The organism is Desulforamulus ruminis DSM 2154, from assembly GCF_000215085.1.
GTDB lineage: Bacteria > Bacillota > Desulfotomaculia > Desulfotomaculales > Desulfotomaculaceae > Desulfotomaculum > Desulfotomaculum ruminis.
This window is the reverse complement of sequence record NC_015589.1, coordinates 2,595,010-2,652,680: the sequence shown is the minus strand read 5'-3', so window position 1 is coordinate 2,652,680 and position 57,671 is coordinate 2,595,010. Positions and strand designations below refer to the sequence as shown.

General features: G+C 46.4%; 55 protein-coding genes and 1 pseudogene (2 of these 56 only partly in view). 31 read left to right on the top strand and 25 right to left on the bottom strand.

The window, feature by feature from the left end:
• Positions 1–595, bottom strand: the 5' portion of a protein-coding gene (locus DESRU_RS13170) for a LysR family transcriptional regulator (protein ID WP_013842582.1). The gene continues 302 nt to the left of window position 1, outside the view; 595 of the gene's 897 nt are visible here — the first part of the coding sequence; the start codon lies at positions 593–595; its stop codon lies off the left edge, out of view.
• A 162-nt stretch (positions 596–757) separates the two neighbouring features.
• On the opposite strand from DESRU_RS13170, the gene DESRU_RS13165 reads away from it, so the two are divergent.
• The 3 genes from DESRU_RS13165 to DESRU_RS13155 all read left to right on the top strand — a co-directional run bounded on the left by DESRU_RS13165 (position 758) and on the right by DESRU_RS13155 (position 4,764).
• Positions 758–1,459: an O-methyltransferase gene (locus tag DESRU_RS13165; RefSeq protein WP_049786754.1), complete on the top strand. Its 702-nt coding sequence runs from the start codon at positions 758–760 to the stop codon at positions 1,457–1,459.
• 734 nt (positions 1,460–2,193) lie between these two features.
• Positions 2,194–3,105, top strand: a complete 912-nt coding sequence (locus DESRU_RS13160) for a respiratory nitrate reductase subunit gamma (protein ID WP_013842580.1) — start codon at positions 2,194–2,196, stop codon at positions 3,103–3,105.
• Between the two features lie 30 nt (positions 3,106–3,135).
• Positions 3,136–4,764 carry a (Fe-S)-binding protein gene (locus DESRU_RS13155; protein ID WP_013842579.1) on the top strand — a complete coding sequence of 543 codons (1,629 nt, stop codon included), beginning with the start codon at positions 3,136–3,138 and terminating at the stop codon, positions 4,762–4,764.
• A gap of 47 nt (positions 4,765–4,811) precedes the next feature.
• Here the strand turns inward: DESRU_RS13155 and DESRU_RS13150 are convergent, their stop codons facing one another.
• From DESRU_RS13150 to DESRU_RS13140, 3 genes are all read right to left on the bottom strand, one after another.
• Positions 4,812–6,023: a DUF4365 domain-containing protein gene (locus tag DESRU_RS13150; protein WP_013842578.1), complete on the bottom strand. Its 1,212-nt coding sequence runs from the start codon at positions 6,021–6,023 to the stop codon at positions 4,812–4,814.
• A 263-nt stretch (positions 6,024–6,286) separates the two neighbouring features.
• Positions 6,287–6,940 (bottom strand): undecaprenyl diphosphate synthase family protein, encoded by a 654-nt coding sequence (locus tag DESRU_RS13145; RefSeq protein WP_013842577.1) that lies wholly within the window; start codon positions 6,938–6,940, stop codon positions 6,287–6,289.
• Between the two features lie 99 nt (positions 6,941–7,039).
• Entirely contained in the window at positions 7,040–8,137 is a 1,098-nt protein-coding gene (locus DESRU_RS13140; protein WP_013842576.1) for an HD-GYP domain-containing protein, read from the bottom strand.
• A 268-nt stretch (positions 8,138–8,405) separates the two neighbouring features.
• On the opposite strand from DESRU_RS13140, the gene DESRU_RS13135 reads away from it, so the two are divergent.
• The 10 genes from DESRU_RS13135 to malQ all read left to right on the top strand — a co-directional run bounded on the left by DESRU_RS13135 (position 8,406) and on the right by malQ (position 22,723).
• The gene (locus DESRU_RS13135) at positions 8,406–9,782 is read left to right on the top strand and encodes a methyl-accepting chemotaxis protein (RefSeq protein ID WP_013842575.1); all 1,377 of its coding nucleotides are present in this window, start codon (positions 8,406–8,408) and stop codon (positions 9,780–9,782) included.
• A gap of 519 nt (positions 9,783–10,301) precedes the next feature.
• Positions 10,302–11,792 carry a putative sulfate exporter family transporter gene (locus DESRU_RS13130; protein WP_013842574.1) on the top strand — a complete coding sequence of 497 codons (1,491 nt, stop codon included), beginning with the start codon at positions 10,302–10,304 and terminating at the stop codon, positions 11,790–11,792.
• Positions 11,793–11,814: 22 nt separating this feature from the next.
• On the top strand, positions 11,815–11,982 hold the full coding sequence (locus tag DESRU_RS20900; RefSeq protein WP_013842573.1) for a hypothetical protein: 168 nt from the start codon (positions 11,815–11,817) through the stop codon (positions 11,980–11,982).
• Positions 11,983–12,372: 390 nt separating this feature from the next.
• On the top strand, positions 12,373–13,212 hold the full coding sequence (gene pheA, locus DESRU_RS13125) for a prephenate dehydratase (protein WP_013842572.1): 840 nt from the start codon (positions 12,373–12,375) through the stop codon (positions 13,210–13,212).
• A 154-nt stretch (positions 13,213–13,366) separates the two neighbouring features.
• Entirely contained in the window at positions 13,367–15,316 is a 1,950-nt protein-coding gene (gene glgB, locus DESRU_RS13120) for a 1,4-alpha-glucan branching protein GlgB (protein WP_013842571.1), read from the top strand.
• A 56-nt stretch (positions 15,317–15,372) separates the two neighbouring features.
• On the top strand, positions 15,373–16,584 hold the full coding sequence (locus DESRU_RS13115; RefSeq protein ID WP_013842570.1) for a glucose-1-phosphate adenylyltransferase: 1,212 nt from the start codon (positions 15,373–15,375) through the stop codon (positions 16,582–16,584).
• Between the two features lie 45 nt (positions 16,585–16,629).
• On the top strand, positions 16,630–17,745 hold the full coding sequence (gene glgD, locus DESRU_RS13110) for a glucose-1-phosphate adenylyltransferase subunit GlgD (protein WP_013842569.1): 1,116 nt from the start codon (positions 16,630–16,632) through the stop codon (positions 17,743–17,745).
• Positions 17,746–17,765: 20 nt separating this feature from the next.
• A complete protein-coding gene (gene glgA / locus DESRU_RS13105) occupies positions 17,766–19,199 on the top strand; it encodes a glycogen synthase GlgA (RefSeq protein WP_013842568.1) in 1,434 nt (477 codons plus the stop codon).
• Positions 19,200–19,239: 40 nt separating this feature from the next.
• A complete protein-coding gene (locus tag DESRU_RS13100; RefSeq protein WP_013842567.1) occupies positions 19,240–21,210 on the top strand; it encodes a glycoside hydrolase family 13 protein in 1,971 nt (656 codons plus the stop codon).
• Positions 21,200–22,723 carry a 4-alpha-glucanotransferase gene (malQ, locus tag DESRU_RS13095; protein WP_013842566.1) on the top strand — a complete coding sequence of 508 codons (1,524 nt, stop codon included), beginning with the start codon at positions 21,200–21,202 and terminating at the stop codon, positions 22,721–22,723. The genes DESRU_RS13100 and malQ overlap by 11 nt, the downstream gene beginning before the upstream one ends.
• 135 nt (positions 22,724–22,858) lie before the next feature.
• Here the strand turns inward: malQ and nadE are convergent, their stop codons facing one another.
• The 9 genes from nadE to DESRU_RS13050 form a co-directional block, all read right to left on the bottom strand.
• Positions 22,859–24,766 carry an NAD(+) synthase gene (gene nadE / locus DESRU_RS13090; RefSeq protein ID WP_013842565.1) on the bottom strand — a complete coding sequence of 636 codons (1,908 nt, stop codon included), beginning with the start codon at positions 24,764–24,766 and terminating at the stop codon, positions 22,859–22,861.
• Positions 24,767–24,881: 115 nt separating this feature from the next.
• Complete coding sequence (locus tag DESRU_RS13085) at positions 24,882–25,391, bottom strand: BglII/BstYI family type II restriction endonuclease (protein ID WP_013842564.1); 510 nt, start codon at positions 25,389–25,391, stop codon at positions 24,882–24,884.
• Between the two features lie 105 nt (positions 25,392–25,496).
• Positions 25,497–25,940: a YhcN/YlaJ family sporulation lipoprotein gene (locus tag DESRU_RS13080; protein ID WP_013842563.1), complete on the bottom strand. Its 444-nt coding sequence runs from the start codon at positions 25,938–25,940 to the stop codon at positions 25,497–25,499.
• 16 nt (positions 25,941–25,956) lie between these two features.
• Complete coding sequence (gene spoVAE / locus DESRU_RS13075; RefSeq protein ID WP_013842562.1) at positions 25,957–26,310, bottom strand: stage V sporulation protein AE; 354 nt, start codon at positions 26,308–26,310, stop codon at positions 25,957–25,959.
• Positions 26,311–26,322: 12 nt separating this feature from the next.
• Positions 26,323–27,330: a stage V sporulation protein AD gene (gene spoVAD, locus DESRU_RS13070; RefSeq protein WP_013842561.1), complete on the bottom strand. Its 1,008-nt coding sequence runs from the start codon at positions 27,328–27,330 to the stop codon at positions 26,323–26,325.
• A 1-nt stretch (position 27,331) separates the two neighbouring features.
• The gene (spoVAC, locus tag DESRU_RS13065) at positions 27,332–27,808 is read right to left on the bottom strand and encodes a stage V sporulation protein AC (RefSeq protein WP_013842560.1); all 477 of its coding nucleotides are present in this window, start codon (positions 27,806–27,808) and stop codon (positions 27,332–27,334) included.
• 12 nt (positions 27,809–27,820) lie between these two features.
• Positions 27,821–28,681 carry a DUF421 domain-containing protein gene (locus tag DESRU_RS13060; protein WP_013842559.1) on the bottom strand — a complete coding sequence of 287 codons (861 nt, stop codon included), beginning with the start codon at positions 28,679–28,681 and terminating at the stop codon, positions 27,821–27,823.
• A 23-nt stretch (positions 28,682–28,704) separates the two neighbouring features.
• Positions 28,705–28,920, bottom strand: a complete 216-nt coding sequence (locus DESRU_RS13055; RefSeq protein WP_333541714.1) for a DUF1657 domain-containing protein — start codon at positions 28,918–28,920, stop codon at positions 28,705–28,707.
• A 60-nt stretch (positions 28,921–28,980) separates the two neighbouring features.
• The gene (locus DESRU_RS13050) at positions 28,981–29,187 is read right to left on the bottom strand and encodes a DUF1657 domain-containing protein (protein ID WP_013842557.1); all 207 of its coding nucleotides are present in this window, start codon (positions 29,185–29,187) and stop codon (positions 28,981–28,983) included.
• A 177-nt stretch (positions 29,188–29,364) separates the two neighbouring features.
• On the opposite strand from DESRU_RS13050, the gene DESRU_RS13045 reads away from it, so the two are divergent.
• The 5 genes from DESRU_RS13045 to DESRU_RS13025 all read left to right on the top strand — a co-directional run bounded on the left by DESRU_RS13045 (position 29,365) and on the right by DESRU_RS13025 (position 32,066).
• Entirely contained in the window at positions 29,365–30,045 is a 681-nt protein-coding gene (locus DESRU_RS13045) for a YetF domain-containing protein (protein WP_013842556.1), read from the top strand.
• A 38-nt stretch (positions 30,046–30,083) separates the two neighbouring features.
• Complete coding sequence (locus DESRU_RS13040; protein ID WP_013842555.1) at positions 30,084–30,464, top strand: DUF4363 family protein; 381 nt, start codon at positions 30,084–30,086, stop codon at positions 30,462–30,464.
• A 151-nt stretch (positions 30,465–30,615) separates the two neighbouring features.
• Entirely contained in the window at positions 30,616–31,038 is a 423-nt protein-coding gene (locus DESRU_RS13035) for an NUDIX domain-containing protein (RefSeq protein ID WP_013842554.1), read from the top strand.
• Positions 31,039–31,130: 92 nt separating this feature from the next.
• Positions 31,131–31,799 (top strand): peroxiredoxin, encoded by a 669-nt coding sequence (locus DESRU_RS13030; protein WP_013842553.1) that lies wholly within the window; start codon positions 31,131–31,133, stop codon positions 31,797–31,799.
• 39 nt (positions 31,800–31,838) lie between these two features.
• Positions 31,839–32,066, top strand: coding sequence for a hypothetical protein (locus DESRU_RS13025; protein WP_013842552.1), 228 nt, complete (start codon positions 31,839–31,841; stop codon positions 32,064–32,066).
• 55 nt (positions 32,067–32,121) lie between these two features.
• Here DESRU_RS13025 and DESRU_RS13020 read toward each other — a convergent pair whose 3' ends face one another.
• Complete coding sequence (locus DESRU_RS13020; protein ID WP_013842551.1) at positions 32,122–33,399, bottom strand: ArsB/NhaD family transporter; 1,278 nt, start codon at positions 33,397–33,399, stop codon at positions 32,122–32,124.
• A 356-nt stretch (positions 33,400–33,755) separates the two neighbouring features.
• Here DESRU_RS13020 and DESRU_RS13015 point away from each other — a divergent pair, with 356 nt between their 5' ends.
• The 7 genes from DESRU_RS13015 to DESRU_RS12985 all read left to right on the top strand — a co-directional run bounded on the left by DESRU_RS13015 (position 33,756) and on the right by DESRU_RS12985 (position 41,755).
• Positions 33,756–35,324: a spore germination protein gene (locus DESRU_RS13015; protein ID WP_013842550.1), complete on the top strand. Its 1,569-nt coding sequence runs from the start codon at positions 33,756–33,758 to the stop codon at positions 35,322–35,324.
• The gene (locus DESRU_RS13010) at positions 35,314–36,408 is read left to right on the top strand and encodes a GerAB/ArcD/ProY family transporter (protein ID WP_013842549.1); all 1,095 of its coding nucleotides are present in this window, start codon (positions 35,314–35,316) and stop codon (positions 36,406–36,408) included. The genes DESRU_RS13015 and DESRU_RS13010 overlap by 11 nt, the downstream gene beginning before the upstream one ends.
• Positions 36,401–37,513 (top strand): Ger(x)C family spore germination protein, encoded by a 1,113-nt coding sequence (locus DESRU_RS13005; RefSeq protein ID WP_013842548.1) that lies wholly within the window; start codon positions 36,401–36,403, stop codon positions 37,511–37,513. The genes DESRU_RS13010 and DESRU_RS13005 overlap by 8 nt, the downstream gene beginning before the upstream one ends.
• Positions 37,514–37,528: 15 nt before the next feature.
• Entirely contained in the window at positions 37,529–38,710 is a 1,182-nt protein-coding gene (locus DESRU_RS19925) for a hypothetical protein (protein WP_013842547.1), read from the top strand.
• Positions 38,711–38,823: 113 nt separating this feature from the next.
• A complete protein-coding gene (gene htpG, locus DESRU_RS12995) occupies positions 38,824–40,671 on the top strand; it encodes a molecular chaperone HtpG (RefSeq protein ID WP_013842546.1) in 1,848 nt (615 codons plus the stop codon).
• 123 nt (positions 40,672–40,794) lie between these two features.
• On the top strand, positions 40,795–41,196 hold the full coding sequence (locus tag DESRU_RS12990) for a secondary thiamine-phosphate synthase enzyme YjbQ (protein WP_013842545.1): 402 nt from the start codon (positions 40,795–40,797) through the stop codon (positions 41,194–41,196).
• A gap of 25 nt (positions 41,197–41,221) precedes the next feature.
• The gene (locus DESRU_RS12985) at positions 41,222–41,755 is read left to right on the top strand and encodes a macro domain-containing protein (protein WP_013842544.1); all 534 of its coding nucleotides are present in this window, start codon (positions 41,222–41,224) and stop codon (positions 41,753–41,755) included.
• Positions 41,756–41,822: 67 nt separating this feature from the next.
• Here DESRU_RS12985 and DESRU_RS12980 read toward each other — a convergent pair whose 3' ends face one another.
• Complete coding sequence (locus DESRU_RS12980; protein ID WP_013842543.1) at positions 41,823–43,118, bottom strand: substrate-binding domain-containing protein; 1,296 nt, start codon at positions 43,116–43,118, stop codon at positions 41,823–41,825.
• A gap of 389 nt (positions 43,119–43,507) precedes the next feature.
• Between DESRU_RS12980 and DESRU_RS12975 the strand changes: the two genes are divergently transcribed.
• Positions 43,508–43,810, top strand: coding sequence for a PilZ domain-containing protein (locus DESRU_RS12975; RefSeq protein WP_013842542.1), 303 nt, complete (start codon positions 43,508–43,510; stop codon positions 43,808–43,810).
• 261 nt (positions 43,811–44,071) lie between these two features.
• Positions 44,072–44,296 carry a hypothetical protein gene (locus tag DESRU_RS12970; protein ID WP_187290571.1) on the top strand — a complete coding sequence of 75 codons (225 nt, stop codon included), beginning with the start codon at positions 44,072–44,074 and terminating at the stop codon, positions 44,294–44,296.
• Positions 44,297–44,331: 35 nt separating this feature from the next.
• On the opposite strand, the gene DESRU_RS12965 is transcribed toward DESRU_RS12970, so the two are convergent.
• From DESRU_RS12965 to DESRU_RS12955, 4 genes are all read right to left on the bottom strand, one after another.
• Positions 44,332–45,078, bottom strand: coding sequence for an SIR2 family NAD-dependent protein deacylase (locus tag DESRU_RS12965; protein WP_013842540.1), 747 nt, complete (start codon positions 45,076–45,078; stop codon positions 44,332–44,334).
• Positions 45,079–45,643: 565 nt separating this feature from the next.
• Positions 45,644–45,766: a hypothetical protein gene (locus DESRU_RS21515; RefSeq protein WP_013842539.1), complete on the bottom strand. Its 123-nt coding sequence runs from the start codon at positions 45,764–45,766 to the stop codon at positions 45,644–45,646.
• Between the two features lie 120 nt (positions 45,767–45,886).
• Complete coding sequence (locus tag DESRU_RS12960; protein ID WP_013842538.1) at positions 45,887–46,831, bottom strand: hypothetical protein; 945 nt, start codon at positions 46,829–46,831, stop codon at positions 45,887–45,889.
• A 75-nt stretch (positions 46,832–46,906) separates the two neighbouring features.
• Complete coding sequence (locus tag DESRU_RS12955) at positions 46,907–47,539, bottom strand: Fe-only nitrogenase accessory AnfO family protein (RefSeq protein WP_013842537.1); 633 nt, start codon at positions 47,537–47,539, stop codon at positions 46,907–46,909.
• 502 nt (positions 47,540–48,041) lie between these two features.
• Between DESRU_RS12955 and DESRU_RS12950 the strand changes: the two genes are divergently transcribed.
• From DESRU_RS12950 to DESRU_RS12940, 3 genes and pseudogenes are all read left to right on the top strand, one after another.
• A complete protein-coding gene (locus DESRU_RS12950; RefSeq protein ID WP_041275775.1) occupies positions 48,042–48,563 on the top strand; it encodes a CDP-alcohol phosphatidyltransferase family protein in 522 nt (173 codons plus the stop codon).
• A 23-nt stretch (positions 48,564–48,586) separates the two neighbouring features.
• Positions 48,587–48,933 (top strand): annotated as a pseudogene (locus DESRU_RS20315) (ATP-binding cassette domain-containing protein); the annotation flags it as partial.
• Positions 48,934–49,160: 227 nt separating this feature from the next.
• Positions 49,161–49,850, top strand: a complete 690-nt coding sequence (locus DESRU_RS12940; protein ID WP_013842535.1) for a response regulator transcription factor — start codon at positions 49,161–49,163, stop codon at positions 49,848–49,850.
• A 120-nt stretch (positions 49,851–49,970) separates the two neighbouring features.
• Here DESRU_RS12940 and DESRU_RS12935 read toward each other — a convergent pair whose 3' ends face one another.
• The 4 genes from DESRU_RS12935 to DESRU_RS12920 all read right to left on the bottom strand — a co-directional run bounded on the left by DESRU_RS12935 (position 49,971) and on the right by DESRU_RS12920 (position 54,569).
• Positions 49,971–51,188 carry an ABC transporter permease gene (locus DESRU_RS12935; RefSeq protein ID WP_013842534.1) on the bottom strand — a complete coding sequence of 406 codons (1,218 nt, stop codon included), beginning with the start codon at positions 51,186–51,188 and terminating at the stop codon, positions 49,971–49,973.
• On the bottom strand, positions 51,185–51,898 hold the full coding sequence (locus DESRU_RS12930) for an ABC transporter ATP-binding protein (protein ID WP_187290660.1): 714 nt from the start codon (positions 51,896–51,898) through the stop codon (positions 51,185–51,187). The genes DESRU_RS12935 and DESRU_RS12930 overlap by 4 nt, the downstream gene beginning before the upstream one ends.
• A gap of 9 nt (positions 51,899–51,907) precedes the next feature.
• Entirely contained in the window at positions 51,908–53,710 is a 1,803-nt protein-coding gene (locus DESRU_RS19920; protein WP_013842532.1) for an efflux RND transporter periplasmic adaptor subunit, read from the bottom strand.
• Between the two features lie 205 nt (positions 53,711–53,915).
• Positions 53,916–54,569, bottom strand: coding sequence for an HlyD family secretion protein (locus DESRU_RS12920; protein ID WP_013842531.1), 654 nt, complete (start codon positions 54,567–54,569; stop codon positions 53,916–53,918).
• Between the two features lie 273 nt (positions 54,570–54,842).
• On the opposite strand from DESRU_RS12920, the gene DESRU_RS12915 reads away from it, so the two are divergent.
• Positions 54,843–56,351, top strand: coding sequence for a DHA2 family efflux MFS transporter permease subunit (locus DESRU_RS12915; protein ID WP_238446296.1), 1,509 nt, complete (start codon positions 54,843–54,845; stop codon positions 56,349–56,351).
• Positions 56,352–56,355: 4 nt separating this feature from the next.
• Here the strand turns inward: DESRU_RS12915 and DESRU_RS12910 are convergent, their stop codons facing one another.
• Positions 56,356–56,832 (bottom strand): CBS domain-containing protein, encoded by a 477-nt coding sequence (locus DESRU_RS12910; RefSeq protein WP_013842529.1) that lies wholly within the window; start codon positions 56,830–56,832, stop codon positions 56,356–56,358.
• 219 nt (positions 56,833–57,051) lie between these two features.
• A protein-coding gene (locus DESRU_RS12905) for a glycosyltransferase family 2 protein (RefSeq protein ID WP_013842528.1) crosses the window boundary here: on the bottom strand, positions 57,052–57,671 show its 3' portion. The gene runs 445 nt beyond the window's last position; 620 of the gene's 1,065 nt are visible here — the last part of the coding sequence; its start codon lies beyond the right edge, outside the window; it ends in the stop codon at positions 57,052–57,054.

Genomic DNA, 57,671 nt, shown 5'->3' with positions numbered 1-57,671 from the left:
CGGAACCCGGTTCTCTTAATACAAAGGGCAGAGAGGACAATTCCTTCAGGGTTAAATTCTTTTTAATGGACAGAGGATGACTGTAGGGAAGCACAACCACCAATTCGTCTTTCATAAAGGACTTCCCGATTACATTTTCATTTTTTACAGGCCCCTCAATTAATCCCAGTTCCAGCTTCTCATCTAAAATGTGATCCACAATATGCCGGGTGTTGGTTACCTCCAGGTGGATGTTTACTCCCGGGTAATCGTGATTAAACATGGCCATCATTTTAGGCAGTACATTTTCCGCAATGGTATGGCTGGCTCCTAAAAATAAATCTCCGTGTATTTCACCCACCAGAGTGGCAATGTGTTGTTCCGAGCGCTCCAGTAAGGTTAATATTTCAGTGACGTAACCCATCAAGACTTCCCCAAAGCGGGTTAATTTTAATTTTTTACTGGAACGGTCAAATAATTTAGCGCCATAATGCTGTTCCAGCAGATAAATATTATGGTTTATGGTGGGTTGAGATAACTCCAGCAATTTTATGGCTTTGGCCATATTTTCCGTTTCAGCCAGGGTCTTAAATATTTTTAAATACATTAGATTCATAAATAAAACTCACCCGCCAGTAGAAAGTGACTTTAATATTTACAGATTTTAAAGGATATAACCGGTTTTTGTCTGACAGATTGCTGACAAAAGAAAGGTATTTAAAACAAAAGCGGGAATAACCGGCAGGGAATGTTTTTTAAAGTCATAAATTGGTATATAATGAGGATAAGAACTAATAGGGTAAGGCGGCAGGTGCTGGTGGGATTTGTGGTCCAGGATAAGGTTCGTGATTATATCCGAACCATTTTACCGGAAAGGGAAGAATTATTTTTAAATATGGAGCAGGAAGCCCGGGAAAAGATGGTGCCCATTGTTGAACCGGAGGTAGGGCATTTACTCTACTGGTTGGCTATGACCAAGGGCAGTGTTCGGGTCTTGGAGGTTGGTACCGCCATTGGTTATTCAACCCTGTGGTTGTCCAAAGCGGTTTTGCCACGGGGCGGGCGAATTACAACCATGGAAATCAACGGACCCCGGGCGGAGGCAGCAAAAAAAAATTTTAAAAAAGCCGGAGTCCATGAGCAAATTGAATTGATTTTTGGTGATGCCAGGGAACTTCTATACCAGCTCACCGGTCCTTATGATTTTATCTTTTTGGATGCAGCCAAGGGAAAATATGTGGAATTTCTGGATAAATGTGTCGATCTCCTGGAACCAGGAGGGGTGCTGGTGGCTGAAGATGTGTTCATGAGGGGAATGGTTATTTCCGGAGATATTGATAAGAGAAGAAATAAAACCGCTGTGGCCCGCTTAAGGAGCTATCTAAAAGCAGTGACGGAGCATCCGCTTTTAGAAACCGTTCTTATACCGTTGGGCGACGGGGTTTCCGTAAGCACAAAATGCAATTTGAGATTTAAATAAAAATGGTGTAAAATGTGTTTAAAAACCATTCAATCGTATAGAAACAATAATATTTTTATAAATAAATTATTTATAGTTTAAAATCAAAAGAAAATATTATAACTTCCTTTAGGATTCATACAAAAATGATTTGGAAATATATAGATTTTTAGAAATCATTATATAGATTGATAAATTTGTAACATATGGGATAGCAAGACACCAGGGCTAAATTTTTTTAATTTTTAAAAAATGAATTTTGCTTTTTCTGACAATCTAATGTTATGAATTAGCTTTAAGCCATCATAAACATATTTTAATATACCGGTTAATTGACTAGCTTTTAAATGAGTAAATTGTTAAAATGACGAATGGTAAAAATTTTTACTAATAAAATAATACAACCAATTATAAAAATGCTTTTCTCCTTTGGGTAACATAATATGTCATTTAACCCGGCCATTTAATATTGATTCGTCTACCGTTGTTGTCTATAATTACCCTTGAGTAATTATGGAATTATAAGAATTGCTGCTATTATTTTAATGAAGGGAAGGAGTGAAGGACTGGTCGGGCAATAACGATAATGGACATGCTTGACAGGCTGCGGGCTTCCTGCTACGACTCTTTCTTAAACTCTTATCCTTAATGATAGAATAGATAAAGCATGGAGTTTAAAGCATGGCAAGCGAACCTCTAAGCGGCAATTCCTTGGCTTTAATACCAAAACAAAGAAATTTAAGGAGGTATGTTGCTTGTTGCTGACGGTATTTATCTATGTTTCAATCCTCGCTTTTATAGGGTTATCGCTCTATAAAGCACGGCAGTATGCCAAAATGCCCATGCACGGCCGTTGGGAACTGTACCCTGTTCCCAAAGAACCCGGGGAAAAGGGGCATTACGGCGGTTCTTATTATGAAGACCTGGAATGGTGGAATAAACCCCGGAAAGTCTCTCATGCCGGCGAAATTATTGATATGCTTAAAGAGATGCTTTTCATTAAAAACCTGTTTATTAACCAGAGACGTCAATGGTGGTTTTCTTACGCGCTGCATCTGGGCATTTATTTATTAGGTTTATGGGCGATTTTATTAGTTGCAGGAGCTGCCACTGAGTTGTCCGGTGTTCCTATCACCACTGCGGACGGAATCAGCAGCAACCCCTGGGCTGGCTTTGTTTATTACGCAACGCTTATTTCCGGCGGAGCCGGAGCAATCCTACTGGCCTTTGGTTCCATCTGCCTGTTCTTTAAAAGATCCTTAAACAATACTTTTGTCAAATATACAACTCCCCAAGAATATTTTAATTTATTTTTCCTGTTTGCCGTGGTTGCATCCGGTATGGTTGTCTGGTCCGGAGATCCTGGTTTTAACTATGGCCGGGAAATTATCAAAAGCTTGCTGACTTTCTCACCGGTTCAAGCGGATTTTGCGCTGACCATTCACATTTTGCTGTTGGGCGCGGTGATGATTTACATTCCCCAAACCAAAATGAGCCACTATGTAGGCAAATATTTTGCCTTCCATAAAATCTTATGGGATAACGAACCGAACCTGAGAAACTCGGAAATGGAAAACACCATTAAAAAGGCCTTGAGCTACAAACCAAAAGCCTCCTGGTCTGCACCTCATATTAGCCCGGCACCCCCTTCACCGGAAAAGAAGTAAAATTTGTGAGATAGGAGGTAGGAATAATTTATGAGTAATCTGAGACCCCAAGATATAGGCAAGCCTTCTGAGCAGTTGGGTAAGATTGAACAACTAATGCCGCTGCCGGCACCCTATGATAAACCCGGCATGGAGCCGGATTTTAAGGCTCCAAAAGAATCCTGGAAAGAGGACTATTGCACCACCCTGGACGGTTTTGTGGGCAATGAAACCTTAGTCCGGCCTAAGACCAAAGAAGAAGAAGAGGAAATGGTCAAGAAGTTTTTGAGTGGTTTGGAAAAACTATTCTCCGATGAAACCAACAGAAACTATCTGCAGCCCTTCCTGCTGTCTTTTGAGTATTGCGCTAAGTGCAACACCTGTTCCGAAGCTTGTCACGTATTTAAAGCCAGCGGGGAACAGGAAATTTACAGACCCATCTTCCGCTCGGAAGTGCTTCGCAAGATTGCCAAGAAACACTTCAAAGGAGATGGCTTCTGGTCCAAGTTTAGCGGTGGGGACATTGATATTAATATCGAAACCATCATGCGCCTCGGTGAACTGGCCTATCGCTGCAATCTGTGCCGCCGTTGCGCCCAAACCTGTCCCTTGGGCCTGGACAATGGCTTGTTAACTAGAGAGATCAGAAAGCTGTTTAGTATGGAAATGGGTATTGCGCCCAAACCCTTGCATGAAAAAGGCTCCATGCTGCAGTTAAAAACCGGCTCCAGTACCGGTATTACCAAAGAGGCCTTCCTGGACATGATTGAGTTCCTGGAAGACGATCTTTACGAAAGAACCGGTAAAAAATATAAGATTCCTGTGGATAAAAAGGGAGCCGACATTCTTCTGACCCACAATGCCGGTGAATATATGGCCTGGCCCGAAAACCCCGCTGCCTTTGTGGTCCTTTTTGAGGAAGCCGGCCTGGACTGGACCCTGAGCAGTGACATGATCGGTTACGATAACGTGAACTACGGCTTGTTTTATGATGACGCCCAGAGCCGGAAGATTGGTCTGGCACAGATGAAAGCCGCTAAGGATCTGGGTGTAAGAAGAATTGTTGTGGGCGAGTGCGGCCATGCCCATAAAGCCGCAATGGTTAGTATTGACCGGGCTTTTGTAGGGGACGACAACATTCCCCGGGAAAGTTTCCTGCCTTTGCTGGCCGACATTATTAAAAAGGGAGTTTACAAGCTGGACCCCATGCGCAATAATTTCCCGGTCACCATGCACGATCCCTGCAACGTGGTCCGCATGATGGGGATTATGCAGCCCCAGCGTGACATTATTAAAGCAGTGGCTCCCCAGTTCAGGGAAATGTATCCCCATGGGGCGAAGAACTTCTGCTGTGGCGGCGGTAGTGGCTTTGCCATTATGAAGTCCTTTAACTTCCCTGAATTTAGAAACAAAGTAAGCAGCCGCATGAAATTTAAACAAATCCTGGAAGCCTTTAAGGGTGAAATGGAATTAGACATTCCTAAATATGTTGCGGCTCCCTGCTCAAACTGTAAAGGGGCCATTCGGGATATTCTGGAGTACTATCAAGCCACGGCCAAGTTTAACGTTCATTATGGCGGTTTAGTTGAGTTAGTAGTGAATGCCATGGTCATGTTTGACAAACCCTTCCTGGAGTTCCTGGATGAAGAGGAGTTTGCCGCACAGCACATTCATAAATAAATCAATGAACCATTTAAGGACACGCCTGGAATTCCAGGCGTGTTTTTTTATTGCAGAATGCGTCCCGGCGCCTCCACCAGGGAGGCCAGTTCATGAGCCAGAACAAGGAGGGTCTGGGCATAATCCAGCAGTGGAGAAGCCTGTTCCTGGCCAAAAGTTTTGCTGATATAAGGGATCGCAAATAAGTAGGTATCCGCCAGCCGTATCATCAGCATGCTGGTAGCAAAAATTTCGCCGTCATCCAGGGCGGAAGAAATGGCTGTGGTTAGTTCTCTCAAGGCTTTAAAATAACGCAGGTGTTCTTCCGGGCGGATGAGGCAATCAATGGACTGAAGTCTGCCCGTATCAAAAACCTTCATAAAGTACAAGAGGTAGTCATAGAAAGACATTTCGCCTATGGCCGTATGGCGAACCCCCAGGGTGGCATGGCGTCCGGAATGATCAAGGGCCTCCCGGATACAATAAAAGGCGGTCCGGTTTTCCTTCGGGTCAAGCAATTTAAGTTGTTGGGCATGTTCCAGGCTTTTCTGAATCAGGTTATCCGCATGGAAGGACAGCGTATCGTCCATTTCATCTTCCGAACAGGAATGACAGCCTTCTACAGAACATTCCGACTTTTGTCGAATTTGCTTTTTATATTGCTTCTCCATTTCCCTTTTTAGGGCCAGTTCCATCTGTCCGGGGGAATTGGTGTAGTTCTGAATTCTGCTGCTGATTTCACGGTAGGGAGTATGAAAATTTCTGAAATAAGTAAGTTCCAAAGTTTCCAGAAGATGAGTCCATAACAGAGGACCTGAGGTGGATAGTTGCTGGTCAAAAGGAATTTTAAGGGTGACGGTTTTTTTATTGCGCCAGCCCGGAGATGACACATCGAGGATATTATGTACATAATGCTGGGTTAAAAGCCAAAAAACCTGTTCTTTTTCCACATCAACCAGGGAAAGCAGTAAAGGTTTTTCCATTTCATCATAAAAACCAATTAACTGATCAACGGGCAAGGATAATTTTATCCAGTCATGATTGATTTGCAGATTGGTTGTACCTTTAATGCTTACACTGATAGCAACTCCCAAGGATTTATCCGGTTCAAAAATTTCAATATCGTAATGGTTATCCTGAATGGAACGGTTCTCCAAAAGAACCCAGGGAAAGGGCAGGGAATCAAAAAAAATTTTTTTGGCCTTTAGAAAGGTAGAGTTACCAATTCCATTGGCCAGAGGGGCTATGGGCGGTGCATTCCGTTCCATGGAAGCCATCATGGTGTACCTCCTCCTTTACAGGGCAGGTTTTTGAAAAGAGTGATAAATCTTCTGTTTTGGAAAATTCAGACGACAAGGCGGATTTTTATTTGCTTTTAGCTTGAATCCGTCATTTAAAAGCATAATTCCCGCAGCGGTGACATATTATGGAAACCACTATTTAACAGTTACGCTGGGATTAAATTTATAGTAACATGGCCGACCTATATTTTCAATGAATTTTTAATAAAAATTTAGCCAATAATTGAGTTTGCATAATTGACTTAACCGCCCAGGGTAATATCTTGCTCTTCATACCATTTTAGCGCTTCATAGAAATGCTTTTGTTCAAAGTCCGGCCAGAAATGGTCAACCACGTAAAAATCCGCATAGATGGATTGCACCGGTAAAAAACCACTGAGCCTTCTCCGACCGCCCCAGCGGATGATCAGATCAATTCGGGAAATATCGCTGGAAGCAATGGAATTGTGAATATCGCCGGATGAACCGCTGTTAAAGCCATGGGTTAAATCCCACTTCCAACCATAGTTTACCAGAAAATTTATTTTAATTAAACCTTGTCCAAAGACTTTGCGGGTGGTAAAGGGAAGCAGTTCTTCGGGAAACTGTGGGGAATTGGTATTGCCAATGACTAATAAAGAGGCGTCACGGTTGGCCAAAGTCATAACCGCATCCACACAGGCCTTTTGAAAAGCTTGTTTTTGAACAGAGGGACGTTTGGTGTTATCCTGGGTAAAGCCATAAAAGGTTAACTCCGGTATTCCCAGTTCCAGACAGGTTTCGTAGAGCATAAAACCGGGGTTAATTCCATGGGCATAGCCCTGCTCCTTCAGTAACCCCTGGGCCTGGGCCCATCTTCTGTTGCCGTCCGGTATAACGCCAATGTGTTTGGGAAGTCGTTTAAATTTAGAAGTCATGATTTTCTCCTAGATTATGAGTCAGATAAAAATAATATTTACATTTAGTGGGATTTATATACTCTAAAATCCAGGCTGGCAAAAACAAAATTCCCTGGTTTACTGGCCTACCAGGGAACGAATTTCTTCTTCATTTAAAACTTTTACGATGCTTAAGCCCACGGTTTTGGATAAAGATATTTCTTTGAACAAGGGGAGGGGCCGACGATGCCGGTCGTATAAAATTCGCACATCCGGAAACCGGGAGAGCCCCCGGGGCGTATCCTTTACCACCGCAAATTCCCCTGTATTCAGTTCCACCAGTGACCCGCTGGGATAGGCCGCAATATTTTGGAGAAAGGCTTTCACAATATTGGCCTTAAACAGAAAATTACCCGATGCGGCACACATCTCATAGGCTTCATGGGCAGGGAAGGCTTTTCTGTAAATGCGGTTGGCTGTCAAGGCGTCAAATTTGTCTGCAATGCCAACAATCTGCGCCATCTCAAGGAAGGCTTCTCCGCTAATGCCCTGAGGATACCCGGAACCGTCATAACATTCATGGTGCTGCAGAGCAATCACCGCCGTTGTTGCATCAAAACCCTTGGCGGATTGGATGATTTCATAACCATATAAGGTGTGCTTTCTCATGATTTCATATTCTTCCGGAGTAAGGTTGGCCGGTTTGTTTAATATCCTATCCGGAATATTGACTTTGCCCAAATCATGCAACAAGGCGGCAATTCCCAGTAAAGCCAAGGCTTCACGGGAAAAATTCAGGGTGATGCCCACCATCAGGGATAAAATACAAACATTGACCGAATGGGCAAAGGTGTAGTCATCCTGAGTACGGAGATCGACTAAGTTTACCATCAGGGATTTGTTCGACAACAGTTGGTCGGTAAAATTTCGCACAGTGCTGTAGATGGCCTCCGGTTTAATCACCAGCCTTCCGGACTCCTTGGTTTCCAGCAAAATATTCTTTACTTGCTGGACTGCGGCCATCCGGGTTTCAAGGCTGACGGTATCGTCCACCACCATGTCGGTTAAAAGACCGTCATCAATATAAATATAAGGGATACCCATCTTTATGAGCGTATTAATGTACTTTGGCGTTAGAGTAACTCCTGCTTCCAGCAGGGTTTCTCCCATGCTGCTATAAATGGTCCTGCCGACCTTTTGACCGGGTTCCAAGGCAAAGATTCTTACCCTGCGCATGATAAATCTCCCCCAATCTCTTGGATCATAAAGATTCCAAGTATAAAATAAGGTAATGATAAACGATATAGACAATTTACCGTCTTTAGAGCAGGACGAAAAGCGAAAGTATACATGTATATATTAGCATGGAAGTATATCCTAGTTATGAATAATGTGTTAAAATTTACTGAACTGATACAACGGCGTATCATCATTAGAACGGCAAAGATGCCTGTCTCCTTTTATTTAAGGAGGCAGGCTTATTTTTTCTATTAGGGGGTAAGTCATGACTGCGGTATCATTTTTGGCCGGGTTCCTGGCGGCGTCGCTGGTGGTGGGGATCATTGCCTATAGGAAGCTGGAAAAATGCAAAAGTGCATTAAGCCATATTGAAAGGGACATAAACCATTGGCAGCAGATTCAGTTTCCCATGGACTCCGGACCAACAGAAAACAAGCAGGAGTTTGCTGCTGTTTACGATCTGATTTTAAAAGCCAGATCTCTGGCCCAGGAAATACAGCTTTCCTCTCAACAGGTGCAGGCTGCCTCGGACCAGATGGCGGTATCCGTACAGGCCACATCGGATATTCACGGGGCCTTTGAGCATATGCAGGATTTAACCGGTGAATTGCAAGACACCGGAGATTTACTGGAGAAAGATTTTATAGAAAGTGAAGAGGCGGTTCAGGAAAGCAATCGGGCCATTGGCAAAGTGAACGGATTTATCTCAGAAATCACCGCCAGCCATGGCCTTTTAAGAGAACAGGTTAAAACCCTGCAGGAAGCGGTGGATCAAGTGCAGCAAATATCTGAAGCCATTGGCGGAATTTCCGAACAAACAAAGCTGCTGGCCTTAAATGCAGCCATTGAGGCCGCCCGGGCCGGAGAACACGGCCGGGGTTTTGGTGTGGTGGCCGAAGAAATTGGCAAACTTTCGGATCGAACGGCGGATGCCGTTAAACAAACCGCCAAGGTTTTAGATGAAATGAGCGGGGATGTAAAAGAAGTGGTTGGCAGTATCGGCAAGAGTATGGAAACTTCTACTTCAATGACAGAACAGGTTCACAATGTAGAGGATGTGTTTAAGGGCAGTTTTGCTTTAATTCAAAGGGTTAACGGTACGGTCAAAGAGACTTTTAAAGACGTAAATCAGGGGCTCCAAGAAATGTCCGCCCGGCTAAATGCCCGGAGCAAAGATCTGGAGGCCATTGTTCACACCGGGGAAATGATGGCGAAGCTGGCGGAGGAATTGAAAAAGGTGGTGGATAAAAATCCCTTGACTTATACCGTAGAGACTCAGACGGCCTCAAGGGTGGAGGAGGTGGGCAGGATGTTAAAGGAATGTGCCCAGGGAAGTGACATCAAAAGCATGGACGTTGAATTGCACAGGGGCGTTCTTTTGACACTGAAGGATCATAACCCGGACATAGAAGCCATTTGGTCCAATGATGCCGGCGGCAGGTTTGTTTACTCTGTTCCGGCGGCGGCTTTAGCCAATGCCAGAGTACGGGACTGGTGGCAGCGGGCCATGACGGGAGAATGCTATACTTCTCCGGTATATATATCCGCCATCACCAGGCAGCCCTGCCTCACGGTATCGGTGCCCATACGGATAGAAAATCAGGTTATTGGTGTCTTAGGAACGGACATTCGGCTGGTTTAAATTAAAGAATTGGGAGTGTGGCAAACTACTTTTTAAATATTACGCTAAAAGAACGGCAGAGAATAGAACGCGGATTGAACGGATAATACGGATTTACGCGGATTTTATTTAAAAATTAAAAAATCCGTGTGAATCAGTGGAAATCCGTAAAATCCGTGCTCTATTCTTTTTTAGTAAATAAGGAGCGTTGCATTAGAAGGCTTTCTAGGTCTTTCCGCATCAGCTCTTTTTTTGTTGGATCTTGAATCGAACAGAAAGGGTACCGGAGGCTTCCGGCCTGCAATAAAGTTTGGTGGGGGTCAAGTTTTTTTAATATAAGAGAGGGAGGCTTAATATGATTTAGTAAGTAATGACCCTCTTACTTTTTTTTCATAAATCAGCGTCGACATAATTCGCCCTTTCGGGCTAAGGAATTATTGTATAATATGATTGAATTATCAAAATATTTTAATAAAAGGGGGTGGGATATGAAGGAAAAGGCGAAGGGGATTTCCAAAAACCTAATAAGGAGGGGAAAAAATGATTGAAGAAGGTAAAGCTTCGGTATGCGGCAAGGTGCCAATGCTTAAAAATGAAGACTGGTGGGCTGTCTGGCTCGGTCTTTTTATCTTCTTACTAGGCCTTGGCCCGGTTTTTGGCAATGAACTGTTGGGATGGGTGGTTAAAAACAACGTTTGGACGGATATAAGCAAGTCCTTTGCTCCCATATCCAAGGCCTATGCGGAAAGTATGTCCGGCATCACATCATTGATTCTAACCTACCTCTTCTTGCTGGTTTTAACCAGCATTGGCGCCGCAGCCATGGGCGCCAACGTAAAAAGGTATATGGCCGGTTTTTCCATTATTTTTATCATAACCAATCTTTGCATGATTTTGGGGAACAATGCTTACATCGCCGCAACCCCCGATACCCAGACAAAATTAGGGATTTCATGGTCATTGGGCCTAGGGGAAATGGGCTTTATCCTAGCCATGATTGTGGGTCTAATTATTGGCAATTTTATGCCCGGTACGGCAAGATATTTGGAGGAAGCGGCAAAGCCCGAATGGTTCATTAAAACCGGCATTGTTATCCTTGGCGCGGCCATCGGGATCAAAACCGTGGGAGCCATGGGTTTGGCTACTACGGTCATCATCCGGGGACTTTGCGCGGTGGTTGAGGCCTATTTAATTTATTGGCCGGTAGTGTATTTTGTATCCCGGAAATATTTCAAATTTACTCCGGAGTGGGCCGCACCGTTGGCTTCCGGTATTTCCATTTGCGGGGTTTCCGCGGCCATTGCCACCGGGGGCGCCATTCGTTCCCGTCCCATTGTTCCGGTCATTCTGTCTGCCGTGATCATTGTTTTTGTAGCGGTGGAAATGTTAATTTTACCTTGGTTCGCCCAGGCTTTCCTCTATGAGGAGCCCATGGTTGCCGGCGCCTGGATGGGCCTGGCGGTAAAAAGCGACGGAGGCGCGGTGGCCAGCGGGGCTATTACGGATTCGCTGGTAAGGGCCAAGGTGGAAGCCACATCCGGTGTACAGTATGAAGAGGGCTGGATGCTAATGGCCGCCACCACCACAAAGATCTTTATTGATATCTTTATTGGCGTGTGGGCCTTTATTTTAGCCATTATCTGGTCTATTTACAGGCTTAATGAAAAAGGGGTGGCCGCAGCCCAGCGTTGTAAAATATCCGCCAAGGAGATTTGGGATCGCTTCCCCAAATTTGTCATTGGTTTTGCCCTGACTTTTTTTATCCTGTTATTTATCGGATTGTCGGACCCCAAACTGGTCAAGCTGGCTGAAGCAGGCTCTAATCAGGCCAATGCCCTGCGAACGGTCTTTTTTGCTTTATGCTTCTTCTCCATCGGTCTTATCACCAATGTTCGCAAGCTCTGGGATGCCGGCATGGGGCGCATCGTGGCGGTTTACACCGTATGCCTCTTTGGCTTCATTTTGTGGGTCGGTCTTTTCATTTCCTGGTTGTTCTATCACGGTATTATGCCGCCGGTAATTGGAGGATAAATAGGGTAAGGAGGGAAAGCACATGACGGAAGAAAAAGTTCGAGAAACAGATCAGGTGGTTGCAGCGCCGGCAAGCTATGAAGATGAATATTTTGAATTACAGCCCATTGAAAAGAAATTAATCAGCTATTCACTGCTGTTGGGCATTGCACTGCTCATTGTTTTTATCTTTGCTTTTGAGATATTTTAAGATAAAGCCGCCGGAGGCCAGGAAGTGAATTCATCTTGAATTATCAGCAGTGGCATGATAAAATACTTCCAATTCATATCAACATCGATGCAGGAGCAAAGTAGGTCGGACCCAGTTTTCCAGGGAGAAAACACCATAGACTGGGAGTGTTTTCAAACATGGCTGATTGAAGTTCTCTCCGAAGATGCCGGCTGAAACCCTTAGGGGTGGTAGGTCAGGCCGAACTCTTCCCCCGTTACAGGGAAGCGGGTATCGGATTTTATTTCCCGTACCTGTCAGAGGTGGGCACTTACGGGTGTCAACTAGGGTGGTAACGCGGCAAGCATAGCTTCTCGTCCCTTTCGGATGAGAGGCTTTTTTGTTTTATAAATTGAATTGGGAGGGATTGCGTTGAAGGGTATTGGCTATTTAGGGCCCGAGGGCACTTATTCGGAAAAAGCGGCCTTACTGTATGCGGGAGACCGCAAAGATTTACTGGCCCCTTGTTCCACACTGGAAGCGGTTTGTCAGGCGGTGGTCCAGGGGACATTAAACGCCGGCGTGCTTCCCCTGGAAAATTCCTGCGAAGGAACGGTGGTAAGGACTTTAGACCTGCTGGTTAGGAATGAAGCTCTGAGTATTACCGGTGAAATCATTGTTCCGGTTCAGCACCACTTACTGGCCAGGCCGGAAACAACCCTGGATCAAATCGGACTGGTTTTGTCCCATCCCCAGCCCTTGGCCCAGTGCAGCGAATTTTTATCCCAGCAGCTTCCCGGGGCCAAGCTGCAGGAAATGGTAAGTACTGCCGCGGCCGCCCGGGTTATCCGTGAATGCGGCTTGGGGGTGGCGGCCATCGGGAACGCCGAGGCCGGAATACGCTATAACCTGGTAAAGGTCTGCGAAAACATCCAGAATATGAAAAATAATTATACCCGGTTTGTTGTTGTCGGTAGAGAAAAACCGGGAGAAGCGGAGAAAAAACCGGCAGAGTACAAAATCTCCCTGCTGCTGCATATCCATGACCGGCAGGGGGCGTTGTATAATATTCTTAAAGAATTCGCCCGGGAAGGAATTAACCTGACGAAAATTGAATCCCGTCCTGCCAAAACCCGGCTGGGAGAATATATTTTCTTTATTGATCTGGATGGTCATTTAGAGAATCCGGCTGTTTACAGGGCCCTGAGGGAAGTTGATAAGCAAATTATAGCCCTCAGAATATTAGGGTGTTATCGCAAATTCAAGCATTAAAAATAAAGGACAAATGAGTCTTAAAATGCCGTGAAGAGGCGTGACAACTCGATATTCGCAGTGAAACTTTTTAATAAATCTATAGGAATTTTTTAGTAAATATAGTATGCTATAAATAAGATTAACAGGTAACGTGTGAAAAACGAAAAGGGGTATGATCTTTTATTATCCGCACCGGAATCCAATTCATAAGAAGGGTGGAATTGGTATAAGCTATCTTCCCCAAATACCCAGCGAGTATGATTTGTATTTATTTCACCAGGGAAATCACTTTAATATTTACCAAGTATTCGGTGCCCATCGGGTTGAAGCAGAAGGGGCGTCAGGAGTCCGGTTTACCCTTTGGGCTCCCAATGCCAGGGATGTACGGGTTGTTGGTAATTTTAACAAATGGCAGGGACAAGCTCATTGCATGAAAAAAATCGGGCAATCAGGAGTTTGGTCCCTTTTTATTCCCGGGTTGAAAGATGAGGAGCTTTACAAATACGAGATTCATACACCAAGGGGGGAGGTGTATTTAAAAGCAGATCCCTGCGGTTTTTTTGCCGAAAGCAGACCTTCAACGGCTTCCAAGATTTTTTCCCTGGCGGGTTATCCCTGGCAGGACGGATCTTGGCGGCAGGAGCAGTCCGCTTGTCCTGTTTATGAACGACCGGTCAATATTTACGAAGTTCATCTTGGTTCCTGGAGGAGAAAGAACGGCTGTTTTCTTTCTTACCGGGAACTGGCTCACCAATTAGTTGACTATGCACTGGGGATGGGATACACCCATATTGAACTGCTGCCGGTTATGGAGCATCCTTACGACGGTTCCTGGGGTTATCAAACCACCGGTTACTTTGCAGCCAGCAGCCGCTACGGGAATCCCCATGATTTTATGTATTTTGTGGATCAATGCCATCAAAAGGGTTTGGGTGTGATTTTAGACTGGGTACCCGGTCATTTCTGCCGGGATAGCCACGGGCTGATCAATTTTGACGGTACACCTCTTTATGAAGGCCCGGATTCCCTGCGGGCGGATAACCAGCAATGGGGGACCCGGAATTTTAATTTCAGTCAGCCGGAAGTGATCAGCTTTTTAATTTCCAACGCCTTGTTCTGGCTGGACCTGTACCATATCGACGGCTTGCGGGTGGATGCCGTGGCCTTTATGCTTTATTTGAACTTTGGCCGGGGGCCCGGTCAATGGGTCCCCAATGTTTACGGAGGCAGGGAGAACCTCGAGGCCATTGCTTTTATGAAAAAGCTGAACGAAGTGGTGTTTGATCGATTTCCTCAGGCACTGATGATTGCCGAAGAATCCACTGCCTGGCCCAGGGTCACGGGACCCACTTATCTGGGAGGACTGGGCTACAATTATAAATGGAATATGGGCTGGATGAATGACATTTTAAAATATATGGAAATGGACCCGGTTCACCGTAAGTGGGCCCATCAACAATTAACCTTTTCTTTTATGTATACCTACTCCGAAAATTTCATTCTTCCCCTTTCCCATGATGAGGTGGTGCACGGGAAAAAGTCATTGATCAATAAAATGCCTGGAGATTACTGGCAAAAATTTGCCAATTTAAGAACCCTGTACGGCTATATGATGGCCCATCCCGGGAAAAAATTGCTCTTTATGGGAGGGGAATTTGGACAGTTTTTAGAATGGCAGGAATACCAGAGCCTTGATTGGCATTTATTAGATTATGACCTGCACCAAAAGCTGCATTGCTATGTAAGGGAACTGAATCATTTTTATCAAAGGGAAAAAAGCCTCTGGCAGTTGGATCATCACGGCGAAGGGTTTCAATGGATTGATCCCCACAACAACAATCAAAGTATTATTACCTTTATGAGAAAGGCCAGGGATTTAAGGGATTTTACCATTATCCTCTGTAATTTTACTCCGGTCCTGCGGGAAGGATACCGCATCGGTGTGCCCCAGGGGGTTGCCTACCGGGAGGTCTTTAACAGTGATTGGGAAATTTATGGAGGGTCCGGACAGAATAACGGGATTTTACGGGCTGAGAAGATTTCCTGGCATAATCAACCCTTCTCCCTGGAAATGAAAATACCACCTTTAGCCGTTGTTTTTCTTAAACCAGCAGTACGGTAACAGGTGGTTTCGATTTATCGGACAGAAATTTAGGGTGCAACCAAAGGAGGGGTTTTATGGGCAAAAAAGAATGCATTGCCATGCTATTGGCGGGTGGACAGGGAAGCCGGCTGGGGGTTTTAACGAAAAAACTGGCGAAGCCGGCGGTTCCTTTCGGCGGAAAGTACCGTATTATTGATTTCACCTTGAGTAATTGCGTTAACTCCGGCATTGATACCGTTGGGGTACTAACTCAGTATCAACCGCTGGCTTTAAATACCTATATCGGTATTGGCAGTCACTGGGATTTGGACCGTAAAAACGGTGGGGTCACCGTACTCCCTCCTTTCGTTAAAGAATTGGGGGGAGAATGGTACAAGGGCACCGCCAACGCCATCTATCAGAATATTGAGTATGTGGATCAATACGACCCCACTTATGTGCTGGTTCTTTCCGGAGATCATATTTATAAAATGGATTACTCCTTGATGCTGGATTATCACAAAGAAAAAAAGGCGGATGCCACCATTGCCGTTATCGAAGTACCCTGGGAAGAAGCCGGCAGTTTTGGCATTATGAACACAGACCCCCAGGAACGAATCCTGGAGTTTGAGGAAAAACCCGCTAGCCCTAAGAATAATCTGGCATCCATGGGTGTTTATATATTTAACTGGCAGCTATTAAAAAATTATCTGGAAGAAGACGAGCGGAACCCCCGCTCCAGTAATGATTTTGGCAAAAATATTATTCCCTTGATGCTAAAAGAAAAGGAACGGCTTTTTGCCTATCCCTTTAAAGGGTACTGGCGGGACGTCGGAACCATTGAAAGTCTCTGGCAGGCGAATATGGACCTACTGGTGGACGATCCCCAATTAAATCTCAACGATGCACAATGGAGAATTTACTCCGTAAATCCCACACAACCACCTCAATATATTGCACCCACTGCAAAAATACGCTGCTCTTTGGTCAATGAAGGATGCCTCGTTTATGGAGACGTTTGCCATTCCGTGTTGTTCCCGGGAGTCACCATTGGAGAAGGAAGTCAAATCAGAGATTCCATCATTATGCCCAACGTTAAAATCGGAGAGAATGTTAAAATTGAGAAAGCCATTATCGGTGTGGATACCGTGGTGGAGAATAACTGCGAAATTGGCTGCCGCAAGCAGAAGTGCGAGCAATGCAACAACCAGGATTGTTCCGGCGTAACGGTGGTGGCCGGGAATATTGTGGTACCCAAGGATGTTAAGGTCAGCAAGAAATGTGCGCTCTTGGGCAGTTGCGCCTAAAGGAAAGAGGATTTTTTCAGCGTATGCCGGATGGGGGTGATGGGAATGAAAGATGTCATGGGGATTATTAATTTAATGGAAAATGAGGGATTTTTAAAGGAGCTTAGTTATTACCGTCCGGTGGCCGCTGTACCCACCGGCGGGCGCTACAGGATTATTGACTTTGTACTTTCCAATATGGTTAATTCGGGCATACGGAATGTGGGAATTATTACGCCCCAAAAATACCGCTCACTCTTGGACCACATGGGCCGGGGCAAGGAATGGGACTTAGATCGCAAAAGGGACGGACTTTTCTTTTTGCCTCCGGCGCAAATTCATTATCCCATGGGCATTTACCGGTGGGATTTGAGACATTTTTGCAGTCATCTGGATTACATTGACTTCAGCAGGCAAAAATATGTCATCATCAGTGGGAGCAATATGATCTGCAATTTGGATTATAAAGCGGCCTTCCGTTTTCATCAGGAGACCAAGGCGGATATGACCATTCTCTATAAAGTAAGTACCGGCAGAGAAAATTTAGCCCATTGCACCGTCATTGAAACGGAGGATGACGGGAGAGTGGTGGATATGGCAATGAATCCGGTGGACCGGAAGGCCGGAAAGGTGTTTATGGAAATGGCCATCATGGAAAAATCCCTGCTGGTGGACTTGATTAACGGCTGCGCCTCCCGGGGGGACTGTGATTTTGTAAAGGACGGGCTGATCAAAAACCTGCATAAATTGAAGATTTACGGTTACCGGCACCAGGGTTATCTGGCTTACATTGATTCCATTCAGAGCTATTACCAGCATAATATGGACCTGCTAACACCGGAGATAGGACAGGAATTATTTTTTAAACATGGCGTTATTTATACCAAGGTGGCAGACGGCGCTCCCACCCGCTATAAGGAGACCGCAAAAACCCAAAATGCGCTGGTGGCAAATGAATGCGTCATTGAGGGGACGGTGGAAAACAGCATTTTATTCAGGGGTGTGAAGATTCATAAAGGAGCCTGCGTGCGGAACAGCGTGATTATGGAAAGCTGTGTGGTTGAAGAGGATGCTCTTTTAGAAAATGTTATTTCTGAAAAACAGGTGGTGGTAACCAGAGGCAAGCACCTGAAGGGGGAGAAGCATTACCCGCTGGTTATCCGGAAAAGAACGGTCATTTAATATGGGGAGGTGCACAAAGAATGAAAGTGCTATTTGTGGCCTCGGAAGGGGTTCCCTTTGTTAAAACAGGGGGTCTGGCCGATGTAATCGGGTCGTTGCCCAGAGAATTGCGCAAACAGGGACTGGATGTCCGGGTTGTTTTACCGAAATACGGAGATATACCGGATCATTTCAAACAGGCCATGGTGACTGTAAAAGAGTTGACCGTCCCCTTGGGGTGGAGAAAACAGTACTGTGGCGTACAGGAGTTAATCTTTGAAGGGGTTCCCTTTTACTTCATTGATAATGAATATTACTTTAACCGACCGGGTCTTTACGATCATGGGGATGAGGCGGAACGTTTCGCTTTTTTCTGCCGGGCGGTTTTGGAGGCCCTGCCGCATTTGGATTTTGTTCCGGATATTCTCCATTGTCACGATTGGCATACGGGAATGGTCAGTGTTTTTTTAAAAGCCCATTATGGGACGGATCCCTTTTACCAACGGCTCCGCACGGTGTTTACCATCCATAATTTAAACTATCAGGGGGTTTTCCCGGGGGAAATTTTGGGGGACCTGCTGGGGTTAGGCCAGGAATATTTTACACCGGAAGGCATTGAATTCTATGATCAGGTGAATTTTATGAAAGGCGGCATTCACTATTCAGACCTGATCACCACCGTCAGTGAAACCTATGCCCGGGAAATTCAAATGCCTTATTATGGTGAGAAGCTGGACGGCTCTTTAAAGCAGAGAAGCGAAAGACTGCAAGGCATTGTGAATGGCATTGATTATGAACGGTACGATCCCTGGACAGACCCCTTCATAAGCAAAAACTACCATGGCAAGGCGCCGGCCAAGAAGCGAGAAAATAAAAAAGCCTTGCAGAGCTGCTTTCAGCTTCCCCAGAGGGCCGATGTTCCCGTGCTGGCCCTGGTCTCCAGACTGGTAGGTCATAAGGGGCTGGATTTACTGGCCCACATCCTGGAAGAACTGCTGGCGCTGGATGTGCAAATGGTGATACTGGGGACCGGGGAACAAAAATATGAAGCCTTCTTCCGCAGCGTGGCCGGGAATTATCCGGACAAATTGGCAGCCTGGATTACCTTCAGTGAGGACCTGTCCCATGTGATTTATGCAGGGGCGGACATCTTTGTTATGCCTTCTCTCACCGAGCCCTGTGGGCTAGGGCAGATCATTGCCTTGCGCTACGGGTGTATCCCGGTGGTCCGGGAAACCGGGGGTCTAATGGATACCGTTGAACCTTATAACGAAATGACCGGAGAGGGCAATGGTTTCCGTTTTGCCAATTACAATGCCCATGACTTGTTGTTTACCCTGAAAGAAGCCATTGATTTATATCAGCAGAAGAAAATTTGGAACAAAATCGTCAGAAATGCCATGAAAAGTGATTTTAGTTGGTATAAATCCGCACTAAAATATCAAAACTTGTATAAGATGCTGATAAACCCTTAAAAGTAAATAAGAAGCATAAAGGAATAAGGGTGTTGATACTGTGAATCCAATTGAAATTCTTCATGATACACATAATCACTTTTTCCGCAGCCCCTTTGGGGCTGTTCCTTGTGCTGAAGAAGTGAACCTGCGGGTGGAGGTCTATGCTTCCACACCTCCGGATTCCGTGACTCTGAGACTTTGGAAAATGCATGGGGAAGAGAAAGTTGCCATGGAACTGGAGGAGCAAACCCGGGAGAAATTTATCTACCGAGCTCAAATTTTAACCCCGGACACTCCGGGGCTGCTGTGGTATTACTTTATCGTGCGGCACCATGAGCGGGACTATTACTACGGCAACAACCACCGCGATCTGGGTGGGGTGGGGCAGGTGTGGTCCCATGAACCGCCTTCCTTCCAGATAACCGTCCATGCCCCCAACGCCTCAACGCCGGACTGGTTCAAGGAATCGGTCATGTACCAGATTTTTGTGGACCGTTTTTATAATGGTTCAGGGGAAGTTCTCAATCTTAAACAACACTGTATTGTTTATCCCAACTGGGAGGCGGTTCCGGCTTACGGCAAAGATCCGGAAACCGGGAAGACCGTATGCTACGACATTTTTGGGGGGAATCTGCCCGGAGTGATGGCCAAGCTGCCTTATTTAAAAGAACTGGGCATCAATGTCATTTATTTTAACCCCGTCTTTGAAGCCTCCAGTAATCATAAATATGACACGGGCGACTATAAGCAAATTGATCCCATGTTCGGAGACAACCGTATTTTCCAGGAGCTCTGTCAAAAGGCGGGGGAAATGGGGATCCGTATTATACTGGACGGGGTTTTCAGTCATACCGGAAGCGACAGCGTTTACTTTAACAAGGAAGGCCGCTATCCCGGACTGGGGGCCTACCAGTCCAAAGAATCACCTTATTATTCCTGGTACCGGTTTTTTAACTATCCGGATTCCTATGATTGCTGGTGGAACATTGATACCCTGCCCAATGTAAATGAATTAGACCCTGCTTATCAGAATTTCATCATCGACGGAGAGGACAGCGTGCTCAAACACTGGATGAAACTGGGCGCCAGCGGCTGGCGTCTGGATGTGGTGGATGAACTTCCCGAGGAATTTGTAAAGAAGTTTTACCGTACCATGAAATCCGTCAATCCCCAGTCCGTTCTCATTGGGGAAGTGTGGGAAGACGCCTCCCGCAAGGTCAGTTACGGTGCTCTGCGGGAATACCTGCTGGGCTCCGAATTGGATTCGGTGATGAATTATCCTTTCCGAAAAATTTGGCTGGACTTCCTGCTGGGACACGCCGATGCCCGGGAGACCCATTTGGCTTTAATGAACCTGTATGAAAATTATCCCCTGCAGTATTTTTATTCTACCATGAATTTGCTGGGGACCCATGATGTCACCCGGGTTTTAACCCTTTTAAGCGGAGCCCCGTCCGAAGAAACCCTGACCAAGGAGGAGCAAAGGGCCTACCGCTTTACCCGGGAACAGACGGAATTGGGGATTGCGCGGTTAAAGCTGCTCTCTTTGATTCAAATGACCTTTCCGGGAGTGCCCTGCATTTATTACGGAGATGAGGCCGGAATGCACGGTTACGGCGATCCCTTAAACCGGGCCACCTATCCCTGGGGCAAAGAGAACAAAGAGCTGCTGGAGTGGTATCGCAAGCTCATTGCCCTGAGACACCGTTTTCCTGTATTGAAGACCGGCCGGTGGATTTCACTGCAGACCCAAGGCCGGGTTTATGGATATGTCCGGCTGATCCAAAAAGGCCTGGACGTATTTAACCGGCCTCAAAGCAATCAGGTGGCGGTAATTCTTTTTAACGCGGATACTGAAAGACCGGTGGGCCTTTCTCTGGATGTCGGCAGATGGTGTTGCTCCGGCAGGAATTTATCGAATTTGCTTCAGGAAAAAGAAATTTTTAAAGTCCAGGACGGCATGTTGTCCCTGTCCCTGCAACCACTGGAGGGCAAATTATTAATGGACGGGAATGATCATGATATTTGACCGGGAAAGCGGTATCTTACTTCATCCAAGCTCATTGCCGGCAAAGTACGGCATCGGCGACCTGGGTGAGGAGGCCTATGACTTTATTGATTTTTTACAAGGGGCCAAACAAAGACTATGGCAAATCCTGCCCTTAAACCCGCCGGGTTATGGCGAATCCCCCTTTCAATGCTACTCGGCCTTTGCCGGCAATCCCCTGTTGATCAGCCCGGACCGCTTATGGGCCGCAGGGCTTCTTTTAAAGGACGATTTACAGGAAGTGCCGGAGTTTTGCGAAAGCCGGGTTCAGTTTGCACTTGTTAGGGAATACAAAGAAAGGCTTTTGAGAAAGGCTTACCAAAATTTTAAAAGAAAAAAGAAAGATTCTGGTTATGAAGAATTTATTTTTGAGGCTTCTTGGTTAAAAGATTTTACCCTTTTTATGGCCTTAAAAAATTATTTCAAGGGATTACCCTGGAATCAATGGGAATCGTCCATCGCTCTGAGAGAAGAAAGGGCCATGGCCCATTACCGCACTTTGCTGGCGGAGGAAATAGCCTACCATGGCTTTGTCCAATTTATTTTCTTCACCCAATGGCTGAATCTTAAGAAATATGCCAACAGCAGGGAAATTAAAATCATTGGCGATCTGCCCATCTTTGTTTCCTATGACAGCAGCGACGCCTGGGCCCATCCCCGTCTCTTTGAATTGGATGAACAGGGCAATCCGGCCAAGGTGGCCGGGGTGCCTCCGGATTATTTCAGCGAAACCGGCCAGTTATGGGGAAACCCTTTGTACCGCTGGGAGGAGATGGAGAAAGACGGCTACCGCTGGTGGCGGGAACGTTTCAACAGTCTGTTAAAAACCGTTGATATCGTACGGCTTGACCATTTCAGGGGCTTTGAAGCCTACTGGGAGATTGCGGCCGGGCAGCCAACCGCCGTTCAGGGCCGGTGGGTGAAGGGACCCGGAGAGAAATTTTTTAGAACCATGATGAAGCATTTGGGAGATATGCCGGTCATTGCCGAGGACCTGGGATTGATTACCCCGGAAGTCTATGAATTAAAGGATCAATTTCATTTTCCCGGCATGAAGGTGCTGCAATTTCATCTGCACAGCAGTGAAAAGGAACTGTATTTACCACACCATTATGAGTCAAACACCGTAGTTTATACAGGCACCCACGACAATGACACCACCCTGGGCTGGTACAAAGGGCTCCTGCTGGAGGACCCCCAGGAGGCGGCCTTTCTGCATCAATATTTAAAGGAATATCTTGACGGGGTGACAACATTCCCGGAGAATATTTGCTGGCAAATGATTGAAGTGGCCTTTAGCACCGCTGCCAATACCGTCATCATTCCTCTACAGGATATTTTGTGCCTGGACAGCGATGCCCGCATGAATTTCCCCGGAACAGTGGGAGGGAACTGGGAGTGGAGGCTGCGTCCGGGGAGTCTGACCCCGGAGCTGCAGGAGAGGTTAGCCCGTTTGTCGGTGCTTTATAACAGAAACAATGGAACGCAGATTTAACGGATGATACGGATTGGCACGGATTTTGGAATGATCTTTTATAGTTTCCCTCCGGGGTTACTATATAAAAGATAATAAAATCCGTGTGAATCCGTTCAATCAACGAAAATCCGCGTTCTATTTTTTCATTTTCTATTATTCAGATAATAGCTGCTTTTTGAGCTCCAAATATTTCCGGGTAAAATAAACCCCGTTCTGAGCCTCCCGGTGGTCAAAGCCAAAGGCCCTCCGGCTTACGGCCAGGATGGGAGGAGATTGTATTCTCTTGGCCACCCCAATGCCGTTATAAAGACGCCACCAGCGCTCCAAATCGGCAATAAATGCAGCGGCGGTGGGGAAGTGCTTTTTTACCAGTCCCGGGGTACAGCCCAGCTTTTCTTCCAGGCTGCCCTCTTTATACCAGACCAGAATATCCTCGGGAGTGGCTTTATTCCACCACTGGACAAAGGAGCGGAACAGGTAATCGTGGTAGGGGTAAACCAGGGGATCTCCCTTGCCCTCATCCACCGCCTGGTCGAAACTGAGTTCAGCGCTGGGAACAATATCAATAATGCCCTGGGGAATAACTTCCCGGTCATAAACCTCGCTATTCAGGTAATGGGCCAGTTGGTAGACCTGGTGCTTCCAGAGGTCTGCCAGGACGGCCAGAAAACCGGACAGGTCTCCGTATAAGGTGGAATAGCCCACGGTGGTTTCCGCTTTGTTGGCGTTGCAGGTAAAACCTCCGCCAAAGGCTGCGGCCACGGCGGCCAAAATTCTGGAAGAACGGTCCCGGGCCTGAATGTTTTCAATCATAAAAGGACTCAGCTTTAACCGGGTTTCTTCTCCGGTGAGGGGATGAATCACCGGGGTTTCCTGAATCTGCCGGGTGGTATAATCCACCGATTCCTGGATGGGTAACACGGTGTAGCGGCAGTTTAAGTTTTTGGCCAGCTCCAGGGCCAGGTTCCGGGTGGTTTGGGAATTAAATTGGCTGGGCATATTGATCAGCAGCAGGTTCTCGGGACCCATGACCCCGGCATATAAAGCCGCCGATACGGCGGAATCAATTCCTCCGGAGATGCCGATCACCACTTTGCTGATTCCAATGGCTTGCGTAAATTTTTTAAGTCCGTAAGCCAAGGACTGATAAATGTAGCCGGTGGTATGGTCATCACAAATCTCTGCCGGGGCGGCATCGGTGCCCCCGGTCTCCAGATCCAGCTCCAACGTGTCCAGGGAAGCTTGAAAGGGTTTGCTGCTGTAATAAATCACTTCGCCCTTTTTACTATAAACCGTGCTGGAGCCGTCAAAGGTGTAGATGGTTTTCCCGTTGTTTTGAATCCCTACATTGTTAACATAAATCAGAGGAACCCCGGCCTCGGCAGCTTGTTTGGCAAAGATGCGATTACGCTTGTTATTTTTGCCCAGGGTAAAAGGTGAACTGGAAATATTAATGAAGAGATGAACGTCGCCCTTTTGGCCCAGGATGGGTATGGGTTTGGTGAAGTAATCGTCACTCCAGCCGTCTTCACAGAGAAGGCAGCCCAGACCCAATCTCCGACCTTTTATGGTGATGAAAACCGGACTCAGCAGATCTTCCGGCTGCCGGTTTAATTCCTGGGCCAGCTTTTTTAAACTATAAAAGTGCCGATCATCGTCAAACTCCCGGTAGTTGGGCTGAAGGGTTTTAATCCTGTAAGGATAGGGGAAATTATCGTCCCCCTTTAAACGGCCGTTCTGGGCAATAAAAAAAGCATTGTATTTACGGACCCGGCTGTCGTCACCCCGCTTATGCCAATCCACCGCCACGTTGCCAAATAAAATGGTGATGTCCCCGGAGGCTTGTACGATCTGCCTGCCAAATTCCTCACAATCCTGCAAATAAGCTTCCTGCTCCCAGGTGTCCCCCAGCAAATATCCCGGGATGGACATTTCCGGGAAAATAATGATATCCGCCTGCTGCTTCCGGGCTTCACCGATCATCTCCAACATGGTTGTACTATTTAAATCCGGCCTTCCAGGCACAATCTCCATTTGGCCCAAGGCTATTTTTAACTGCAAGACGATCCCCTCTTTTAAAAGATTTGCTTATTTATTGTATGGCAAAAGGCGCTGAAAAAAACAAAATGCCCATAATATTACATTATAAGGGCATTTCTTTTAGAAAAAAATCTTTTTAAGCAATATCAATACCGATTAAATAAATAGGCATGGTGATGGTGGCGGTAAAGTGACGCAGATAGCGCTCCACTTTTTCAAAGTTCATGGAACCGGACCAGTTATGATGATGGTCTCCCCGAATCCATTTTTGAAAATTCCGGGTGGTTGTAATTAAAACGCCCACGTCAATTGGATCTTGAAAATGAGCCGAGGAGAATTGGAATTTAATCAAATTATGACCGATCAATGAGGAATGCCGGAACCCGATTTCCAGTCCCACCCGTTCCTTGATAAATTCAATTTTGTCTAAAGGGTTGACCGGCTCGTAAAAGAGGGTGGGATGGTGTTGCCAGCCGCCCCGAACCAACCACTGTTTCAGCAAATCGTTAAAGTTGACGCGGGATAGGGTCGGCGGACTCAGCTCCGGGCTTAACAGACCACGCTCAATTTCTTCCTTGATGGCGGGCCTGGCGTTTAAAAGCTCATGGGCTTGGCGGTAAGAATTTTTAACTAAGGTTAATCTCATAACCCCACCCGACCTTTCACTATAATTTGTTTGAGGAAAGAGTCAATTTTAAAAAAACCGTTTCCTTTTATTATAGCGAAAAAAATAAATAGTTAAATAGGAAAATTAGCCGTGCATATCTTTATTTATTTTATCCAGCTTTTTTTTAATGGTAGGCAGGGATGGTGTCTGCTGCTCTTTAATCTGCTTATCAAGGTCCTGCAGTAGTTTAAAAAGTTTTTTGTCCGAGGTAACATAAACCGTATACCCTTTGTTAAAGGACGCAATTTTCTGGTGAACTTCTTCTTTTATGGACTGCAAACGAAAACGGTCGAAGCCGCTTACTTTAATGGCAGTGGAAATCTCCTGGTTTACCACCACGGTGGTGGAGTCTTCCACCCCTTTAACGGATTGGGCCGTGCTTTTCACTTTTTCAGCCAGTTCAGCATTGATTTGCACCTGTTTAACCGGAGGTTCTTGGGGTTTCTGCTGGGGACCTTGCAGGGAACAGCCGGTTGTAAAGAGAAAGAGCAGCAGGGCCGCCATAAATCCTTTGCCTAGAGAGACCATAGGAACCACCTTTCTTTTAACCTTTGGGTTTGAAAATGAGAGAGGCTAAAAAGCCAAAAATAATGGCAGAGGAAATTCCGGCACTGGTTACCTCAAAAATTCCGGTAACAATCCCGATCACACCCGTCCTTTCAGCCTCGGCAAGGGCACCGTGAACCAGGGAGTTGCCAAAACTGGTGATGGGAACCGTTGCTCCGGCACCGGCAAAATCAATCAACGGTTCGTAAAGGCCAAAACCGTCCAGGACCGCTCCTAGCACCACCAGAAGCGACATGGTATGGGCGGGCGTTAATTTACCCACATCCAAAAGCAGTTGACCGAACACACAGATCAAGCCGCCAACCACAAAGGCCCAAAAATAACCTTCCATCTAAAATCACTCCTAACTGTCATACTCCAGGGAAACCGCGTGAGCAATACAGGGAATGCTTTCTTTTTGCTGGTAAGACAAGGGGGACAAAAGGGCGCCGGTGGCAATAATCAATACTTTTTTGAATTTCCCTTTTTTCATTTGGTTAAAGATATGCCCGTAGGTAACCACTGCGGAGCAGCCGCAGCCGCTGCCGCCGGCCATCACCGGCTGATCCTGGCTATAAATTAATAAGCCGCAGTCCGTAAAAATTTTCTCCGGGATACTCAGGTCATGTTTGGTCAAAAGATCCTTGGCAATCTCATGACCCACCCGCCCCAGGTCGCCGGTGGCGATCAGGTCGTATTCATCCGGAGCAATGCGAAGATCCCGGAAATGGGCGGTAATGGTGTCCACAGCGGCAGGGGCCATGGCTGCTCCCATATTAAAAGGATCGGACAAACCCATGTCCACCACCCGGCCGATGGTGGCCGCGGTAACTTTGGGACCCTGTCCGTCAGGCCCCAGTAAAGCGGTGCCGGCGCCGGTAACGGTCCACTGGGCGGTGGGGGGCTTTTGGGAGCCGTATTCCGTAGGATAGCGGAATTGCTTTTCCACCGCGGTGTTGTGACTGGCGGTACCGCATAGGACATATTGGGCAGAATGGCTGTCAATTAGCAGTGAAGCCAAGGCAAGCCCTTCCATGGAAGTAGAGCAGGCACCAAAGAGTCCCAAATAGGGAACTGCCAGCGTACGGGCGGCGAAACTGCTGGAGATGATTTGATTTAATAAATCCCCTCCCAGGAAAAACTGAATGTCCTGTTTTTGCAGCCCGGCCTTTTGCACCGCTATTTCGCAGGCTTCTTCCATCATTTTCTTTTCCGCTTTTTCATAGCTGTCCTGTCCCAGCCACAGATCACCGTGAATAATGTCAAATTCTTCGGCCAGGGGTCCCCTGGCCTCAAAGGGTCCCACCACCGTAGCCGCAGATAAAACAGTGGGCTTGGCGGGAAAGACCCAGGTTTGGTGTCCGTACAACATATCAGGAGCCCACCCCCGTTAACAGTGTTTTAACCAAAGCCACGACAAAGGCTGAAACAACACCAAAAACAATGACCGAACCGGCCAGTTTGAACATGTTTCCTCCCACTCCCAGCACATAACCCTCACTGCGGTGTTCCAGGGCCGCCGAGGCAATGGAATTGGCGAAACCGGTTACCGGTACGGAGGTTCCCGCACCGGCCCACTGAGCCAAGTGATCATAAACCCCCAAGGAAGTAAGCAGCACGGAAATAAAAATTAAAGTGGCTACGGTAGGATTGGAAGCGGTTTTCTCCGTAAAATCAAAATTCCAGAGATAAAAATCCTGAATAAATTGACCCAGGAGACAAATCACCCCGCCCACCAGAAAGGCCCGCAGGCAGTTGACCAGTACAGGCCGCCGGGGTTCTCTGGCTTTGGCCAAGGTCTGGTATTGCTGTTGGGTGGGTGTTAATTTTTTCTTTTTCTTATTGGACATGGCGAGCACTCCCTATCTTTTTAACAGAGGTTCCAGGGAATGAAGAACCTCTTCTAAGTTGCCGGCGCATTGAGCATACATTTTTTTGGCTTCCTGCTGCCGGGTGCCCAGGGCGTAAAGTTCACAGTCTGCCTGGCATTTCTTTAAAGTGGCATAAGTTAGTTCCTTGGTTTTTGGCTGCGGACTCTGTAAGGCATCGTCAAAAAGGTCTAAATATAATTGGCCGAAGGAGTCCACCTGGGCGATAAATACGTTTTCAGGAGCGACCCCCACCTTTTCCAATTCGCTATGGAGCCAATTACGGTTTAATCCCATGGCGGTAAGGGGTTCGTCCATCATCACACCGTCCAGCATCACGGTCTGAGGAACGCTTTCCGAAGCAACCTTTAATCCTGTGCTGTTGGCGGTCAGGGGCTGCCGGTCTTTTTTCAATAAAACGCTGAGTTCACCGGTGGGTTCCAGTATGGCAAACTCCACATCGGCGGTTTTAAAAACATTTTTCCTGCGCAGTTGGCTTAAAAGATCCTCCGGGGTGAAGCGGGCCTCCAACAGTTTGTCTTCCAGTATTTTTCCGTGATTAATCAGGATGGTTTCTTTGCCCTGTACAATGTCTTTGACACTTTTGTATTTCATGGAAAGATAATAAGAGATCACCGGTAAGAGGCTCCATAAGGCCAGGGCAATCAATCCGTGGACCACTTGCAAACTGGGATTGATGGAAAAGGAGGCGGCGATAACCCCCAAAACAATGATGTTCATCTGATCAAAGAGACTTCCTCTGGCCGTAAATCTTTTCCCCATGAGGCGTACAAGCAGCAATGCCAGTGCAAAGAAACCAATGGATCGAAGCAAGATGTTTAACCAATCGGGCATAAGGACAACCCCTTTTTGATGGTTTAAAAACCCTTATACTGTGGTTCCTCAAATTCCAAAACCTTCACTCTTTGTTCCAAACGGTCAATCACCTGATAAACCTTTTCAGAATTATTCTTTAACAGGGTCTTGGCTTCTTCATCTTCTGCGAAGGAAGAAAAAGTATCCAGGGTGGCTTGAATTCCCTTGAGACTGGCCACGGTCTGCTTAATCTGGGCTGCAACGGTCAATTTTCTCACTCCTATCAGGCCTTGTCGGATGAATGCCCTTGGACAACCGGACTTCAACCGGCTATGCTCTTAGAAACCTTTATATTGCGGTTCTTCTTTTTCCAACTCTACAATTCTGGGCTGCAGGCTTTGAATAATGGTCTGGGTTTGTTGGGCGGCCTGGGTGTAAAGCTTCTTAGCCTTCTGGTTTTCAGTCTGCAAAGCAAAGGTTTCCAGGCTGGACTGGGCGCTCTTCAAGCCTGCCAGGGTCTGTTTTACCTGAGTGGCTACGGTCATGATCTGATCCCTCCTTCTATAAATTATTTCCGAAACTAGGTTACCCTTGGATTTCTGTTTATACACTTTTTTAAATAATTTTTTTGAAATTGATGAAGCTGTACCAATGGGTAAATGCATAATCGTAAAGTACATTTGAAATAATGGTATAGTATCAATCTATGGAGCGTGTTGGCGATGATTCTTACGTTAATTCGAACGGCAATCCTGTTTATTTTAGTGGTTGTGGCTTTACGATTGATGGGCAAGAAACAAATCGGCAAGCTCCAGCCCTACGAGCTGGTGATCATTATTATGATTGCCGATCTGGCTGCCGTTCCTATGGAAAGTACCGGCATCCCCTTGATCAGTGGTGTGATTCCCATTTTGATCCTGCTGGTGATCGAGGTGACTCTATCTTATTCTTCTTTAAAAAGTGAACGTTTACGGGGAGTTCTTTGCGGCACCCCTACGGTTTTGGTTGAAAACGGTAGAATTGTTGAGGGAGAACTGCAAAGAATTCGTTATAATATCAACGATTTGCTGGAGCAGCTAAGGGCCAAAAACTTCCCTAATATTAGCGACATTGAGTTTGCTATCCTGGAAACCAGCGGAGAGATCAGTGTCATTCCTAAATCCCAGAAAAGACCGGTTAACCCTGCGGATTTAAATTTGCCCACGCACTATGAAGGAATCCCTATGACTTTGATCATTGACGGAACGGTATTGGAAAAAAATCTTGGTAAGATTAATTTAAATAAAGATTGGCTCAGGGTGGAGTTAGAAAAATTTGGCATTCATCATTTTAAACAGGTTCTCCTGGCCAGCCTGGATACCGAAGGGAAGCTGTTTTATCAGCTTAAAGGTCAGGGAGTTTAATAGACAGCAGGAAAAACCATGAAAGGATTCGAGAAGGTATGCGATTACTATCGGCTCTGCTGGGGTTGATTTTGGTCATTGTTCTCTTAGGTTTCTGGGTGAACCATTCGCTGGAAGCCACGGCCAAGGAATTGACCCATAACCTAAATGCGGTGACCCGGGAAATTAAAGAAGCCAACTGGGATGAGGCGGGCAGAGGAATTGCTGCCATGGAAGAAAATTGGGATCACATGGGCAAATGGTGGCCGGTGGTGTTGGATCATCAGGAAATGGATAATATTGAATTTTCTCTGGCCAAAGCCAAAGCGTACATCGAAGAAAAAGAAATGGCCCTTTCCCTGGGACAATTGTCGGAACTAAAACTAATGATTTTGCACCTGCCTGAAAGAGAAGCATTAACCCTTAGAAATATCTTTTAAAATCCGCCTTAGAGGCGGTTTTTTATTTTTGGCCGGACCAATCCAAAAGATATAAAAATAAATCATTGCTTTATTGGTTTTCCGGCAGGGATGTACCTTCCCGGCCTCGTAATTATAGGTCAACTGCCTTACACAAGGGGGGCCATAGAAGATGAGTGGATGCCAGCCAGGGACCAAGTTTTCCATCCGGGTTATGATTGTGAATAGCCAGGGACAGGTATTGCTTGGACTTAAAAAGAAAGGCTATCATGCCAGCTACTGGATTTTTCCCGGGGGTCAGATCGAATTTGGAGAAACGGTGGCACAATGCGGCACCAGGGAAGTTTGGGAGGAGTCCCGGTTACAAATTGAAATTAAAGGGCTTCTGGGGATTGCCTCGGAGATACAAAACAATAAACACGTGGTTTTTCTTCATTTGCTGGCTTCAGGAGATGGTTGCCCCCAGGTGACCGAACCGGAAGAGGTGTTGGAATGGAGATGGTTTGACACCGGCAGGCTGCCGGATAAAACAACCCTTGCAGCACGGAATGCCATTGGTAAATATCAGCAAGGGCAAGCCATTATTCCGGTATAATTTTTTTAAATTAATATCTCGGAAAGATATTTGTAATATACCTTTGGTATAGTTAGGTAGTAAAATAAATATTTTCCGGGAGGGATAGATCAATGGAAGAAGTTAAGGTAAATCAAAATGGCCAATGCGAGTGTGCTTCATTGCCGCGCTTAGGTTCCCCTGCACCAAAGTTTGAGGCGGTTACAACCATGGGGGTTGTAAAGCTGGAAGACTTTAAAGGCAGTTGGCTGCTGTTATTTTCTCATCCGGCGGATTTCACACCGGTTTGCACCACCGAATTTATGGCCTTTGCCGAGATCCAGGATACTTTAAGGGAAAGAAATGTGGAGTTAATGGGACTCAGTATTGACAGTGTTTACTCGCATATTGCCTGGGTCCGGAATGTTCAGGAGAAGACCGGAGTGAAAATAAACTTTCCCATTATTGCCGACTTGAATAAAGAAGTTGCCACCTTGTATGGCATGATTATGCCCGGGGAAAGCAAAACGGAAACTTCCCGTTGCGTTTTTGTTATTGACCCTGAGGGGATCATCCGGGCCATGATTTATTATCCTCTCACCACCGGAAGAAATACCCAGGAGATTATAAGACTCATTGACGCACTGCAAACCTCCGACAAACATGGGGTGGCTACTCCGGCCAACTGGCAGCCTGGAGAGCAAGTCATCGTATCGCCTCCCAGCACCGCCGAGATGGCGGAAGAAAGGGTTGGACAGGGTTATCAATGCGTTGATTGGTATTTTTGCAAAAAAGACCTTTAGTAGGGAAAAATAAATAAATTCGGGATGGAGGTGGTGCCAGTGGCATGCATTAACGCCGACGGAACCTTGTTGCCTACGGCTGTGGGAGCCTTAACGGCCATGCAAGGGGGGATTACCCTGGAAGAATATGCCGGTGGAAATAAGCTGCCCCTGTTCAGAGTCCGCATGGTCTTTCGGGAGATGCTGGAAGCAGGTCTGGCCAGGGAAGAGCAAGGGAAGTATTATATCACCCAATCGGGTATGGATAAAATCATGAATGGTAAATGATCAAAAACCAACAGGGGGAGCGGAGGCTCCCCTGTTGGTTTTTGATGAAGAAGCTTTAGCGCAGGTAGAAAAGAAGCAAATAAAGGGTGCTTAATACAATAGACAGAATCATCAAAGGAAAAGCCACTTTCATGAACCCCAGAAAGCTTAAGGGCGTTCCCTGTTTTTCAGCCATACCGGCTACAATGACGTTGGCCGCGGCGCCCACCAGGGTGCCGTTGCCGCCCAGGCAGGCGCCCAAGGCCAGGGACCACCACAGGGGGTCCAGGTTGGCGATACCGCCCATTTGACCCATTTGCTGCAGCAGGGGAATCATGGTGGCCACAAAAGGAATGTTGTCTACAAAGGCGGAGGCCAGGGCTGAAAGCCATAAAATTAACAGACCTGTGGGTAAAATCTCCCCGCCGGTGAGGCGCAGGGCCGATTCAGCTACCCAGTGAATGACGCCGGTTTCTTCCAAGGAGCCCACCACAATAAATAAACCGACAAAAAAGAAAATGGTAGGCCATTCAATGGTTTCTAAAACTTGTTCCGGTTCTTCCCGGGTGATGAGCAGGAGCAGCACCGCGCCAGCCAGAGCAATGGTGGCGGTGGGTATGTGCGTAATGCTGTGTAAGGCAAAGCCCAAAATGGTTAAAGCCAGAACAAAAAGAGACTGTTTCAGCAGTTTTGGATCTTTGATTTCATCCTCCGGACTTAAAGCTGTTATTTTTGCCATTAATTGGGGATCTGCCTTCAGATCTTTGCGGTAGATCCAACGCAATATAGGGATGGTTATAATAAAAATAACCAAAGCAATGGGACCTAAATTGTAAATAAATTCCATGAAAGACAAGCCTGCGGGGCCGCTGATCATGATGTTGGGCGGGTCGCCGATCAGAGTGGAGGTGCCGCCGATATTGCTGGCCATAATCTCGGTGATTAAAAAAGGCACCACCTTCACCTGCAGTTCCCGGCAGATGGAGAAGGTTACGGGAACTACCAGCAGCACCGTGGTTACGTTATCTAAAAGGGCTGAAGCAACGGCGGTAATCACCGCCAATAAGACCAGCAGCCTTAGGGGGTCTCCCTTGGAGGTCACGGCGGCCCGGATGGCCAGATACTCAAATACGCCGGTTCGCCGGGTTATGGAGACCAGGATCATCATTCCCACCAAAAGCCCGATGGTATTCCAATCAATATAATGGATGGCTTTTTCCTGGCTGACCAGACCTGCCAAAAGCGCCACCACCGCACCCGCCAGAGCCGCCACCGTGCGGGGAATTTTTTCCGATACGATGAAGGCATAGGTTATCAGAAAGATAACAACAGCCAAAATGAATTGCTTTTCCATTCATTCCCTCCTGAACTTTTTGGTGTTAATAAAGCACATTTTCTACCGGTTTCTGGGAAAGGTCACTTTGCTCTTAGCCTTTCCATTTTTATAATACTTTCATTACCGAGCCGGTAGGTACAAGCCCAATAAAAAAGGAGATAGCTTATAAAAGCTACCCCCCCGTTAGCTGAACAATCCTTGCGCCCCTTTGACACAACACATTTAATCAATGTTTAATTTTTTTTATTATAACAAGAATGGCTTTCAGTGTCCATGAGTACAGGCACGGTTTTTACCCATTTATTTAAAAGAATCGTGCCTTCCACCAATAATTATTGTCATTTGTGGAAAAATAACCTGAGGTTGGTGATCCCATGACATTGAAGGACATGTTTGGTAAGTGGAAAGGAAACAATCATAATCAACAGTCGGTTATCGCCGGAGCCGAAAAAGGGATCCGATTAACCGGAAACCTGGATAAAGACCGGCAGACCATTTATGAAGGCCTTGGCGGGAGCGTTGATATTATTTGCACCCGGGTGCTGATTGGCAGCCGGGCGGCGATTTTAATTTATATTGACGGCATTGTGGATGTAAAAATTATCCGTCAAGATGTTTTATCTAAATTGCAGCAGGTTCGAGAAATACCGGACCAACAGAAGGATCTGCTAAGATATATTGCGGAAAAAACCCTGTCCAGCGGTTCCGTAAAAAGGGCATCCCTGGCGGCCGATGTACTGCTGGAGATATTATTGGGCAAATCTCTATTATTAATTGCAGGCAGCGATGAAGGATTGGTCATTGAGACCAGGGGCGGGGAGAGAAGAGCCATTGATGAACCCCCTACGGAACGCACTGTGCGCGGTTCCAGGGAGGGCTTTATCGAGGATCTGACGGTAAATTTAGCCATTCTCAGGCGAAAAATAAAATCCCCGGAGCTCATGATTCAAGCCACCACCCTAGGCCGGCGCAGCCGCACAAAAGTAGCCATGGTCTACCTAACAGATATTGCCGACCCTCAAATTGTCCAGGAAGTCCGCCATCGCTTATCTCAAATTAATGTCGATGCGGTGCTGGCATCCGGATACCTGGAGCGGTTTTTTGAAGACTATCCCAACAGTTTATTTCCCCAGGTGTTTGGCACCGAACGACCGGACCGGGTGGTAGCCAACCTGCTGGAGGGGAGGGTGGCCATTTTGGTGGACGGCACTCCTTTTGTACTACTGGTGCCAACGGTTTTTATGCAGTTCCTGCAGGGCAGTGAAGATTACTACGAACGAACCATTATCGGTTCAGCGGCGCGGATGGTGCGGCTGCTGGCTTTAATTATCACTACCACCCTCACGCCGGTGTACATTGCGTTAATTACCTTTCACCATTCCTTGATGCCCACGGATTTGTTGCTGGCGGTGGCGGAAATCAGAGAGGAATTGCCCTTTACGCCGCTGGTGGAGGCATTGTTTATGGAAGTGGTGATTGAACTCTTACGGGAAGCCGGACTCCGTCTGCCCAGTACGGTAGGGCAAACCCTGGGGGTGGTGGGGGGGATTGTCATCGGCCAGGCGGTCATATCGGCCAAACTGGTCAGTCCCTTAATGGTGGTGGTGGTATCCCTGGCCACCATCAGTTCCTTCGTTTTCCCCAATTACAGTATGGGTTTGGCCATCCGGTTGATTAAATTTCCCATGATGCTGCTGGCGGCCATGTTTGGTGCGGTGGGAATTGCCGTGGGTTTGTTGTTTATAACCATTCATTTGGTTTCCCTGGAAAGCTTTGGCGTACCCTATATGTCTCCCTTGGCGCCTACCCGTTATGCCGATTTAGGGGATACCTTTGTGGTTTCGCGCATTTGGAAACATAAAAAAAGGCCGGTTTCCGTCCCTCATATCGATAATCAACGCATCGGCCAGGCCCCCCGGGAGCAGCAAGAAAATGAAAAGTAAAACCAATATAATTACCAGCAAACAACTGATCTTTACCATTATTGGAAGCACCATTGGCGTGGGTATCTTTACCCTTACTTCCACAGTGGTCAGGGATGCCAAGCAGGACGTTTGGATTTCCACACTGATGGGGTCTCTATTGCCTCTGTTAGGAATATTCATGCTTCATCTCATTAATCGCAAATTTCCCGACTTATCCTTTGCCGAATACAGTGAAAAGGTTCTGAGCAAATGGCCGGGCAAAATGCTGTCTTTGCTCTTTGTACTGTATACCATGGCCTTTGCCGCGGTCGTTGCCCGAATCTTTGTTGATATTCTAAAAACCTACCTGTTTCCTGTTACTCCGGTATGGGCCTTGGGGATATTGATCCTGCTTGTTTCCGCCTATCTGGCATCCAAGGATGCCCGGGTTCTGGGAAGGGTGAATGAATTGGTCTTTTATGAATCCCTGTTTTTATTTGTGTTTATTTTAGGTGCGGTGCCTAAAATTGACATTAGTTTTTTCCGGCCGGTGGGGCAGGCGGGGCTGACCAATATTTTAATGGGATCCTATGATGCGGTTTTTGCTTTTTTAGGTCTGGAGGTTTTGCTGGTTTTTTATTCCCTGGTGCAGAATAAAAAGGAAATTGTCAAAGCAAGTTTAACGGCGGTGCTGATTATAACCATCATTTATTTAATGGTGGCGCTGGCTGTACTTGGGATTTTTGGACCGGAGGTAACGGAACATATACGATTCGGGCTGATGGGGTTGTTGAAAACCTATCAGGCGCCCATGATTGAGAGAGGGGAGTTTTTTTTCATTATATTCTGGGTCTTTGTAGCCTTTCGTCCGGTGGCCAACATGTATTTTGTCAGCCGGTACACCATGGAAAAAATCATGGGTGTCAACTCACCCCTCCTGATGACAGTGCTGTTCTTGCCATTTTTATTGATCGTGATTCTACTTCCCCAAAATTTCGAGCAGGCCTTATCCTTTAGTTCCTATCTGGGGTTGGTGGGAATTGCCTTTATTACGGTGATTCCTTTGGGCTTATGGGCCATTGCCATGCTGCGCGGGATTGGCGGTGAACAAGGCAATGCGTAAAAGCGGTTTACTGTTCCTGCTGCTGCTCATGATGGTTTTTACAACCGGCTGCTGGGACGCCACCGATGTCAACGACCTTTATATTCCCTTTGTGGCGGGCTATGATTATGTGGGCAAAAATGAGCAGGAGCGATATGCCATGTCCATTAATTTTCCCGTTTTTAACCGCGGGGCTCAGGTACAATCGGACGTAATGACCTTGGAAGGGGAAACCATGGGGGAAACCCGGATAGACCGGGGCAACAAATCCTCCCGCAAGATGGCCATTGGTGACCTGAGGGCGGTGCTGCTCAGCGAAAATTTAGCCAGCCGGGGAACCGAGGAGGTATTTGATTTATTATTTCGCGGCCCTCAGTTTACCAATACAATAAGTTTGGCCGTGAGTGAGGGGAAAGCTTCAGATATATTGAATATTAAACCCAAGCATTATCAAACGGTAGGCCAAAATGTGATTGAAATACTTAGAAATGCCGACAAGAGCAACTTCACTCCCTGTGAAGATCTCCATTCTTTCCGGGTAGATGTCCTTACCCCCGGTTTTAACCCGGTATTGCCAATTCTGCGCATTCATGACCAAGACCGTTTGGAAATCTCAGGGGCGGCCCTGTTTAAAAAATATAAAATGGTGGCCAAGATCAATAAAGAGGATATGAGAGTATTAACCTGGCTGCGGGGGAAAGAGACCCAGGGGGATATTTTGTTTGAACTGGAGGATGAACAGGGAGAGGTAAAAAAGGTAACCTTTGAAGGCGTTAACAGCCGCTCGGTTAAAGCCAAAATGGAAAAGGAACACCCTTTTTTTGAGATACAAATTAAATTAAAGGGAAGCGTGATCGAGGATGTGGGCGAATTTCCATTTGCTAGCAAGGAGGAAAATATTCAAAGAGCAGAGAAAGCCTTAGAGGATAAAATTCAAAAACAATGTTCCGTATTTTTAAATGATTTACAAAATCAATACCGGCTGGATGCCATCCTGTTGGGTAAATATGCCCGCTATAAGTGGCCCTCCCTGGTGGAAAAAGAGGATTGGGACGAAGTTTTTTGCAACAGCGTGATCCAGGTTAAGGTAGAGGTGAAGATCCAAAGTACAGGGGAAGTTGCTTAGAAAGGGGGAGCATCAATGAGATGGAGCACGGTCAAAGGATGCATCTGTTTATTATTAGGTCTGCTGATGTTAACCGGTTGTGTGAAAAAAGAAAATCCTCCTAACCCTGCAGAGAAACCTATGGAAAAAGGCATTCAGGATGTCAGCCGGTATTTTCCTGTGGAGAGCCAATTAACCTGGGACTATGAAGGTGAGGGCAACGAATACGCCGGCTTTACCCGCAGGGTCATGCATACCCAGGGAAACAAGGCGCAGGTTTCCGAGGATAACGGGGGCACTGTTTTAGGAATGGTTTTTGAGGTAACGTCCTCCCAGGTGGTTAAAACCTATACCAAGGAAGAGTTTTACAGCGATAAAAATCTCCTGGAGGAAAAGCCCAATCTAGAAGAAGTGATATTAAAAGCCCCCTTGAAAGTGGGTGCTACCTGGAAGAATGAGCGGGACCAGCGGGAGGTGGTCAGTACTTCTGAACGGGTGGAGGTTCCCGGAGGAACCTTTCATAATGTGGTAAAAATTAAAATTACTTCCCTGGAGCATCCACCGGAGGAAGGCCGGCAGTTTGAATACTATGCCGAAAATACCGGCTTAATCCTGCGGGAATTTACCGTGGGTGAAGATAAAATTACTTCGCAACTGAAGTCTTTAAAAAAGACCGAAGCTAGGCCCCAAACTCAAAAGGATACCCTGAGTATTGAGGGGATGCAGCAGGAGGTTGTTCTTCATTTAGTAGAGGGCGCCCCGCTGCCTTTTTACACCTATGCGCCCTCGGACATGATGGTGGAGCGGACGGCTTCCGGCGAGGGGGAGGCCTTTCGTTTTGTGGCCAATTTTGCAGGAAAAAAACGGGATGACGCCTATATGAGCCTCTTTTTCTATCCCCAGGGAACCAGTGTTGAGGAAGCGGTCAAGTTTGCCAGCGGTATGATTCTCAGCAACCGTTGGCAGAAGGTGGGCCGGTACAATAACCCGGACACGGAAAAAAGCTATCCCTGGTCGGAAAGTGAATGGCAGTTTATGGATAAAGTAAATAACCAATCTTATGTGGGCAATATTGCTGTAGGAAAACATGGAGACCGGGTATTTCATATTATCAATCATTACCCGGAGGATTTTGCCGAAGGGTTTGTTCCCCGGACCGGAAAGATATTGGAGAAATTTACCTGGACCGATACCGGTGAACAACTGAATAAGACCTAAAGGAGGGATGGCGTGCCATCCTCTTTTAGCGGCTTGCAAAGGATTGACAGGCACAGGTGCAATGATTATATTATTTTATGGAAACTTTTACATTCTTTAGAGGGGGTATAAAGATGACCACAGGAACAGAGACCAGAGAATTTCAAGCGGAAGTAAAACAACTACTGAATATTGTCATTCATTCCCTTTATACGGATCGGGAAATTTTCCTGCGGGAGCTAATCTCCAATGCCGCCGATGCCCTGGAAAAACTTCGTTATCAAAAAATAACCACCAAAGAAATAGCGGACGGGGACTTACCCCTGGAGATTACCCTAGAACTGGATGAGGATGGACATACCCTGGCCATCACCGACACGGGGATTGGCATGACCCGGGATGAACTGGCGGAAAACCTGGGAACCATCGCCCATTCAGGCTCCAAGGCTTTTTTCCAGTATCTGGCGGAGGGCGATAAAAAGGATGTCAGCTTAATTGGGCAATTTGGCGTAGGTTTTTACGCCGCCTTTATGGTGGCCGATGAGGTTACAGTATTTTCCCGCTCTTATAACCCGGAAGCGGCCGGTTGTATCTGGACCTCGGACGGCACCGGAAGCTACACCCTGGGCGAGGCGGAAGGATTAAAACGGGGGACCAAAATTGTCCTTCGCTTAAAGGAAGACGCCCATGAGTTTGCCAAAGCCGATGTGATCAAAAGAATTATTAAGCAGTATTCCAGTTTTGTGCCTTTTGCCATTCTCGTAAACGGGGAAAAGGTAGACACGGTACAGGCCCTTTGGACCAAAAACAAAAAAGAGGTTACCCCGGAGGAATATACCGAGTTTTATAAATATATTGCCAACGCTTACGACGAGCCTCTTTTTAAACTCCATTTTTCAGTGGATGCTCCGCTGGCCATTAATGCCCTGCTGTTTGTTCCCAAGGACCATTTTGAGCGGTTGGGTTTTGGAAGGTTGGAGCCCGGCGTAAACCTGTACTGCCGCAAAGTGCTGATCCAGCAGCAGTCCAAAGAAATATTGCCTGAGTGGCTGCGCTTCATCAAGGGCGTGGTGGACAGCGAGGAGCTGCCCCTGAATATTTCCCGGGAAACCATGCAGGACAGCGCTTTACTGGCCAAATTAAGAAAGGTGATTACCGGGCGCTTCTTAAAATTCTTAAGCGAGCAGGCTTCCAAAGACCCGGAGAAATACAAAGAATTCTGGCGTAATTTTTCTATGTTTATCAAAGAGGGAGCGGCAACGGATTTTGCCTACCGCAATGATCTGGTTAAATTAATGCGCTTTGAATCCTCCAAAGCCGGAGAAGGAGAACTGGTGGCCCTTCAGAATTATGTGGAAAGAATGAAAGAGGATCAAAAACATATCTATTATATTAACGGTCCTACCCGGGAGGTTATTGAGGCCAGCCCTTATTTGGAAATATTTTGGAAAAAGGAAATTGAAGTACTCTATACCAATGAAGCGGTGGATGATTATATCCTGAGCCAATTGGGCGAGTTTGAAGGGAAAAAACTGGTTTCTGTGGATCAGGCGGAGCTGGATTTACCCGAGGGAGAGACCGACACACCGGACCGGGAAACCCTTTCCCAAGAACAGTTCGAGAAACTGGCCGGATGGTTGAAAGAAGTCTTGGGAAAAAAAATTGTAGAAGTGCGAGAGTCCAAGCGCCTGGAGGATAACCCGGCCATTGTCTTAAATCAGGATTCCTTTACCAGCAGCATGCAGCGGATGATGCAGATGGCCAATAAAGATTTAAACTCCATTGGCCCCAAAGTGCTGGAGATCAATAGCAGCCATCCCATTGTTCGCAATTTGAATCATTTAAGGGAAGAGAATGATCCTTTTGCCCGGTTGGCGGCGGAACAAATCTTTGACAATGCTTTAATTTCCTCCGGGTTGATTGTCGATCCCAGGGCTTTTGTAGACCGTATGTATAAAATTATTGAACGCGCTCTGAAATAATCTGTGGCCTTACCGGTAGGTAAGGCTATTTTTTAAGTTGGTATTTTATATAAAGAAGGTGTTTAGGACGCCTATAGAGAAAAATTAAAACATGCTGATGAAAAGGAGGGATAAAGCATTTTATTGAATGAGGAATTTAAAATACACTCTCAAAACCGGGTTAGCTTTACGGAGATTACCGCCGAGGTTGCCGCAGTGGTAAAAAAATCCGGCATCAAAGACGGATTTGCCGTGATTTTCATACCCCATACTACGGCTGCGGTAACCCTGAATGAAAATGCCGACCCGGATGTGGCGACGGATATGAAAGCCATTATAGAAAATTTAGTTCCCAGGGAGGGAGTTTACCGGCACAGAGAAGGAAATACCTCCGCCCATATGATGACCAGCCTGATGGGCAGCTCGCAACAAATAATTATTCGTGGAGGGAAGCTGTTATTGGGTACCTGGCAAGGGATTTTCCTGGTTGATTTTGATGGTCCCAGAGAGCGGAAGGTGTTAGTGCAAATTCAGGGGGAGAAGTAGGTTTGGCGGAGGAGGTCTTAGGGCTGTGAAAAGAACCTTATCCGGGTTAATCATGGAGTGTAAAATAGGAAACATTGCCGCTCAGAACGGTTTTGACGCCGTTGTAAACGCCGCCAACGCCTGGCTGCGTCCGGGAGGAGGCGTGGCGGGAGCCATTCACAGTGCGGCAGGTCCGGGGCTGCTGGAGGAATGCCGTCCCCTGGCTCCCATTAAACCGGGAGAAGCGGTCATTACCGGGGCACACCATCTTCCCAACAAGTTTGTAATTCATTGTCTTGGACCGGTCTACGAGAAAGATGAATTTTCCGGGAAAGTTTTAGCCAACTGTTATTGTAATGCACTGAAGTTGGCCGAAGAACATAAAGTAAAATCCATTGCTTTTCCTTTGATTTCAACGGGAGTTTTTGGATATCCCTTTAAAGAAGGCGTGCAGGTAGCCTTTACCGCGCTGAAAGAAATGATTCCCCAACTGACCTTTGTACGTAGAGTAGTATTTGTGGTGCGGGATAAAAGTAAGCTGGCCGTATTAAACCAGGAGTTGGCCCGTTTTCATTTTTAACTAAAAGCAACAGCCGGGTTCTCTCGTTGAGTGCCCGGCTGTTTGTTTTTTAATGGTGAAAGGAAAATTACTCTCCTCCGCCCTGACCGGATTGTTCTCCTCCCTGCTGCTGACCGTTTCCTTCTCCTTCGGCCTGGATGGATTTAACTTCTCCCTCAACCTCAACTTCCATCACTTTCCCGTCCTGGGTGGTAATTTTTACCTTGGTCTTGGAACCCTGACCCCCTTGGCCTCCCTGATTCCCCTGTTCTCCGGAAGAGCCCCCGGAACCATTGGATGATTCTTGGGAAGAATCGTTATTTTGAGATTGACCCTGCTGTTCCGAGCCTTGTTGCTCTTGCTGCTGTTGCTGTTGACCCAGCTTACCCCAGCGTTCTTCCAGTAAATAGATTTGGTCCTTTTGGATTAAGCGAACCGGAACAATGCGGGCGGGGATATCAAAATTTCCATTTTGTATTCGGGTTTCACTGTTCCAATTGCCGTTATTGGCGACACTTATGGCGGCATCAAAGGCATAGCTGGCTAAAAGTTCGGGCTGAATATCAATTTCTCCGGCGATTTCTCCCGATGACAGGGCCTCGGAGGCCTTACGGTCCGCTCCAACCCCCATGATAAAGGCCTGTTTTTCCATTCCCCGAGCCTTTAGTACTTTTACGGCGGCATTGCCCAACCGGTCGTCGGTGGCCAGGATGACATCGGTTTTTACCGTATTCAGAACCTCTTGCATGGTCATCTGGGCCATTTCCGGGTCTCCTTCGGGATGCTCGATGATTTTCACGTTTTCAATTTTTTTATCCGATTGCAGGACCCTTTGGGCACTGCCCGCGATTTGTTCCGCCAAAAGATCCTGGGGATCGCCCTTTAGAATCAGAACCTTTAACGGTTTTTGTGCTGCCTGCTGCTCGGTCCAGGACAGGACATGTTTGGCCATCAACTCACCGGCCCGGATATGATCCGCAGCGATATACCCATCCATAGGGACATTGACCGGCAGGGTTTCCAAGGCAATGACTTTAATTTTAGCCTTGGTTATTTTATCCACCAGAGCGGCCCCTTCAACGGGGCTCACGGTTTGTAAAATAATCGCCTTCACCTTTTTTTTGATAAGTTGATCCACATCTTTTTCCTGTTGGGAAGGATCCATTTTGGCATCAGTAAAGGTAATATCCACCTTATCCTTTTTCTTGCGTTCTTCCATATATTTTTTAATGGTTTGGTTGCCGTCAAATTCCATTGAGGCAAAGGAAACACCGATTTTTATTTTTTGGCCCTCCGGTTTGGGTTGAGGCTCCTGCTGCCTGCAACCTACGCAGCATAATAAAAGAAATATCAGCAATATTTGTACTATTTTTTTCGTAGTCATACACCTCACCTCAGTATAAAAGGTCTTGCCTTAGTATGACTCCATTAACGTGAAATATTTAAGGTTTCTTATCTTATTACACAGCCAATAAATTCAATATCCTCCAGAAAAGCAGGGAATAAAAGCGGACCTTGGTCATGGTTTTTTTAGGACTTTTGATTGATTCAATTAAACCGGAATAGAAGGTACATTAAATAAAATAGATTGAATATTATTTTAAAGGGTGTGGTTGTGTGAAGAGAATTCTAATGCTCATAACCATTGCTTTAATGACATTTCCTCTGGCCGGTTCTACATTTAACGAGGACTAGGAAACATTTAGCCGGGCTTTTATCGTTGATAGATCCGTGAGGCTGCGTGAATTGTTTTTTAGGGAGGGGTATGCTCTGATGAAAGATCGAAGAGAATATCCGAGGATAGAAACGGATTGGGTGGTCCGCATGGTCTCGGCAGAGGACGAGCGGGAACTGAGCGATATAAAGATCATGAATGTCGGGGGAGGCGGTATTTCCTTTCTCTGTACGGAAGAATTACAAACAGGAGAAAAGTTTCTTATTCATTTACCTTTTATTTCAATCTATATTTATATTATCTGGCAGCATGAAAATCGCTACGGGGCGATGTTTGTGAATCCCTTAGGGGATGAAGTGGAACTCCTCTGCCAGCATATTTACTCCCAAAACCACTCTTAGAATGACGAGGTGAATAAGTAGGAATCAATGAAACGTAAGTCGTTAAATGATGACATTTTATCCCTGCCTTAGATTGGGCGGGTTTTATTTTTTCAGCCCCATGCAAAATCGGTACACATTTTCCTCAAGGTGTTAAGTTATAGAACAGCAGGGTGAAAGGGTGTTCCAAAATAGAAAGTCCGGCTTTTAAGGTTTTTTGTTAAATCCCTTCCTGGCCGCAAAGAAGGTAACAATGAAACGCAATATGTAATGGCATTATTTTTGCATGAAATAATAGCTGCTGGTATTCTTGTTATCTTCATTTGTTTAGCCAAAGGACGTGTTAAAATGTTTGAACAGCTATTTAAAGAATTATCCCATGACAGAGAAAAGATTCTGGCCTTTTTGAATTTCCTGGTAAAAGAAAAAAAGCTGACCCTTGAAGAGTTGCGCAGGGTTATATATGGGATGAATCCTAAATCTGAAAAAATAGAGGCAAAGGGATGAGCCAGTAAACGGGTGTGAAACGACACACTCGTTTTTCATTTTATAAAGTAGGGACCTGGAATATGGGCTAAATGTTTTGTTATGTCTGTCAATACTTTTCCCGAAGATTCCCGGAAAACAAGTTCGGCAGAGGAGTCCCAGGGGGTGGGTTCATGGTTAATGATGACCATACGCCGGGCCCGTTGCGGGAGGGTGTTCACAGGATGGACCTGTAAACTGGTGCCCACCACCAGTAGAAGCTGGCAGCCGGAAAGGACCTTCTCGGCAACAAAATAATCTTTTGGCATGGGGTCGCCGAAGAGCACCACCCGAGGACGCAGTATCCATCCGCAATCAGGGCAGAGATAGTCTTCCTTCAGGCGGTTGATGGCAAACTCTTGGCCGCACTGCGGACAATAACAGGTCCGCAGGTGCCCGTGCACTTCCCACAGATGCCGGGAACCGGCTTTTTGGTGCAGCCCGTCAATATTCTGGGTAATAATCCCCAGCAGCCATCCCGTTTGTTCCAATTTGGCCAAAGCGTAATGGGTGTCATTGGGTTTGGCCCCAAGGCAGACCTCCCACCATCTAAGATGAAAATCATAAAACTTTTGAGGATCTTTTCTTAAGGCCCGAATACTTGCCAATTCTTCAACAGGCATACCGTTCCATAAACCGCTCTCTTTGCTGCGGAAATCGGGAATGCCGCTTTCAGTGCTGGCCCCGGCTCCGGTAAGGGCAAGCACCTGGCCCGCTTCTTTGATCAAGTGTACCAATTGGTCAATCTTTTGCTGATAATTCAACGGTCTCACCTTCTAAAATAAGAGGATAAGTAAATTTTCTTATTTAATTATAATATGAATGGGACTTAGGATCACCTGTTATCGTTACTGTCGGTCAATCCATTGCCTCCATTTCCACCATATTCTTAAGCGCAATCGATTTAACCAACGGGCCTGGTAAAACCAGTGCATAATCAACAACCTCCAGCATTATTATCCCTGCAAAGCCAGGGCCTCATTTAACGAATAACTTATAAATCAAGGTTGATTCCATAATATGGTAATCTGGTGGGGATGTTCCCTTTATAGCCATTTGGTTTTTGGTATTCGTCACAAATTGTTTACATTTTGGCCATAGTCTGTTCACACCCCCTCTGTAAACTAAAAGGTATCAATAAAAAAGGAGGAGAGTTCCATATAAAAAATTATTCACAGTACTTTTAACAGAGGTGATGGTGGCAGGAGATCGGAGAGTTGTTTGTGTCGGGAGAAGAAGTTTCCGAACCAACGCTGGAAGAGGCTGCATGAAAGATAAAATTCAACCCCTGGCTGGCCAGGGGTTGAGAAAATTTTGCTGTTCCACAAACTACTTGGCAATCTTGGTTTCTACAGAGTAACTATAACCGTAGCCATTGCCAAGGAATAAAAGAATCAGGATTAAGAAAAGAATGAAACTGCAACTATCCCAACCGCAACCGAAACCACTCATGAATAGCCCTCCTTTTGGGTTTTGATCCATAATATGGTATTTATAAAAAAATGTTACAAACCGGCTGGAACGATAAAATAAAAGTATTTCCTGGTCCATGAACCAAATGGAAAAGACAGGCTATTGGTCGGCCAGCCAGTGGCGTGGTTGATGAAACTGGCGATGGGGGTAATGCTTGCTCAGCCACCGGTCAAAGAAAGATGGCAGTTGCGCTGGCGGTATAGAAAGGGTTTCCAGGCATTGACAAAAATCCTCCAGGAACCGCTGCTGGAATTCCTGAATCATCCCGAAGGAGCGAAGGGTGGGAATCCACTCCGCCTCCGGGTTTTCCGTAAAATGCTGTTCTTCCAGAACCTCCTGGGGCCCGGTGGTATGCAAAACCTTTTGGACCGGTGAACCGTTGGTCTGATAGAGAGGAATAATTTCTTTCGTCAGCATCTTTAATCCTTCACTGAGGGAACGTTTTTGACTGAGTTTACTAAAAAGGTAACCATTAAACCGATCGATAAAGGTATGGAGATAGATCCTGCCCATGCCTTTTAGGGTTCGGACAAAAAGGCACTCATAAACAAGAATCTCGCCGGGCTTTTCCGTTTGCAGGTCACGGTCGCGAAATTCCGGCCGCATGCGTTCGATAAAGCTTATTTGATGACTGTTTAGGTTGATTTTTCCGGCGGAGTATAGTCGAATTAAGGCATTACAAATGTTTTTCCGATTGTCGAGACCCGATTCCTCTTTGATTTTTTGCAGTTTAGTCATAGAGAGTTTTATATTGCGTTTTTCCAAAAAATGCAGCAGCCGGAAATCATTCCAGTAGGGGTGGCTCAGGCATAAAGCCGTCAATAGCTGCTGCAACCGGGATTTGGCAGTTAAATCTTTGGCACAAAACCCATGAGAAGATTTGCCGCCGCAGTTCCGGCCGGAAGGCTCCGATACAGACGATACCCGGTCAGGAACAGTCTTATGAAACTCTGTGCAGGATAAGGCATTATCCAGGAGAATGATTTCTAGTCCGCTAGGATTTTGTTTTACAGGAAATAAAATTTGAAGAGAATGGGACGGCATAGCGAAATTCCCCCTTGTAGACAAAAAATTTCCTTGCCAAAAAGTTCTTCTTGATTTGTTTGCAGTATTTTGGCATTACAAGTCCGCCTCATCAGACTTTTTGCGCAGTATCAATTTGTATTCATCAGGCCCCAGACGCTCGGTGGCACAGGTTAAATCCCGGGCCACGGTCTCGGCTTCCACCCAGGGCGGAATATGGCTGCAAAGTACCTCCAATTGGCCAAAGGGGACTTGCCGCAGGAAGGGCAGCAGCACTTGCTTGGAGGAAACTCCGGCTCCGCAGCCCTGGACCCCTTTAATTGAAATCCGGAAGCAGCCGTTTCCCAAATTTTCCGGTATGGGCATAGATGCCACTGGATTGTTTTTGGTCAATATCCTTTGTTGCTCCTTTTCCCATACATGATCCAATAATTCACGCGGGGAACCGGAGCATTCCCAGATTTTGCAGCCGGCTTTTTCCAATTCATAATAGGGAATGCCATTCATGGCCGAGGTGATCAAAATTTTACAGTCACCGAGAAATTGGATTAGTTCTTCCATTTGCCGGCGCATGGCCGGTACGTCTTGACCCTGTTGGAGAAAAAAATCTTTCTCCTGCTGCAAGGTCCAGATCCCTTGGGTTCTTTTATATATCACGGTTTTTCCTCGTTCATACAGTGTTGCTGCTTTGCCGTTCCGGCCCATATGGATTGCAATTTCTCTGGTCATGTCCTGCTCCTTTCGTAAAATTTGGCAGCCATCTGCCTCTTTATAAACAAGATCCTTCCGTAGATCCTATTTGACTCCCTAACCGGCAGCCTTTCAACCAATAAAAAAGCTTACAGGTGGCTATGGCACCTGTAAGCTCCTTCGCTCAAGAACCTCAATACCCCAGATCGTCCTGGGAAAAGGTTAAATAATTATATTAAGAGTATAACATCGCTAAAATTTTTGCAACACGGTAGAAAAAATACAATGATTGATTGGTTTTTATTTTTAAAATACCATATAAGCGGCGGCTTGATATAAGCATGATCGTTTCCGGCTTCGCGGGGCTTTCTCACCGAGAGCCTGCACAGCGGAACGTTGCTGCAGGTGATTCTATGACTTTATATAGTTATGGGTATAATGATACATTAAGATGCCCATGCTGTTATGTTCTTAATAATCTCGTAATGTTTACCTTGCCACAAATAACTTCATTGTGAGGGAGATTAGGCTGTTGAAACATATGGCAAATATCATTTCAATCAGCAGGATTGTCCTCTTGCTGGCCTTATTCTTCAGCTTTCATAATGCATCACTATTCTTAGTATTATACCTTGTATGCGGTTTAAGTGATGTCTTAGACGGCTATGTCGCACGCAAAACAAAAACACAAAGCGAACTGGGCGCTCGATTGGACTCCATGGCTGATTTAATTCTTTTCACAGTGATCACCCTATCCATCATCCTATGGATGGGGAACGAGGTCCGAATTTTTTTACCTTGGATCATAATTATCGTTTTAATTCGTTGTACGAACCTGGCCATCGCAGCATACAAATATCGTTCATTTGCTATTTTACATACTTGGGGAAACAAGCTTGCGGGGTTTCTGCTTTTTATAACTCCGTTGTTTATTTTATATCGGCAATCAGTCATTCTGTGGTTTGTATGCTTCGTCGCGATCTTGTCGGCTGCAGAGGAGAGTATTATACATCTAACCTCCCCAAGACTTAACCTTAATAGGCGGAGTATTTTCAAAGAGTAATAAACAATCATGCTTTAATTGGGCTGATTGGCGACGATGGTTCCACGCTTTCCGGAGGGGAGAAACAGCGCATCTCCATCGCCAGGGCCATGCTAAAAAATGCACCCATTGTGATTTTGGATGAGGCAACCGCCAGCGTAGATCCCGAGAACGAGCATATGATTCAAAAAGCCATCAGTTTTTGGTGCATGGTAAAACCATAATTATCATTGCCCACCGCTTGGCCACCATCCAGAAGGCTGATCAGATCCTGATGGTGGATGATGGACGCATTGCCCAGAGAGGAACCCATGAAGAACTGATGCAACAGGAGGGGGTTTATAAGCGGTTCTTATTGATACGAAAAGCAGCGGAAGGATGGAGCATTTGAGAATCGCTAGCTTGCAATTTTGATTATGGACCAAAACAAGAAAAGCAACTGGCTCACCACCTTGTTCTATGGTTTGCCGGTTGCTTTTTTATTTGTCCATTAATACCTTTAAAAAGAAAATTTAAAATCTAAAAATTAGGTATGATAAAAAGAATGAAATAAGCTGTTTGGCAGTAAGTTTATTTTTACATTTTTACATTTAAACTGGGTTGAGAGATGGTGCGGAAGTGAAGAGGATACTAATCATTGAAGATGAATTAAGCATTGCTGAACTGATGCGAGATTATCTGGAAATTAATGGGTTATCCGTTGACATTGAACAAAACGGCCAGAGAGGGTTGCAAATGGCCGGGGAGGGCGGTTATGACCTGGTTCTTTTGGATTTGCTGCTTCCAGGAATGGACGGGTTTGAAATCTGCAGGCAAATCCGCAGCAAACAGGATATACCCATCCTCATGGTTTCCGCGAAGCAGGAGGAGATTGATAAAATTAGGGGACTGGGTCTGGGCGCTGACGATTATGTCACTAAACCTTTCAGTCCCAGTGAATTGGTGGCGAGGGTGAAAGCCCATTTATCCAGGTATGAACGGCTGACGGGAACACGGGAAGAAGAAAAGGATGAGATCATTATAAGAAACCTTATCATTGATAAAAGCTCTCGAAGAGTTTATAGAAGCGGACGGGAAGTCAGCATGACCAGCAAGGAGTTTAACCTGCTGCTGCTGTTGGCCTCTAACCCTAACCGGGTTTTTAGCAAGGAGGATATTTTTGATCGCATCTGGGGTATGGATTCAGCGGGGAACATGGCCACTGTAACCGTGCATATCCGCAAAATCAGGGAAAAGATTGAAATAGATCCTGCCAATCCACAATATATTGAGACCATCTGGGGGGTCGGCTACCGGTTTGCAGTTTAAAACAGACCTTTCTATAAAATTCACCTCCAGAGCAACGTTTTTCCGGAGGTTTTACCATTTTGCATGTTTGTCTGTAATTATGGGTATGGGCTACGAATAGGCACCTGGCTGCGCAGGTGCCTATTCGTAGCGCAACGCCTCAATGGGATTCAAGCTTGCGGCCTTACGGGCCGGGTATACTCCAAAGATCACGCCAACTAGCACCGAGAAAACAAAGGAGTAAATGACCGGGGTAACCGTAATGGCGGTGGGCAGGGATGAAATTTTCCCAATGACAAGAGCAGAGCCGATGCCAATCAAAATACCGGTAATACCACCCAGGAGGCTTAGCATCACCGCCTCGGTCAGAAACTGGCGGAGAATGGCGCCCCGGTTGGCCCCAATGGCTTTACGAATACCGATTTCCCGGGTACGTTCGGTTACCGATACTAACATGATGTTCATAATACCAATCCCCCCTACCACCAGAGAGATGGCGGCAATGCCTGCCAGCAAAGCCGTCATAATACCCGTAATGCCCTGGGCGGTATTAAGAATTTGCGCCTGGGAAGTAATTTTAAAATCGTCGTCTTCCTTGGGCAGCAGACCATGCTGTATACGCAGGGCGGTTTCCACCTCTTGTTGAGCTTGATTCATCAGTTCTTCGGATTTAGCCGAGACATAAATGGTAGAAACATAGGTCATGCCAAACATACGGTTCATGGCGGTGGTAATGGGCAGGAGGATGACATCATCGTTGTTCTGCAATCCTTGGCTTCCCTGGGTTTCCAAAATGCCAATGATGGTAAAAGGCAACTGGTTAATTTCAATTTGGCGGCCAACGATGTTGGAGTCCGGGTTGCCAAAAAGGTTGCTGACAACCTCACGGCCCACCACCGCCACATTGGCTTGTCCCAAGACTTCAAATTTACTGAAAAACCGCCCCTGATCCACTTTTAAACTTCGGACCTGGGCGTAATTGGCGGTGCTGCCCTCCACCGAGGTGGCGTAATTGGTGTTGCGCCAGATAACCTGAGCATTTTTTCTTACATAGGGAGCCGCGGTTTCAATGGAGGGTTGCCTGGCGATGGCCTCGGCATCTTCCATGGTTAATTTATTTAAGGTGCCGGCTCCCAGGTTGATGCCTCCCTGCTGGGCTTGTCCCGGAGAAACAATGAGCAGGTTGCTGCCAAGTCCTTGAATTTGGGAAGTGATACTTTTCGCAGCGCCCTGACCGATGGCAACTAAAAGAATGACTGCAGAAACCCCAATAATAATGCCCAGCATGGTAAGCAGAGAGCGCATGGGGTTGGCCTTAATGCTGCGCAGGGAAAGGCGTAGGATTTCGGAGAGGTTCATGGTCTCACCTCCGCCAGATCCACCGGAGGAAGGCTGCCCACAGGCCGGTCTTCAAAAATTTGGCCGTCCCGGAAGCGTACAATTCGTTTGGCATATTGGGCAATCTCCGGTTCATGGGTAACTACTACAACGGTTTTGCCCTGAGCATGAAGATGCCGGAAGATATTCATGATTTCCCTGCTGGTCTGGGTGTCCAGGGCACCGGTTGGTTCGTCGGCCAGCAGGATCACCGGGTTGTTTATCAGGGCCCGGGCAATGGAAACCCGCTGCTGTTGTCCCCCGGATAATTCGTTGGGTTTATTGTTCAACCGATTGCCCAAGCCTACCGACTGCAAGGCTTCCGCCGCTCTGCTTCGGCGTTCCCGGGAGGGTATGCCGGCATACAGCAGGGGCAGTTCCACATTCTCCAAAGCGGTGGTACGGGGGAGCAGATTGAAGCTTTGAAATACAAAGCCAATTTTAGCGTTGCGTATCAGGGCCTGCTGATCATCCTTCACCTTGGACATGGGCTGGCCATCCAAATAATATTCACCGGAAGTAGGCTTATCCAGGCAGCCCAATAGGTTCATCATGGTTGATTTGCCGGAACCGGATGAACCCATAATGGCCACGAATTCTCCCCGGCCAATCTCCAGGCTAACCCCTGCCAGGGCTTGAATTTGCTGATCGCCCAGTTGGTAGGTTTTCTTCATATTATCCACTTTGATGATGTGGCCCAATTAGCGATTCCCTCCTCCGAAGCCGCCCCAAAGGGAGAAAGATTTTTTCCCGCTATCGTTGGTCAAAGAAACCGCAACTTGATCTCCTTCCTGCAGGCCGGCAATAATTTCAACCTTGTCCAGGCCAAAAAGACCGATGGTCACCGGTTGAAAACGAAGTTCGCCATCTTTATGAGCCAAATAGACGCCGTCGCTGCCGTTAAGTTCCTTTAGGGCCGCCATGGGTACATACAGTACATTTTTATGGGTACCGGTGTTGATAGACACATTGGTAGTCATCCCCGGCTTTAACTGACCTGCGGAATTTTCTACAGAAAGCAGGACGCTGTAATTGGTCACCCCGTTTTGTGTAATCGCCTCAGGGTAAACCACCAGCACCGTTCCTTTAAAGTTTTTTCCCTGTACGGCGGTGGTGGTGATATCGGCACTTTGGCCAGGCATGATTTTAGTGACATCGTTTTGGCTGATTTGGGCCATTACCTGCAGTGTATGGGCGTTGGAATCGTTCATAACAATGACCGGCTGGCCGGCAGAGGTCAGCTCGCCAATATTGCCGTTAATTTGGGCAATGATGCCGTCCATGGGTGCTTTTAAGATCAAATTATCCAGGGCGATCTCCTGCTGTTGTACCTGTACCCGGGCTTGATCTACCGCTGCCTGGGCTATACGGATGGATTCCCGGTCCGCAGGAGCCAGGGTCTGATTCAATTGAGCCACAGCGGTATTATAGGTTGCCTGGGCTTGGTCCATTTGGTTTTTCACCTGATCCAATTGGGCTTTGTCTTGACTGCGGTTGGCGTAGCTTTCCTTCGCTAGTTCCAGGCTGCCCTGGGCGGTACGAAGGGTATTCTCTGCTTGCTCCACCGCAGCTTGAGCCTGGTCTCGAGCGGCTTCCGCCTGGGATACCGCATAATCGTTGGCTTGGCCGGACAGGTCGGTCAACTGCTTTCTGGCCTTTGTCCGAGTGGCTTCAGCTTGATTCAGGGCCGATTGGGCTGCCTCGGCGGTGTTTTTTAGCTCACTCACATTTTCCGGTGGGGGAGTTTGGTTCAAAGCGGTGGTCAATGTGTCTTGGGCAGCCTTTTGATCCTGCAACGCATTGATGTACTGGGATTCTGCCGCCTCCAGATTGGCACGGGCTGCCTCTACTGCCTCCAGGGAGGCTAGTTCCCTGGAGGCATCCAGTTTCGATTGGGCGGAAGCAAGACCGGCTTTGGCTGAGCGCAGTTGAATTTGTGCCTGTTCCAACTGGCTTTCAGCATGAACAACCTGCTGACGGGCTTGGGTCCGGTCATTATACAAAACCAATTGGTTTTCATAGGCCTTTTTGGCGCCTTCCAGGGCTACCCGGGCTTTTTCGGCATTGGTTTGTTGAACGGCAATGGTCTCACTGGTGGCGCCCTGTTTGGCTTGATTTAATTTGGCGATGGCCGATTCAAGATTGGCCCGGGCGGTGGTCAACTGAGCTCTCGCCGTACGGTCATCAAGGGTGGCCAGTACGTCGCCGGTTTGTACGGTAGACCCGATCTTTACCTTAATGGAGGACAGCCTCCCGGTATTGCCGGCGACAAAGCTGAGTTTAACCTGGGTTGGGGATTGTACCGTACCCGATGCGGATATTTTCTCGGTGATATCTCCCCGGGTGACAACCTGGAATTGAGTGGAGGCATTGGCATTTTTAATGGACTCCCGAGCATTGAATTCATAAAGGATCCCTACGATCAATAGGACCGCCAGCAGGGAGAGAAGGGGTTTGCTTTTGTTTCTAAAGGAGTTGCGTAGTTTTTGTCCAAAGAAATTCAATGTTATATCAACCTCCCTGTATAGAGAAAATTAAATAGTTAAATAGATACATTTTAATAAATAAAATTTAAATATTTATTAAATAATTCTAAAGCACTGAACTTACCTTAGCTGTTAAAAAATTCTTGGTCTAAAGTAATCGAAATAAAAAGCCGGTGAGCAAAAATGCTTACCGGACTTAGGGTTATTTAGATTCATAGAGAATTTACTTCAAGTGAATTTTTATTACTGCATTCATTCCCGGCAGTAAATTTTTTCCTTGTAAATCCTGAATAGCGATTTTTACAGGAATTCTCTGGGTTACTTTGGTAAAAGTGCCCGATGTACTGGCAGAAAGTGAAGAAAAGGAGGAATTGGTTCCCTCACCGATGGATTCAACGTATCCTTGGAATCTGGAGTTGGGCACGGCGTCAATGGTAAAATCCACAATCTGCCCCGGGTGAACTTTAGACAGCTCGGTTTCCTCAATGTTGGCCGTGATGTAAACGGCATTCAGGTCGGCCATGAGCGCCAGGGGTTGTCCCACGGCGGCCATCTCCTCGGTATTTTGAATTTTTTTCAAGACCGTGCCTGTAATGGGAGAGCGCAGAATGGTTAAGTCCAGGTTGGCTCCCGGTGAGAGGAAGGCATCCGATAGGCGGGCTACAATATCGTTTTGTTTCAGAAGTTCCCCTTCTTCAATGGGGATTTCCAGTATTTTACCAGCCACCTGGGGGGTAATTTTTACGATTTGAGTGTCAACACGGGCATCCTCGGTGGTTACATAATGAGTGGTTTGGTACCAGTAATAATAAGATACAAAGGCCATAGTAACCAGCATGGCTCCAAACACCAGGAGTAAAATTTTTTTATTCTTCATGTATTTAAGTCAATCCCCTCTTAAATTGATTTAACCGGATTTTCTCGCCATTTTTGTTCCTTTTTCCAAGCTTTTTGACTGCCTGGGCCAATCCGCTGTTTTAAAATGGTAAAGTTTCGGGATATGGACAGAATGCAGTCAATCAGTTAGAATTATAACATATTATTTAGAATTCTAATAATATCTTATCAATTTTCAGAAAGGTGAACTTGTTTGCAATCACATACAGCAGCAGAAAAAGAAGCTTCTTTTTGGTTACCATTGTTTGTCCTGGTGATTGGTGCTTTTGCAGCCATCTTAAACAGCAGTTCCATCAATGTGGCCATCCCCAAACTGATGTCTATTTTTGGCGTATCGGCCAACGATATTCAATGGGTCATTACCGCGTATATGCTCACTTCAGCGGTGGTCATTCCCATTACCGGATACCTGGGAGACCGGTTTGGCGGCAAAAGGGTGTATATTTTGTCCACCGCCGCTTTCACTGCGGGGTCCATCCTGTGCGCCTTTGCCTGGAGTAGTAATTCCCTCATCGTCTTCCGGGTTATTCAGGGCATTGGCGGGGGTATTATTATGCCCATCACCATGGTATTAATCTATCGCATTGTACCCATTGAAAAAATTGGCCTGGCCCTGGGAGTCTGGGGAATGGCGGCGGTTATGGGACCGGCGGTGGGGCCTACGGTAGGCGGCTACATTCTGGAACATTTTAGCTGGCGGCTTTTATTTATTATTAATGTACCCGTCGGGATCGTGGGTGTGCTTCTTTCTATTTATTTATTGAAGGAAACACCCATAAAAAAAGATACAAAATTTGATTTTTGGGGCTTTTTATTTGCCGCCGTGGGATTCTTTGCCCTGTTGCTGGCTTTAAGCCAAGGAAGCAAAGAAGGGTGGAGTTCTTATTACATCGTTATGTTATTCATCCTATCCTTTTTCACCCTATTGCTTTTTGTACTGGTGGAACTTTTTAGTGAAGATCCCATGATGGATTTGAGATTGTTAAAGAATAAAACTTTCCTGTACACTACCATCGTGGGAAGTTTAATCAACATCGGTTTGTATGGAGGGGTATTTCTAACTCCCTTATTCGCCCAAAACCTCATGGGTTTATCGGCCTATGATACAGGCATATTATTATTTCCCTCGGCAATGGTTTCCGGCGTGATGATGCCCGTCAGCGGGATCTTGTTTGACAAGTTTGGAGCTAAGGTGGTGGGCTTAATCGGAGTGACCATCACGGCGGTGGCCACTCTGGATATGTATCATTTGGATGTTAACACCAGCCAAATGACGGTAGTCATTATTATGTGCATTCGTTCTTTTGGCATTGGTTTATCCATGATGCCCCTGATGACCGCAGGTATGAATGTGGTGGCCAAACACCTCATAGGCCGTGCCTCCTCATTGGGCAATGTGATACGCCAGGTGGCCTCCTCCTTTGGTATCGCCGTATTGACCACCATTATGCAAAACCGCCAGACGTTTCACGCTGCCACTCTTTCCGAAGGGGTGTCCTACTCTTCGCCGGTTGCAGCAAATATCATTAAACAAGTACAGGGAGCGCTGCTTTCCTCCGGGGCCGGATCGGATGACTCAACCAGCGGCGCCATCAGTATGGTGGTTGGCTTGGTACAGAAGCAGGCCATGGCCCTGGCCATTAACGATACTTTTCTGATCTCGGCCTTGTTTGTATTTGCAGCCATCCCTTTGATATTTTTAATTAATGAAAAGAAAAAACCGGCGCCCGCAGGAATGCCATCCCCAGGCCCGGACAAGTAATTTTTTAAATGGACGAGTCTGTTTTCTTCAGAAGAAACTCTTTGACTAAGTAGCCAATGACATCACTTCGGTTAATAACTCCCACCAGTTTCTGCCCGTCAACCACGGGCAGTTTTTTAAATTTACGGCGGCTGAGGATCTGAGAAATTTTTGCCAGACTGGTCTCTTCATCCACCGTAATGACATCTTTGGTCATTAAATCCTTCACAGGTCGGTTCAACATTTCCATGATTTGGCCGGTAATCACTCGGTCTGAGTCCAGCACAACAAAATAGTTTACAAAATCAATGAATGAGGGGGGCTGATGGATTTGACGCAGGATATCTGCTTCGGTAATAATGCCTGCCAGGGTATGATCCTTTCCCACCACAGGAACGCCGCTTACTTGCTTCTCCACAAAGACCTTTAATAAATCATGGACTTTTTCTTCTTCACGGACGGTATAAATATCTTTTTTCATCAATTGACCGGCGTTAACCATAAAACATCCTCCTTTCACCGGATAAAACCAATTCGGACTATAAGAAATAATGGCACCATTAGAATTTACCTTGGAAAATTTAGAATTCTAATTTATTTTAACATAAAGAAGAAAGGATCATGGATCTTTTAAGAAAAATTTTCAAAAAGCAAGATAAGACTGCATTTCTGCAGTCCTTAAATAGATGAACCATGTTATTGAACCCCAGTGGGTCATTTTTTATAAGCTGTTGTATTTTTGGAAATACTGTTTATTTTGCAGAACCGACGGATCATCGGGTTTAAAAACGGCGGCTAAATCATTATATTCGATGGCTTTCTTGATGTCGGACAGTTTGTAATAACAGAGGCATAGTTGAATAGCGGGAATATAACCCCAATAATCCTCCAGTATAAAACCCCAGCCCGTAGGCTTTTCAAGCTTAAGAGACAGATCATACCAGAAGATGGCTTCCTTGAAACGATGACGGTTAAAAAAATATTCTCCCATTCTGGTGCATATTTCAGCCCGGGGGGATGCGTACTGAAAGCTTTGACAGAGGGTGTTGAAGATATTTTCGTCATCCTCATAGCAAAAGGAGAGTTCAAAGCAGGCGCTGATGCAGTCTTCAACCCAGCCGTCCCCGGCGGCCAGGAAGGCCTTATATTGTCCAATGCCCTTTTGCATGTGCCCGTGGGTTTTTAACTCCCGGGCGTAATATAATTTGCCCCGGGTGGACAGTTCTCCGCCCTGGGACAGCATCCGCTCATAAATCTTTAAGTTCCTGTCGCTGTGGGTGCGGTTTTTTTCGCCATGGGTAATAGAAATATCCACATCAATAATTTTGCCCCAGAGGGGTA

What these genes read in the sequence shown, in the direction of transcription:
- DESRU_RS13030 (WP_013842553.1), top strand. Translation starts at nt 31,131, where the DNA reads ATGGAAGAAGTTAAGGTAAATCAAAATGGCCAATGCGAGTGTGCTTCA.
- htpG (WP_013842546.1), top strand. Translation starts at nt 38,824, where the DNA reads ATGACCACAGGAACAGAGACCAGAGAATTTCAAGCGGAAGTAAAACAA.
- DESRU_RS20900 (WP_013842573.1), top strand. Translation starts at nt 11,815, where the DNA reads ATGACGGAAGAAAAAGTTCGAGAAACAGATCAGGTGGTTGCAGCGCCG.
- spoVAC (WP_013842560.1), bottom strand. Translation starts at nt 27,808, where the DNA reads ATGTCCAATAAGAAAAAGAAAAAATTAACACCCACCCAACAGCAATAC.
- DESRU_RS13035 (WP_013842554.1), top strand. Translation starts at nt 30,616, where the DNA reads ATGAGTGGATGCCAGCCAGGGACCAAGTTTTCCATCCGGGTTATGATT.
- DESRU_RS13010 (WP_013842549.1), top strand. Translation starts at nt 35,314, where the DNA reads ATGAAAAGTAAAACCAATATAATTACCAGCAAACAACTGATCTTTACC.
- DESRU_RS13085 (WP_013842564.1), bottom strand. Translation starts at nt 25,391, where the DNA reads ATGAGATTAACCTTAGTTAAAAATTCTTACCGCCAAGCCCATGAGCTT.
- DESRU_RS13045 (WP_013842556.1), top strand. Translation starts at nt 29,365, where the DNA reads ATGATTCTTACGTTAATTCGAACGGCAATCCTGTTTATTTTAGTGGTT.
- DESRU_RS13015 (WP_013842550.1), top strand. Translation starts at nt 33,756, where the DNA reads ATGACATTGAAGGACATGTTTGGTAAGTGGAAAGGAAACAATCATAAT.
- DESRU_RS13020 (WP_013842551.1), bottom strand. Translation starts at nt 33,399, where the DNA reads ATGGAAAAGCAATTCATTTTGGCTGTTGTTATCTTTCTGATAACCTAT.
- DESRU_RS13150 (WP_013842578.1), bottom strand. Translation starts at nt 6,023, where the DNA reads ATGATGGCTTCCATGGAACGGAATGCACCGCCCATAGCCCCTCTGGCC.
- DESRU_RS13050 (WP_013842557.1), bottom strand. Translation starts at nt 29,187, where the DNA reads ATGACCGTAGCCACTCAGGTAAAACAGACCCTGGCAGGCTTGAAGAGC.
- glgD (WP_013842569.1), top strand. Translation starts at nt 16,630, where the DNA reads ATGAAAGATGTCATGGGGATTATTAATTTAATGGAAAATGAGGGATTT.
- DESRU_RS13115 (WP_013842570.1), top strand. Translation starts at nt 15,373, where the DNA reads ATGGGCAAAAAAGAATGCATTGCCATGCTATTGGCGGGTGGACAGGGA.
- DESRU_RS13130 (WP_013842574.1), top strand. Translation starts at nt 10,302, where the DNA reads ATGATTGAAGAAGGTAAAGCTTCGGTATGCGGCAAGGTGCCAATGCTT.
- DESRU_RS13165 (WP_049786754.1), top strand. Translation starts at nt 758, where the DNA reads ATGAGGATAAGAACTAATAGGGTAAGGCGGCAGGTGCTGGTGGGATTT.
- DESRU_RS12910 (WP_013842529.1), bottom strand. Translation starts at nt 56,832, where the DNA reads ATGGTTAACGCCGGTCAATTGATGAAAAAAGATATTTATACCGTCCGT.
- DESRU_RS13145 (WP_013842577.1), bottom strand. Translation starts at nt 6,940, where the DNA reads ATGACTTCTAAATTTAAACGACTTCCCAAACACATTGGCGTTATACCG.
- DESRU_RS13040 (WP_013842555.1), top strand. Translation starts at nt 30,084, where the DNA reads ATGCGATTACTATCGGCTCTGCTGGGGTTGATTTTGGTCATTGTTCTC.
- DESRU_RS13155 (WP_013842579.1), top strand. Translation starts at nt 3,136, where the DNA reads ATGAGTAATCTGAGACCCCAAGATATAGGCAAGCCTTCTGAGCAGTTG.
- DESRU_RS12980 (WP_013842543.1), bottom strand. Translation starts at nt 43,118, where the DNA reads ATGACTACGAAAAAAATAGTACAAATATTGCTGATATTTCTTTTATTA.
- DESRU_RS13060 (WP_013842559.1), bottom strand. Translation starts at nt 28,681, where the DNA reads ATGCCCGATTGGTTAAACATCTTGCTTCGATCCATTGGTTTCTTTGCA.
- DESRU_RS13005 (WP_013842548.1), top strand. Translation starts at nt 36,401, where the DNA reads ATGCGTAAAAGCGGTTTACTGTTCCTGCTGCTGCTCATGATGGTTTTT.
- DESRU_RS12975 (WP_013842542.1), top strand. Translation starts at nt 43,508, where the DNA reads ATGAAAGATCGAAGAGAATATCCGAGGATAGAAACGGATTGGGTGGTC.
- DESRU_RS13135 (WP_013842575.1), top strand. Translation starts at nt 8,406, where the DNA reads ATGACTGCGGTATCATTTTTGGCCGGGTTCCTGGCGGCGTCGCTGGTG.
- DESRU_RS19925 (WP_013842547.1), top strand. Translation starts at nt 37,529, where the DNA reads ATGAGATGGAGCACGGTCAAAGGATGCATCTGTTTATTATTAGGTCTG.
- DESRU_RS13080 (WP_013842563.1), bottom strand. Translation starts at nt 25,940, where the DNA reads ATGGTCTCTCTAGGCAAAGGATTTATGGCGGCCCTGCTGCTCTTTCTC.
- DESRU_RS12920 (WP_013842531.1), bottom strand. Translation starts at nt 54,569, where the DNA reads ATGAAGAATAAAAAAATTTTACTCCTGGTGTTTGGAGCCATGCTGGTT.
- glgA (WP_013842568.1), top strand. Translation starts at nt 17,766, where the DNA reads ATGAAAGTGCTATTTGTGGCCTCGGAAGGGGTTCCCTTTGTTAAAACA.
- malQ (WP_013842566.1), top strand. Translation starts at nt 21,200, where the DNA reads ATGATATTTGACCGGGAAAGCGGTATCTTACTTCATCCAAGCTCATTG.
- glgB (WP_013842571.1), top strand. Translation starts at nt 13,367, where the DNA reads ATGATCTTTTATTATCCGCACCGGAATCCAATTCATAAGAAGGGTGGA.
- spoVAD (WP_013842561.1), bottom strand. Translation starts at nt 27,330, where the DNA reads ATGTTGTACGGACACCAAACCTGGGTCTTTCCCGCCAAGCCCACTGTT.
- DESRU_RS13140 (WP_013842576.1), bottom strand. Translation starts at nt 8,137, where the DNA reads ATGCGCAGGGTAAGAATCTTTGCCTTGGAACCCGGTCAAAAGGTCGGC.
- DESRU_RS21515 (WP_013842539.1), bottom strand. Translation starts at nt 45,766, where the DNA reads ATGAGTGGTTTCGGTTGCGGTTGGGATAGTTGCAGTTTCATTCTTTTC.
- DESRU_RS12955 (WP_013842537.1), bottom strand. Translation starts at nt 47,539, where the DNA reads ATGACCAGAGAAATTGCAATCCATATGGGCCGGAACGGCAAAGCAGCA.
- DESRU_RS12950 (WP_041275775.1), top strand. Translation starts at nt 48,042, where the DNA reads ATGGCAAATATCATTTCAATCAGCAGGATTGTCCTCTTGCTGGCCTTA.
- DESRU_RS12935 (WP_013842534.1), bottom strand. Translation starts at nt 51,188, where the DNA reads ATGAACCTCTCCGAAATCCTACGCCTTTCCCTGCGCAGCATTAAGGCC.
- spoVAE (WP_013842562.1), bottom strand. Translation starts at nt 26,310, where the DNA reads ATGGAAGGTTATTTTTGGGCCTTTGTGGTTGGCGGCTTGATCTGTGTG.
- DESRU_RS12960 (WP_013842538.1), bottom strand. Translation starts at nt 46,831, where the DNA reads ATGCCGTCCCATTCTCTTCAAATTTTATTTCCTGTAAAACAAAATCCT.